This is a genomic window from Bacillus sp. ISL-34, from assembly GCF_018613325.1.
GTDB lineage: Bacteria > Bacillota > Bacilli > Bacillales > DSM-1321 > Peribacillus.
In genome coordinates, this window is record NZ_JAGGQJ010000002.1 from 230,687 (window position 1) to 287,848 (window position 57,162).

Annotated in this window: 63 protein-coding genes, 1 pseudogene and 2 riboswitches (2 of these 66 only partly in view); of the genes and pseudogenes, 43 read left to right on the plus strand and 21 right to left on the minus strand. The window is 42.0% G+C overall.

What is annotated here, in order from left to right; all coding sequences use genetic code 11:
- From J7E52_RS01875 to J7E52_RS27255, 6 genes and pseudogenes are all read left to right on the plus strand, one after another.
- Positions 1-1,122, plus strand: partial view of a uracil/xanthine transporter gene (locus J7E52_RS01875; protein WP_214743432.1) — the 3' portion only. It extends 183 nt beyond the left edge of the window; 1,122 of the gene's 1,305 nt are visible here — the last part of the coding sequence; the start codon falls outside the window, past its left edge; the stop codon is at positions 1,120-1,122.
- 304 nt (positions 1,123-1,426) lie between these two features.
- Positions 1,427-3,601 (plus strand): malate synthase G, encoded by a 2,175-nt coding sequence (locus tag J7E52_RS01880; RefSeq protein ID WP_214743433.1) that lies wholly within the window; start codon positions 1,427-1,429, stop codon positions 3,599-3,601.
- Positions 3,602-4,321: 720 nt separating this feature from the next.
- Positions 4,322-4,603 carry a hypothetical protein gene (locus tag J7E52_RS01885; protein ID WP_214743434.1) on the plus strand — a complete coding sequence of 94 codons (282 nt, stop codon included), beginning with the start codon at positions 4,322-4,324 and terminating at the stop codon, positions 4,601-4,603.
- A gap of 173 nt (positions 4,604-4,776) precedes the next feature.
- Complete coding sequence (locus tag J7E52_RS01890) at positions 4,777-6,039, plus strand: pyridoxal-phosphate-dependent aminotransferase family protein (RefSeq protein WP_214743435.1); 1,263 nt, start codon at positions 4,777-4,779, stop codon at positions 6,037-6,039.
- A pseudogene (locus tag J7E52_RS27250) lies at positions 6,040-6,458 on the plus strand (allantoinase); the annotation flags it as partial.
- A 55-nt stretch (positions 6,459-6,513) separates the two neighbouring features.
- A complete protein-coding gene (locus J7E52_RS27255) occupies positions 6,514-6,864 on the plus strand; it encodes an amidohydrolase family protein (RefSeq protein ID WP_309476842.1) in 351 nt (116 codons plus the stop codon).
- 128 nt (positions 6,865-6,992) lie between these two features.
- Here J7E52_RS27255 and J7E52_RS01900 read toward each other — a convergent pair whose 3' ends face one another.
- The 3 genes from J7E52_RS01900 to J7E52_RS01910 are packed head-to-tail and all read right to left on the minus strand — an operon-like array spanning position 6,993 to position 9,355.
- Positions 6,993-7,439, minus strand: a complete 447-nt coding sequence (locus J7E52_RS01900; protein ID WP_214743436.1) for a PaaI family thioesterase — start codon at positions 7,437-7,439, stop codon at positions 6,993-6,995.
- Between the two features lie 15 nt (positions 7,440-7,454).
- Positions 7,455-9,005, minus strand: coding sequence for a solute symporter family protein (locus J7E52_RS01905; protein WP_214743437.1), 1,551 nt, complete (start codon positions 9,003-9,005; stop codon positions 7,455-7,457).
- Complete coding sequence (locus J7E52_RS01910) at positions 9,002-9,355, minus strand: DUF485 domain-containing protein (RefSeq protein ID WP_214743438.1); 354 nt, start codon at positions 9,353-9,355, stop codon at positions 9,002-9,004. Before J7E52_RS01910 ends, J7E52_RS01905 begins: the two co-directional genes overlap by 4 nt.
- A gap of 264 nt (positions 9,356-9,619) precedes the next feature.
- On the opposite strand from J7E52_RS01910, the gene J7E52_RS01915 reads away from it, so the two are divergent.
- The 14 genes from J7E52_RS01915 (at position 9,620) to paaX (ending at position 21,479) form a co-directional block, all read left to right on the plus strand.
- The gene (locus tag J7E52_RS01915) at positions 9,620-10,948 is read left to right on the plus strand and encodes a phenylacetate--CoA ligase family protein (RefSeq protein WP_214743439.1); all 1,329 of its coding nucleotides are present in this window, start codon (positions 9,620-9,622) and stop codon (positions 10,946-10,948) included.
- On the plus strand, positions 10,908-11,108 hold the full coding sequence (locus tag J7E52_RS01920) for a hypothetical protein (RefSeq protein WP_214743440.1): 201 nt from the start codon (positions 10,908-10,910) through the stop codon (positions 11,106-11,108). The genes J7E52_RS01915 and J7E52_RS01920 overlap by 41 nt, the downstream gene beginning before the upstream one ends.
- A 291-nt stretch (positions 11,109-11,399) precedes the next feature.
- Positions 11,400-12,356: a 1,2-phenylacetyl-CoA epoxidase subunit PaaA gene (gene paaA, locus J7E52_RS01930; protein WP_214743441.1), complete on the plus strand. Its 957-nt coding sequence runs from the start codon at positions 11,400-11,402 to the stop codon at positions 12,354-12,356.
- Between the two features lie 17 nt (positions 12,357-12,373).
- Positions 12,374-12,733, plus strand: a complete 360-nt coding sequence (paaB, locus tag J7E52_RS01935; protein ID WP_214743442.1) for a 1,2-phenylacetyl-CoA epoxidase subunit PaaB — start codon at positions 12,374-12,376, stop codon at positions 12,731-12,733.
- Positions 12,723-13,523 carry a 1,2-phenylacetyl-CoA epoxidase subunit PaaC gene (paaC, locus tag J7E52_RS01940; protein ID WP_214743443.1) on the plus strand — a complete coding sequence of 267 codons (801 nt, stop codon included), beginning with the start codon at positions 12,723-12,725 and terminating at the stop codon, positions 13,521-13,523. Before paaB ends, paaC begins: the two co-directional genes overlap by 11 nt.
- 25 nt (positions 13,524-13,548) lie before the next feature.
- Positions 13,549-14,046, plus strand: coding sequence for a 1,2-phenylacetyl-CoA epoxidase subunit PaaD (gene paaD / locus J7E52_RS01945; RefSeq protein ID WP_214743444.1), 498 nt, complete (start codon positions 13,549-13,551; stop codon positions 14,044-14,046).
- Between the two features lie 20 nt (positions 14,047-14,066).
- On the plus strand, positions 14,067-14,372 hold the full coding sequence (locus J7E52_RS01950; protein WP_034314904.1) for an EthD family reductase: 306 nt from the start codon (positions 14,067-14,069) through the stop codon (positions 14,370-14,372).
- A complete protein-coding gene (locus tag J7E52_RS01955; protein WP_214743445.1) occupies positions 14,369-15,145 on the plus strand; it encodes an enoyl-CoA hydratase/isomerase family protein in 777 nt (258 codons plus the stop codon). The genes J7E52_RS01950 and J7E52_RS01955 overlap by 4 nt, the downstream gene beginning before the upstream one ends.
- 10 nt (positions 15,146-15,155) lie before the next feature.
- On the plus strand, positions 15,156-15,929 hold the full coding sequence (locus J7E52_RS01960) for an enoyl-CoA hydratase-related protein (protein ID WP_214743446.1): 774 nt from the start codon (positions 15,156-15,158) through the stop codon (positions 15,927-15,929).
- Between the two features lie 23 nt (positions 15,930-15,952).
- Positions 15,953-17,473 (plus strand): aldehyde dehydrogenase family protein, encoded by a 1,521-nt coding sequence (locus J7E52_RS01965; protein ID WP_214743447.1) that lies wholly within the window; start codon positions 15,953-15,955, stop codon positions 17,471-17,473.
- 116 nt (positions 17,474-17,589) lie between these two features.
- Entirely contained in the window at positions 17,590-18,462 is an 873-nt protein-coding gene (locus tag J7E52_RS01970; protein ID WP_214743448.1) for a 3-hydroxyacyl-CoA dehydrogenase, read from the plus strand.
- Positions 18,459-19,667: an acetyl-CoA C-acyltransferase gene (locus tag J7E52_RS01975; RefSeq protein WP_214743449.1), complete on the plus strand. Its 1,209-nt coding sequence runs from the start codon at positions 18,459-18,461 to the stop codon at positions 19,665-19,667. Before J7E52_RS01970 ends, J7E52_RS01975 begins: the two co-directional genes overlap by 4 nt.
- A gap of 68 nt (positions 19,668-19,735) precedes the next feature.
- Positions 19,736-20,512 (plus strand): enoyl-CoA hydratase-related protein, encoded by a 777-nt coding sequence (locus J7E52_RS01980; protein ID WP_214743450.1) that lies wholly within the window; start codon positions 19,736-19,738, stop codon positions 20,510-20,512.
- Between the two features lie 85 nt (positions 20,513-20,597).
- Positions 20,598-21,479: a phenylacetic acid degradation operon negative regulatory protein PaaX gene (paaX, locus tag J7E52_RS01985; RefSeq protein WP_214743576.1), complete on the plus strand. Its 882-nt coding sequence runs from the start codon at positions 20,598-20,600 to the stop codon at positions 21,477-21,479.
- 77 nt (positions 21,480-21,556) lie between these two features.
- On the opposite strand, the gene J7E52_RS01990 is transcribed toward paaX, so the two are convergent.
- Positions 21,557-22,069: a gamma carbonic anhydrase family protein gene (locus J7E52_RS01990; RefSeq protein ID WP_214743451.1), complete on the minus strand. Its 513-nt coding sequence runs from the start codon at positions 22,067-22,069 to the stop codon at positions 21,557-21,559.
- A gap of 80 nt (positions 22,070-22,149) precedes the next feature.
- On the opposite strand from J7E52_RS01990, the gene J7E52_RS01995 reads away from it, so the two are divergent.
- A complete protein-coding gene (locus J7E52_RS01995; protein WP_214743452.1) occupies positions 22,150-23,115 on the plus strand; it encodes an NAD(P)H-dependent flavin oxidoreductase in 966 nt (321 codons plus the stop codon).
- A 336-nt stretch (positions 23,116-23,451) separates the two neighbouring features.
- Complete coding sequence (locus J7E52_RS02000) at positions 23,452-24,063, plus strand: DedA family protein (protein WP_214743453.1); 612 nt, start codon at positions 23,452-23,454, stop codon at positions 24,061-24,063.
- A gap of 45 nt (positions 24,064-24,108) precedes the next feature.
- On the opposite strand, the gene J7E52_RS02005 is transcribed toward J7E52_RS02000, so the two are convergent.
- On the minus strand, positions 24,109-24,261 hold the full coding sequence (locus tag J7E52_RS02005; RefSeq protein ID WP_214743454.1) for a YjcZ family sporulation protein: 153 nt from the start codon (positions 24,259-24,261) through the stop codon (positions 24,109-24,111).
- Positions 24,262-24,477: 216 nt separating this feature from the next.
- Here J7E52_RS02005 and J7E52_RS02010 point away from each other — a divergent pair, with 216 nt between their 5' ends.
- From J7E52_RS02010 to J7E52_RS02025, 5 genes are all read left to right on the plus strand, one after another.
- On the plus strand, positions 24,478-25,221 hold the full coding sequence (locus J7E52_RS02010; protein WP_214743455.1) for a metallophosphoesterase family protein: 744 nt from the start codon (positions 24,478-24,480) through the stop codon (positions 25,219-25,221).
- A 97-nt stretch (positions 25,222-25,318) separates the two neighbouring features.
- Entirely contained in the window at positions 25,319-25,450 is a 132-nt protein-coding gene (locus tag J7E52_RS26750) for a hypothetical protein (RefSeq protein ID WP_286197360.1), read from the plus strand.
- A gap of 208 nt (positions 25,451-25,658) precedes the next feature.
- The gene (locus tag J7E52_RS02015; protein ID WP_214743456.1) at positions 25,659-26,585 is read left to right on the plus strand and encodes a cation diffusion facilitator family transporter; all 927 of its coding nucleotides are present in this window, start codon (positions 25,659-25,661) and stop codon (positions 26,583-26,585) included.
- A gap of 260 nt (positions 26,586-26,845) precedes the next feature.
- Positions 26,846-27,535, plus strand: coding sequence for a response regulator transcription factor (locus J7E52_RS02020; RefSeq protein ID WP_214743457.1), 690 nt, complete (start codon positions 26,846-26,848; stop codon positions 27,533-27,535).
- Positions 27,525-28,955, plus strand: coding sequence for a HAMP domain-containing sensor histidine kinase (locus J7E52_RS02025; RefSeq protein ID WP_286197386.1), 1,431 nt, complete (start codon positions 27,525-27,527; stop codon positions 28,953-28,955). The genes J7E52_RS02020 and J7E52_RS02025 overlap by 11 nt, the downstream gene beginning before the upstream one ends.
- 44 nt (positions 28,956-28,999) lie before the next feature.
- Here the strand turns inward: J7E52_RS02025 and spx are convergent, their stop codons facing one another.
- The gene (spx, locus tag J7E52_RS02030) at positions 29,000-29,395 is read right to left on the minus strand and encodes a transcriptional regulator Spx (protein WP_034314875.1); all 396 of its coding nucleotides are present in this window, start codon (positions 29,393-29,395) and stop codon (positions 29,000-29,002) included.
- A 247-nt stretch (positions 29,396-29,642) separates the two neighbouring features.
- On the opposite strand from spx, the gene modB reads away from it, so the two are divergent.
- Entirely contained in the window at positions 29,643-30,296 is a 654-nt protein-coding gene (gene modB / locus J7E52_RS02035) for a molybdate ABC transporter permease subunit (protein WP_214743459.1), read from the plus strand.
- On the opposite strand, the gene J7E52_RS02040 is transcribed toward modB, so the two are convergent.
- Entirely contained in the window at positions 30,258-30,737 is a 480-nt protein-coding gene (locus J7E52_RS02040) for a GNAT family N-acetyltransferase (protein ID WP_214743577.1), read from the minus strand. The genes modB and J7E52_RS02040 overlap by 39 nt on opposite strands.
- A 114-nt stretch (positions 30,738-30,851) precedes the next feature.
- Here J7E52_RS02040 and J7E52_RS02045 point away from each other — a divergent pair, with 114 nt between their 5' ends.
- Together J7E52_RS02045 and J7E52_RS02050 are read left to right on the plus strand one after the other, a co-directional pair.
- Positions 30,852-31,343 (plus strand): hypothetical protein, encoded by a 492-nt coding sequence (locus J7E52_RS02045; protein WP_214743460.1) that lies wholly within the window; start codon positions 30,852-30,854, stop codon positions 31,341-31,343.
- A 197-nt stretch (positions 31,344-31,540) separates the two neighbouring features.
- Positions 31,541-31,738: a cold-shock protein gene (locus J7E52_RS02050; RefSeq protein ID WP_028393295.1), complete on the plus strand. Its 198-nt coding sequence runs from the start codon at positions 31,541-31,543 to the stop codon at positions 31,736-31,738.
- Between the two features lie 211 nt (positions 31,739-31,949).
- Here the strand turns inward: J7E52_RS02050 and J7E52_RS02055 are convergent, their stop codons facing one another.
- Genes J7E52_RS02055 through J7E52_RS02065 form a run of 3 tightly spaced genes read right to left on the minus strand, consistent with a single transcriptional unit; the run spans position 31,950 to position 35,754 of the window.
- A complete protein-coding gene (locus J7E52_RS02055; RefSeq protein ID WP_286197361.1) occupies positions 31,950-32,387 on the minus strand; it encodes a flavodoxin domain-containing protein in 438 nt (145 codons plus the stop codon).
- Entirely contained in the window at positions 32,359-33,411 is a 1,053-nt protein-coding gene (locus J7E52_RS02060; protein ID WP_137023613.1) for a ribonucleotide-diphosphate reductase subunit beta, read from the minus strand. Before J7E52_RS02060 ends, J7E52_RS02055 begins: the two co-directional genes overlap by 29 nt.
- Before the next feature lie 45 nt (positions 33,412-33,456).
- Entirely contained in the window at positions 33,457-35,754 is a 2,298-nt protein-coding gene (locus tag J7E52_RS02065) for a ribonucleoside-diphosphate reductase subunit alpha (RefSeq protein WP_214743461.1), read from the minus strand.
- A 139-nt stretch (positions 35,755-35,893) separates the two neighbouring features.
- Positions 35,894-36,074, minus strand: a riboswitch (cobalamin riboswitch).
- A 292-nt stretch (positions 36,075-36,366) separates the two neighbouring features.
- Between J7E52_RS02065 and J7E52_RS02070 the strand changes: the two genes are divergently transcribed.
- Entirely contained in the window at positions 36,367-37,296 is a 930-nt protein-coding gene (locus J7E52_RS02070) for a manganese-dependent inorganic pyrophosphatase (protein WP_214743462.1), read from the plus strand.
- Positions 37,297-37,397: 101 nt separating this feature from the next.
- Here J7E52_RS02070 and J7E52_RS02075 read toward each other — a convergent pair whose 3' ends face one another.
- From J7E52_RS02075 to J7E52_RS02085, 3 genes are all read right to left on the minus strand, one after another.
- Positions 37,398-37,544: a hypothetical protein gene (locus J7E52_RS02075; RefSeq protein WP_155726446.1), complete on the minus strand. Its 147-nt coding sequence runs from the start codon at positions 37,542-37,544 to the stop codon at positions 37,398-37,400.
- Positions 37,545-37,629: 85 nt separating this feature from the next.
- Positions 37,630-39,087, minus strand: a complete 1,458-nt coding sequence (locus tag J7E52_RS02080) for a SulP family inorganic anion transporter (RefSeq protein ID WP_214743463.1) — start codon at positions 39,085-39,087, stop codon at positions 37,630-37,632.
- Between the two features lie 883 nt (positions 39,088-39,970).
- Positions 39,971-40,165 carry a hypothetical protein gene (locus tag J7E52_RS02085; RefSeq protein WP_214743464.1) on the minus strand — a complete coding sequence of 65 codons (195 nt, stop codon included), beginning with the start codon at positions 40,163-40,165 and terminating at the stop codon, positions 39,971-39,973.
- An 81-nt stretch (positions 40,166-40,246) separates the two neighbouring features.
- Positions 40,247-40,337: riboswitch (cyclic di-GMP riboswitch) on the minus strand.
- A gap of 32 nt (positions 40,338-40,369) precedes the next feature.
- Between J7E52_RS02085 and J7E52_RS02090 the strand changes: the two genes are divergently transcribed.
- On the plus strand, positions 40,370-40,729 hold the full coding sequence (locus tag J7E52_RS02090) for a YslB family protein (RefSeq protein WP_214743465.1): 360 nt from the start codon (positions 40,370-40,372) through the stop codon (positions 40,727-40,729).
- On the opposite strand, the gene J7E52_RS02095 is transcribed toward J7E52_RS02090, so the two are convergent.
- On the minus strand, positions 40,730-41,941 hold the full coding sequence (locus J7E52_RS02095) for an MFS transporter (RefSeq protein WP_214743466.1): 1,212 nt from the start codon (positions 41,939-41,941) through the stop codon (positions 40,730-40,732).
- 199 nt (positions 41,942-42,140) lie between these two features.
- On the opposite strand from J7E52_RS02095, the gene J7E52_RS02100 reads away from it, so the two are divergent.
- Together J7E52_RS02100 and J7E52_RS02105 are read left to right on the plus strand one after the other, a co-directional pair.
- Entirely contained in the window at positions 42,141-43,448 is a 1,308-nt protein-coding gene (locus J7E52_RS02100) for a CitMHS family transporter (RefSeq protein ID WP_214743467.1), read from the plus strand.
- A gap of 165 nt (positions 43,449-43,613) precedes the next feature.
- Positions 43,614-44,246, plus strand: coding sequence for a superoxide dismutase family protein (locus tag J7E52_RS02105; RefSeq protein WP_214743468.1), 633 nt, complete (start codon positions 43,614-43,616; stop codon positions 44,244-44,246).
- A 297-nt stretch (positions 44,247-44,543) separates the two neighbouring features.
- On the opposite strand, the gene trhO is transcribed toward J7E52_RS02105, so the two are convergent.
- Entirely contained in the window at positions 44,544-45,509 is a 966-nt protein-coding gene (gene trhO, locus J7E52_RS02110; RefSeq protein WP_214743469.1) for an oxygen-dependent tRNA uridine(34) hydroxylase TrhO, read from the minus strand.
- 144 nt (positions 45,510-45,653) lie between these two features.
- Between trhO and J7E52_RS02115 the strand changes: the two genes are divergently transcribed.
- Positions 45,654-46,667, plus strand: a complete 1,014-nt coding sequence (locus tag J7E52_RS02115; RefSeq protein ID WP_396020230.1) for a nitronate monooxygenase — start codon at positions 45,654-45,656, stop codon at positions 46,665-46,667.
- A gap of 17 nt (positions 46,668-46,684) precedes the next feature.
- A complete protein-coding gene (locus tag J7E52_RS02120) occupies positions 46,685-47,140 on the plus strand; it encodes a GNAT family N-acetyltransferase (RefSeq protein WP_214743471.1) in 456 nt (151 codons plus the stop codon).
- A 264-nt stretch (positions 47,141-47,404) separates the two neighbouring features.
- On the opposite strand, the gene J7E52_RS02125 is transcribed toward J7E52_RS02120, so the two are convergent.
- Positions 47,405-47,983: a GNAT family N-acetyltransferase gene (locus J7E52_RS02125; protein WP_214743472.1), complete on the minus strand. Its 579-nt coding sequence runs from the start codon at positions 47,981-47,983 to the stop codon at positions 47,405-47,407.
- 103 nt (positions 47,984-48,086) lie between these two features.
- On the opposite strand from J7E52_RS02125, the gene pdxR reads away from it, so the two are divergent.
- A complete protein-coding gene (pdxR, locus tag J7E52_RS02130; RefSeq protein ID WP_214743473.1) occupies positions 48,087-49,478 on the plus strand; it encodes a MocR-like pyridoxine biosynthesis transcription factor PdxR in 1,392 nt (463 codons plus the stop codon).
- A 58-nt stretch (positions 49,479-49,536) separates the two neighbouring features.
- Here the strand turns inward: pdxR and J7E52_RS02135 are convergent, their stop codons facing one another.
- Together J7E52_RS02135 and J7E52_RS02140 are read right to left on the minus strand one after the other, a co-directional pair.
- Positions 49,537-49,956 (minus strand): MarR family winged helix-turn-helix transcriptional regulator, encoded by a 420-nt coding sequence (locus tag J7E52_RS02135; RefSeq protein WP_214743474.1) that lies wholly within the window; start codon positions 49,954-49,956, stop codon positions 49,537-49,539.
- Positions 49,957-50,338: 382 nt separating this feature from the next.
- Positions 50,339-50,542, minus strand: coding sequence for a hypothetical protein (locus J7E52_RS02140; protein ID WP_214743475.1), 204 nt, complete (start codon positions 50,540-50,542; stop codon positions 50,339-50,341).
- Between the two features lie 128 nt (positions 50,543-50,670).
- Here J7E52_RS02140 and ytvI point away from each other — a divergent pair, with 128 nt between their 5' ends.
- The gene (ytvI, locus tag J7E52_RS02145) at positions 50,671-51,714 is read left to right on the plus strand and encodes a sporulation integral membrane protein YtvI (protein ID WP_214743476.1); all 1,044 of its coding nucleotides are present in this window, start codon (positions 50,671-50,673) and stop codon (positions 51,712-51,714) included.
- A 7-nt stretch (positions 51,715-51,721) separates the two neighbouring features.
- Here ytvI and J7E52_RS02150 read toward each other — a convergent pair whose 3' ends face one another.
- Both J7E52_RS02150 and J7E52_RS02155 read right to left on the minus strand, forming a co-directional pair.
- Positions 51,722-51,871 (minus strand): hypothetical protein, encoded by a 150-nt coding sequence (locus J7E52_RS02150; RefSeq protein ID WP_170956573.1) that lies wholly within the window; start codon positions 51,869-51,871, stop codon positions 51,722-51,724.
- Positions 51,872-52,060: 189 nt separating this feature from the next.
- Positions 52,061-53,413, minus strand: coding sequence for a hemolysin family protein (locus tag J7E52_RS02155; protein ID WP_214743477.1), 1,353 nt, complete (start codon positions 53,411-53,413; stop codon positions 52,061-52,063).
- Positions 53,414-53,525: 112 nt separating this feature from the next.
- On the opposite strand from J7E52_RS02155, the gene J7E52_RS02160 reads away from it, so the two are divergent.
- From J7E52_RS02160 to uptA, 5 genes are all read left to right on the plus strand, one after another.
- Positions 53,526-53,813 (plus strand): hypothetical protein, encoded by a 288-nt coding sequence (locus J7E52_RS02160; RefSeq protein ID WP_214743478.1) that lies wholly within the window; start codon positions 53,526-53,528, stop codon positions 53,811-53,813.
- 213 nt (positions 53,814-54,026) lie between these two features.
- Positions 54,027-54,599: a YitT family protein gene (locus J7E52_RS02165; RefSeq protein WP_286197362.1), complete on the plus strand. Its 573-nt coding sequence runs from the start codon at positions 54,027-54,029 to the stop codon at positions 54,597-54,599.
- 94 nt (positions 54,600-54,693) lie between these two features.
- The gene (locus J7E52_RS02170) at positions 54,694-55,407 is read left to right on the plus strand and encodes a FixH family protein (protein WP_214743479.1); all 714 of its coding nucleotides are present in this window, start codon (positions 54,694-54,696) and stop codon (positions 55,405-55,407) included.
- A 92-nt stretch (positions 55,408-55,499) separates the two neighbouring features.
- Positions 55,500-55,664, plus strand: coding sequence for an Lmo0850 family protein (locus tag J7E52_RS02175; RefSeq protein ID WP_214743480.1), 165 nt, complete (start codon positions 55,500-55,502; stop codon positions 55,662-55,664).
- A gap of 164 nt (positions 55,665-55,828) precedes the next feature.
- The gene (gene uptA, locus J7E52_RS02180; protein WP_214743580.1) at positions 55,829-56,458 is read left to right on the plus strand and encodes an undecaprenyl phosphate transporter UptA; all 630 of its coding nucleotides are present in this window, start codon (positions 55,829-55,831) and stop codon (positions 56,456-56,458) included.
- A gap of 57 nt (positions 56,459-56,515) precedes the next feature.
- Here uptA and J7E52_RS02185 read toward each other — a convergent pair whose 3' ends face one another.
- Positions 56,516-57,162, minus strand: partial view of a hemolysin family protein gene (locus J7E52_RS02185; RefSeq protein WP_214743481.1) — the 3' portion only. 685 nt of this gene lie beyond the right edge of the window; only the last 647 of its 1,332 coding nucleotides appear in the window; its start codon lies off the right edge, out of view — the gene reads right to left on this strand; its stop codon occupies positions 56,516-56,518.

Here is a 57,162-nt window from a genome sequence, read left to right on the forward strand (position 1 = left end):
TGGGTTGGGCATCGTTATCCATTATTGGACAGCCATTCAGGGCTAATGTGGGGTCTGATGATAAATATGGGCATCTCAGCATCTGCACTCGGATTGGATTTTGCAACCGTAGGCGGAGGAATTGCAACAGGTATTTTGCTGGCTGGAGCTGTAACCGTACTGCTTGCGGCATTTAACCTGATTTATATCATACAAAAAGTAATTAAGCCGATGGTGATAAGTGTTTATATATTTTTACTGACCTTTCAGCTCATCTTTATTTTCTTCAAAGGTATGTTTAAAATAACCGAAAGTGGAACAATTGATCTCCCTGTCAGTTTGTTTTCAATCTTGATTGTCATCTTCGTCGGCTTTTTAAGGATTAAAGGAGGGAAAATACTAGGCAATTTCTCAATCCTGATCGGAATTATCGTAGGATGGTCATTATATCGAATTATTTTCCCTTCAGATCTTCCGACGGCTAGCTCTTCAGGTATGGCATTCACTTTCTTTCCCCTTGGAACTCCAAACTTGAATATTGGTATTATTTTTGTTTCCTTTTTTGCGGTCCTTCTGAATTTAACGAATTCTTTCGCTTCTATTCAAGCTGTTGCAGATGTATACAAGGAAAAGGTGGAACATAGTCAATACAGGAGATCTATTTTTGTAACAGGTATTTTTGCGTTTATCACTTCGATTTTTGGCTTGGTCCCTTTTACACCATTTACATCTACGATAGGGTTTTTACAAAGTACCAAGTTATTTAAACGAAAGCCATTCATTATAAGCGGATTTTTGTTTACTCTCCTTGGAGTTATTCCGCCATTAGGGAGATTCTTAGGAACAATACCATTAACAATAGGTAACGCCGTTTTATTTGTCGCATACCTTCAGTTGTTCGGGACCGCATTAAACAGCCTGAAAGGAACGTTATTCAACTCTGAAACGATACTCCGTTTAGCGGGGCCAGTCCTAGTTGGAGTTAGCATTATGAACATACCGCCAGCATTATTCGGCAGTATTCCTGTCCTCTTGCAGCCTTTCATTACAAATGGTCTCATTATGGGTGTCATTATATCGATCTTTTTGGAAAAATTTATTAATTGGAATAAATTAACAAATAAGTTGGAAGTCGGGCAGTAACCGATATATCTACCTGAAAATGGATGAAGTGCAATAACAACATAAGGTAATTATTCTAAAAAAAATGGGATTTCATTTTACGAGTGAAGAAAAAAAGGTGTTCATACCATATTGACTATTTTGGACATCTCTAACGATAAACTTGAAGTTGATTATAAGAAAACAAAACAATAAATTTGAGAACTTGAAATCGAAAACAAATTAAGTATTGAACCCGTTCAAAGGGAGGAGAGATCACCTGGTTTAAGAAAATTATCTCGGCGTATGCCGGGAGTCAAACTAATTTTTAGAGGAGGAATACATCATGGGAGAATATGTGAAAGTAGGTAATCTTCAAGTGGCTTCGGTACTTTTTGAATTTATCAATAAAGATGGGCTACCTGGAAGCGAACTGAATCAGGAACAATTTTGGGTTGATTTTGAAAAATTGGTACATGACATGTCTCCAAAAAACAAAAAATTGTTAGCTCGTCGTGATAAAATTCAAACCAAAATCAATACATGGCATAGAGAAAATAAAGAGATGGACTTTGCTGAATATAAAACATTTTTACAAGAAATTGGCTATCTCGAACCTGAAGGAGAAGACTTTCATATTACGACAGAAGGGGTAGATGATGAAATAGCCTTCCAAGCCGGTCCGCAGCTAGTTGTCCCGGTTGATAATGCTCGTTATGCTATTAACGCTTCAAATGCAAGGTGGGGAAGCCTTTATAATGCCCTATATGGTACAGATGTTATTAGCGAAAAAGAAGGAGCCTACCGAGAAGGGAGCTACAATGAAGTACGAGGTGGAGAAGTCATTTCATTTGCAAAGGATTTTCTTGATCAAGTAACTCCTTTAAAGGATCATTCACATAAAGACGCTGTGAAATATGCAGTAGTAGATGGGAAATTAGCTGTTACACTTAGAAATGGAGAAATTACGAGTTTAGTAGAGGAATCTAAGCTAGTTGGCAATCATGGTGAATACGGAAAGCCATCGGCGATATTATTAAAAAATAATGGGTTGCATTTTGAAATTCAGATTGATAGAAGTCATCCGATCGGTAAAATAGATAAAGCAGGCGTTAAGGACATTCTAATGGAATCTACTCTTACGACCATTATGGATTGTGAGGATTCTGTTGCGGCAGTGGATGCTGATGATAAAGTCCTGGTCTATCGAAATTGGTTAGGTCTTATGAGGGGGGATCTGGCTGTAATTTTCAAAAAGGATCATAAAATGATGACACGTACAATGAACCCGGATCGTTTATACAGAGCACCAAATGGAGAAGAATTCTCTTTGCCTGGTCGTTCACTTATGTTTGTCCGTAACGTGGGACACTTAATGACCACAAACGCAGTCCTGGATGCAAATGGTGAGGAGATTCCTGAAGGGATTATGGATACAGTCATGACTAGTTTACTTGCCAAACATTCCCTGTTGGGGAATGGTAAATATCAAAATTCATCTAAAGGATCAGTTTATATCGTTAAACCAAAAATGCATGGATCCGAAGAGGTGGCTTTTGCCAATGAACTCTTTGATCGTGTGGAAGACATGCTTGGTCTACAGCGAAATACACTGAAAATTGGTGTTATGGACGAAGAACGTCGAACTTCATTAAACTTGAAAGCATGTATCCGCCAAGTTAAAGAAAGGGTGGCATTTATTAATACAGGTTTTTTAGATCGAACGGGAGACGAAATTCATACTTCTATGGAAGCCGGACCTATGATCCTCAAAAATAACATGAAAGGATCAAAATGGCTACAAGGTTATGAAAAATCGAATGTCAATGTAGGTCTAGCAACCGGTTTTCAAGGTCGAGCTCAAATTGGTAAGGGAATGTGGGCAATACCTGATATGATGGCGGAAATGCTAACGCAAAAGATTGGCCATCTGAAAGCGGGGGCGAATACAGCATGGGTGCCTTCACCGACTGCAGCGACATTGCATGCTCTTCATTATCATCAAGTGGATGTAAAAAAAGTGCAAGATGAGTTGAAAAAGAATCCAGTAAATTTACGTGATGATATTTTAGAAATCCCAGTGGCTCAAAACCCCGAATGGAGTCCGGAAGAAATTCAGCAAGAGCTGGATAACAATGCTCAAGGTATCCTCGGTTATGTTGTACGTTGGGTAGAACAAGGAATTGGTTGTTCCAAAGTACCAGATATCAACAATGTAGGGTTGATGGAAGACCGTGCCACACTAAGAATTTCGAGTCAGCATATCGCTAACTGGCTTCACCACGGAATTTGTACAAAAGGACAGGTTTTGGAGACTTTACAACGAATGGCTAAAGTAGTGGATGAACAAAACAGTGGAGATTCAGCCTATCAATGTATCGCGGATAATTACGACAGCTCAGTGGCGTTTCAAGCGGCATGCGACCTAGTGTTTCAAGGCTATGACCAACCAAGTGGGTATACTGAGCCTATCCTGCATCGACGACGCATTGAAGCGAAGAAAAATAAGTGTAAACATTAAGTGATTTCTGGGGCATTCAGACCAACCAGGATGCCATGTTATTAAATTCATGAGGCTTAGCATAGTATCAGATCTTAACTTAACTTCTACCAGTAATTCATACGGGGCTTCGGATTAAAATAAGTGATTATTCAATAAAATGGGGGACAAGTGATCAAGATTACTTGTTCCCCATTTTGGTCTAATTCTTTATGAAAAGAAGAAGCAAATAAAACATATGTGAATTAGATGTAACAAGATTAGACATCATCTTTCTAGGTTCGCTGTCCATCAGAAGTTAATTGGCCGGCATAAGTAGAACTAGTATCTTAATTTATCAAAAATACCAGTGAAATATGATAAGGCGCTGACTATAACAATAAGTACCACTTCTTTTGTTCATAGAAATCTGTATATTATACACATTATTGGTTTGCTTTCAGTTGGTTATTTTGCACAAAAAAACACCGAAATACTAGCAGAATTGTCAATGAAGTTAAATGCGAAAGCAAGTAAAATAATAGATGACATAAATTTTGTGAATGTTCATGACATCAAAGGCTATTGTGAAGGGAAGCGATATGATGGGCAATCAAAACGAAAAATTAATAGATGAAAAGGATGATGTTGCGTTCGATGATAGAATGGTTAGCATTTTTCGGGGCAACAGAGAGTAATGGGGTGACCCGGTTATTATATTCCAAGGAAAGGATGAGCGCTAGCAGGCAATGAAAGCTGAGGATGGGAAAAAACTTATTACATATTTTGATAGTGTATGCTTTAAGGGGTCCCTTTGGTGGAATCATTCTGACCAGTTCCCATATAGAAACGGACAAGGATGGGGTGGAATATGACGGCGCATATGGGGTCGTCAGCCATATTGTCGGGCAGCGCCTTTATACGGTGAAAATCATTGGTGAGAGTGATCATGCGGGCACCACTCCCATTCATAAAGGAAGGATGCTGTCGTCTGGCTTCCGAATTCAATGTTCCGAATGGCATCGGCGAGGAAGAGGTTCTTGAAAGGTTTTGTAAGGACATCTTTTCGACTCTCGATTCCCTGGCAAAGAAAGCGGAAATGAAGCTGGGGTTTCACAATGGATGGATGTCAAACCTGTTGCGATGGATATGGAAAAGGGAATCGGATTTTTGAATGAAGTACTTTATAAAATAGCCTATTGAAGGAGTTGGTTAAAATGGCATATTCAGAATTGAATGCACCGATGAGAACGATCATGACACCAGGACCAGTCGAAGTTGACCCGCGTGTTTTAAGGGCGATGAGCACACCGATATTAGGGCAATTCGATCCTGCATTCACCACTATCATGAATGAAGTGATGGAAATGCTGCGTTTGGTTTTTCAAACGAAAAATAAATGGGCGTTCCCGATTGATGGCACCTCAAGATCCGGTAATGAAGCGATTCTATGCAGCATCATTGAGCCGGGGGATAAAGTTCTGGTTCCTATATTCGGAAGGTTCGGTCATTTATTGGTGGAAATCTGTGAGCGATACGGAGCTGAAGTCCATACGATGGAATGTCCTTGGGGAGAGGTGTTCGAGCCGCAAGCAGTCATTGCGGAAATCAAGAAAGTCTCCCCGAAAATAACAGCAATCGTCCATGGGGAAACCTCCACTGGTTGTATGCAGCCTTTGAAGGAAATCGGGTTGGCCTGCCGTGAATTGGGTGTCCTGCTTGTGGTGGATGCGGTTGCCTCCATCGGGGGCACCGATGTTAAGGTGGATGAATGGTGTATTGATGGATTGATAGGAGGGACACAAAAATGCTTGTCCGTTCCTTCCGGTATGGCACCGATTACGTATAATGAGCGAATAGAAGAAATCATCCAGTCCCGCAAAAAGGTGGAACGTGGTATTGCCACGGATGAAGACAACCAAGAGGTTTCACTCAGCCGTCCGATCGCCAGTAATTATTTCGATTTAAGCATGCTGCAGGATTATTGGGGACCGCGCCGTTTGAATCACCATACAGAAGCTACTTCCATGATTTATGCGTTACGTGAAGGATTGCGCCTTGTGCTCGAAGAAGGTCTGGAAACGCGCTTTGCCCGTCATGAACTCCACGAAGCTGCTCTCGTTGAAGGGATCAAGGCAATGGGACTAATGTTATTCGGGGATGGGAAAAACAAACTTCCGTGTGTAACTTGCATTGAAATTCCAAAAGGAATCGATGGTGAAGCTGTAAGAGACATGCTGTTGAATGAATTTGGCATCGAAATCGCTTCCTCATTTGGTCCGCTTCACGGGAAAATCTGGAGGATCGGGACCATGGGGTTCAGTTGCAGGAAAGAAAACATCCTGTTTGTATTGGCCTCCTTGGAAGCTGTCCTTTTGCGCCACGGGCTCCAAGTTAATCGGGGAGAGGCTTTGCAGGCTGCGCTGGATGTATATGTAGAAAAGAAGGAGAAAATGGTAGCATCACAAGGATCTCTTTGATTAATTGTTGTCCATGTGCATTTTAGCGAACCTGGCCGCGCTCATTGGGAAGGCTTTGAAACAGGATCGCAAATGATGGCGGCGGGAGGCGGCCACATATTTCGATATGCCATTGAATGGAATCCCTTCAACCGTCGATCGAAAGGCTCTCCTTGAAAAGGGCAAGCTCGGTGAGATGAAGTCTGTTATAGACTTTGGGTTATGGGGAGGACTGGTCCAGGGAAATATCGATGATTTAGAGGATCTCGCCAAATCCGGAGTCATCGGATTTAAGGCTTTTCTTTCAGCGACGGGAAATGAGGAGTTTGAACGGGCAGATGATTTCACCCTTTTTACATGGAATGAAGAAAATAGCAGAATTGGGCAAGGTCTTGGCCCTTCATGCGGAAAGTGATCCGACCACTCACCATGTGCTTATGAGCTGAAAGATCCTGCCATACATAATATTTTTGAAGCGTGGGGCAATTTTCGCTGATGTCGATGATAGAATTGGCTGTTTTACACGGTATCCCGCTTTATAAAGTCGCTGAGTGGACAGCTTCAGCCCAGGCAAAAAGGTTCGGTCTCTCTTCTAGAAAAGGACAAATTAAGGAAGGGAAGGATGCAGACCTTGCCATCGTTTCCCTTAATGGTACGCATGAAGTTTCGGAAACGAATTTTTTTGCGAAACATAAGCAAAGCGTTTATATGGGCCATAACTTTCCTTGCCAAATCACGGCTACGATCAATAGAGGGAAAATAGTTTACCAGACTGATGTAATAAGTGAAAGGGAGCGTGGGGAGTGGCTAAAAGTGATAGATTCCAGCATTGCGGTCAATAACTAGGTAGAAGGCTTAAGGTTGAGGGGGATTCCAAATCGGGAATCCCCCTTTTTATAATCTCTTTGTATGTATCTTGGGCATATCAAGGGGAAAAGGATCCGGACAAGTGGATTGCTTGTCCGGATTCAAACTTATTCAACTTGGTTGACGAAAAATTGATTTTTCCTGAATACCATCGCTTCCATGGTTGCAATCAATTCCCTTTCATTTAACACGTCTATTTTATACCATGCCAGTTTATGGTTTTTCTTTATCTCTTCCGCTCTGGCAGTTAAAGTCTCACCCGGTTTGCCCGCTGATAAGAAGTTGATGTTGTTTGAAACGCCAACCGCTATTTTGCCATATGAATTGCTGGCTGCTGCAAACACGTAATCAGCAAGTGAAAAGATGATGGCGCCGTGAACCGTTCCGTGTGCATTGAGCATGTGGTCACTTGGAATCAATTCTGCTTCCGCTGTCCCGGGACCGAGTTTCGTCAATTTCATCCCGAGAAAAGAAGCATATGGTTCGTCAACCAGTACTTGTTTGATTTGATCGTAATGCAATTCGTGAATATCCTGATCTAATTGTGCGGTCATGGAAATCCCCCTTCTTTAATGGTCTTTTGCTGAACTTATCCCATATCCGGTGTTAGATTTGAACAGTACTTCAGGAAAACTGTTTTCCTCATCTTTTGCTTTTGACATGATTGTACCTAAATAAGCTCCAATAAAGCCGAGCGGTACGGTGAAAATGGTCGGGTTGCTCATCGTGAAGAGGGGATCGCCTGTGAAAATCCCCATTCCAGGTTCCGGATTCCATACATTAGGACTGAGCATGACCAGTATGCTGGAGCTGAGTAACCCGAATAACATTCCGGTGATCGCTCCGGTTGCGTTGAAGCGTTTCCAATATATTGTGCAAAGGATGATCGGTAAATTGGCACTGGCAGCAATTCCAAGCGCAAGGACTGAAAGAAAAGCGACATTCATTGATTGTGCAAATAAAGCAAGTAAAATCGAAATGACCGCTACGCCGACAGAAGCCATTCGGGCAACGAGTATTTGCTGTTTTTCCGTAATATTTCCTTCCTTGATGATTTCACCGTATATATCATGTGCAAAAGCCGATGCCGACGTTAAAACAAGACCGGATACAACCGCTAAAATCGTGGCAAATGCCACCGCAGAAACGAATGCGAATAAAAATTCACCGCCCATGGTTAATGCAAGAAGGGGCGCGGCCATGTTTCCAGCCGTGTTTGCTTCGACGATCCGCTCAAAGCCGACGAAAGATGCAGCGCCGAAACCAAGGAAAATCGTCATGATGAAAAATATCCCTATAAACCATGTGGAATATACGACGGATTTCCTTGCAGTAGCTGCGTCCTTTACAGTAAAGAAGCGGACGAGTAAATGCGGAAGGCCCGCTGCTCCAAGGACAAGCGACATATTAAAGGAAATCATGTCAAGTCCATCCGTGTATTTATTTCCAGGATTCAAAAAATCCTTTCCGAGCGGTGTTGCAGTTTGGACATGATGGAACATCTCTGAAATGTTGAAATTAAAACGCGAAAACACGATGAACGTCAACACAGCGGAACCGCCTAGTAAGAGAACAGCTTTGGTGATCTGCACCCAGCTTGTCGCTCTCATCCCGCCGAAAATCACATAAATCGTCATCAGTACACCGACAAGAAGAACGGATAGCCAATAATCGATGCCGAGCAACAGTTTAATTAATCCTCCTGCACCGACAAGTTGGGCAATCATGTAAAAGATTGAAATGACAAGTGTGTTAGCCGCAGCTATCCCTCGCACTTTTTTTGATTTGAAGCGTGCTGAAATCATGTCTGCCAGCGTAAACTTACCTAGATTGCGAAGTGGTTCCGATACAAGATACAATAAGACAAGAAAGGCAACAAGGTTCCCGATGCTCATGTAAAAGCCATCAAAACCAATCAGTGCGATTGCACCCGTAATTCCCAGGAAAGAAGCGGCTGACATAAAGTCACCTGCTACGGCCAATCCATTCTGCCATGCTGTCAATCCGCCGCCGGCAGTATAAAAATCACTGGCATTTTTCGTTTTCTTGGAAGAATAATAGGTTATTGTAAGCGTTAACAAAATGATGCCCAAAAAAAGCGTGAGGGATAAAATGCTCATTCGCCAAGCTCCTTCTCATATTTATTCAAGATATTTCTGGCCATCTTGTCGTATTTCGCTGCTTTTTTGATATAGACAATTCCCCCTAACCAAACGACGGCGAATTGGAGAAGCGCGTATACCCAAGCCCAAGTAATATTGAAAAAAGCTTCACCTTTCAACACTTCACTATAAGCAGCTAAAATAGGCAGAACAAAATAAAAAGCAAGAAAGAAGAGAGTGACAGGTACGATGAAAGCTTTTTTCTTTTGAAGCAAATGCTTGAATTCTTCCGTTTCAATTAATTGACGATACTTATTTCCGCTGTCATGACCTGATGATGAATGCCCGGTTTTAGCTGTTGTTTCCATAGTAAGCCCCCTTTTTGATGTAGTACGCTTTTAAAACGAGTGTTTGATAAAATGATATATCATTGTTAAAATTAACATAGTCTGAAAATTTAGTAAATTAATATTTTGTTTGTTCGGTCATTTTTGCTTAATTATAAAAACATGATTGACAACGTAAAAATGACGTATTAATCTTAAAATGAATCATAACAATAATTGAATCTGCGTTTTATTACCGTTATGTATGTCGGTTGGACAATAGTAAAATAGAGGGGGACAGAAAAAATGTACAATCCGGAAGTTGAAACGGCTTCGCGTGCTGAAATGGAAAGTTTACAATTGGCTCGCCTTAAAAAAACGATAAGCCATGTATATGAAAATGTACCTTATTACAGAGAAAAATTTAGGGAGATGGGCCTGGAACCAGAAGATATACAAACCCTAAATGATGTGATAAAGCTTCCATTTACAAAAAAACAGACTCTTCGTGATCAATATCCATTCGGTTTATTCGCCGTTCCGATGGAGGATGTAACACGCATTCATGGTTCATCCGGAACAAGCGGAAAGCCTACAATTGTCGGGTATACGAAAAATGATTTGGAAAACTGGGCAACAATCGTCGCACGCGGAATTGTAGCTGCAGGAGGCCGCAAGTCAGATATTTTCCATAACGCATATGGTTATGGTCTGTTTACAGGGGGCCTGGGCTTGCATTGCGGGGCAGAAAAGCTAGGAGTTGCGACAGTACCAATCTCAGGGGGGAATACCGAAAGGCAGATTACGATCATCAATGATTTTAAACCGCGCGGCATTTGTGGAACGCCTACTTATATTTTGAATATAGCTGAAAAGATGGAAGAGATGGGAATTGATCCAGCTGATAATGGGCTTGAGTATGGGATTTTCGGAGCTGAGCCATGGTCAGAGGCAATGAGGGCAACACTTGAGAGGAAACTGAAATTGAAAGCCATCGATATTTACGGATTAAGTGAAATCATGGGGCCGGGAGTTGCGATAGAATGCCATGAAGCACAGGATGGACTGCATATCGCAGAAGACCATTTTCTTGTCGAGGTCATTAACCCGGACACGCTGGAACCAGTTGAGGACGGTGAAGATGGGGAACTTGTCTTTACCAGCCTTACAAAGGAAGCGCTGCCAATCATACGTTACCGTACAGGTGATATCGGCTCAATTACCCATGAACCGTGTAAATGCGGGCGTACCACAACTAGAATGTCCCGTGTTAAAGGCAGAACGGATGATATGATCATAGTCAGGGGAGTGAATGTATTTCCATCTGAAATAGAGCGTGTGTTATTCCAAATGGAGGGAATTGTGCCTCATTATCAGATTCATCTCGTTAAGAAGGGGAAAATGGACGGTGTTGAACTGCATATTGAAATTGAAAGCGGTTTCTATAAAGAGATTGAAGAAGACTTAACGCATGGAAATGTAGAGATATTAAGGAAAACGATTCAGCATCATTTGAAATCCGCATGTCTTGTAACGATGGATATTGTTGTCAACATCCCAAAAAGCATTCCCCGTTCAGAAGGAAAAGCCATTCGTGTCGTTGATAAGCGGAAGGATGAAGCCATTCCTTTATAAATTCAGTGCTCATGAACATGGCGTTGAAACCGGACGATTCGTCGTTCAGTATTTTTCTGCTTATGTACCGATTGAAATAAGTGGAGCAAAAGAAATCGAACAAGTAAACGCGATACATAAAGCGGATGCAGTCGTGGTTAAATATGGGTTTATCTCTTAGAGAAAATGGAGCCAATCATGTAATAGAGAAGGAGGAGGGCATCTTGGCTAAATATACAGTTGTAGATCAAGAAACTTGCATTGCTTGCGGTGCATGCGGCGGAAGGCTGTCCGACAGATTCAATCAAAGTGGAAACTTCACCCTTTAAAGTTTTAGTGGATTAAAAGATTCGAAACATCCCCTGAAAATTTCCTTTTATTTCAAAAAAAGACAGAATAGTCTTGCATTATATATAACAGTAAAATATAATAACGTTATATAAACGTTATATTATAAAATGAGGTGATTTGGATGAACGTTCTTTTAAATGATATGGCAGAAGAAGAAAAGCTAAATCAATTCATTGCCAGAATCGAAGCGGGAGAAAAGATAGAAGCGGATGATTGGATGCCGGAAGATTATCGGGGCACTTTAATCAAGTTAATATCGATGCATGGAATCAGTGAGATCATGGGGGCGCTCCCAGAAAAGGAATGGGTGCCTAAAGCCCCGACCTTATATAGAAAACTTGGAATCATGGCAAAGGTGCAGGATGAAATGGGGCATGGGCAATTATTGCTTCGGGTCGCCGAGGATTTGCTAAAGCCGTACAGTAAAAAGCGGGATGACCTAATGCAAGATTTGTTTAAAGGAGATTTAAAGTTTCATAATGTTTTCCATATGGAAGCCAAATCCTGGGGCGATGCTGGATTGATTGGCTGGCTTGTTGATGGTGCAGCCATCATTTCCCAGACGAACATGCTTGGCGCCTCATACGGACCTTATGCCCGGGCATTACAGAGGATTTGCGCGGAAGAAGTTTTTCACGCCCAGCATGGTGAAGCGATAATCATGGCTTTGGCTGAAGGGACGGAAGAACAAAGGAAATTGGTTCAAGACTCCATCAATTATTGGTGGGAATCTTTATTGCTTTTCTTTGGACCTCCCAGTAAGAATGAAGTGGGCACATCCAAACAGGATATAACGATTAAGTACAGAATCAGAACAAGTACGAATGAAGAACTTCGACAAGCCTTTTTTTCTAAATATGTGAAGCGGATCCTTTCACTTGGCTTCAGCATTCCCGATGAAACGCTTAGGTTTGACAAAGCATCTGAAACGTGGATTTACCAACAGCCCGATTGGGGGAAATTGAAGGTGTTCGCAAGGAATGAAGGTCCCTGTTCGCAGGATCGCTTAAGTCTTCGAAGAATTTCTTATGAAAATAATAAATGGGTACGTGAGGCATTGGCGCCAAAGGTGATCTAAGGGAGGGGGAAGGATATATGGAAACCAGACAAGGAAATTACTTTGAAGAATTTGAAGTATTTAGCCGTAAAACGCAATCATCACCCGTTCAATACCACTTCAGCCTGCTTGCCCCAAATGAGGATATTGCCATCATGATGGCACAAGAAAACTTCATGAGACGTGAAGCGGTTGATGATATCTGGGTCGTCAAAAGACAGAATATACGGAAAATGACGACCGAGGAAAAGAAAACGCTTCAACGTATTGATAATAAAGACTACAGGACCACAAAAGGATACGGGTATTTAAAGAAAAAATGGCGGAAGTATGAGCAGGGAATGCTCGATGAAAAAGAGATAATGTCTTGGGCTGGAGGTGTGAAAAATGAGGAATGAATCATTGAAGAACATCGCAATCAGGGAATTGCTGCTTCAACTGGCGGACGATGACTTCATCCATTCATATCGAGGCGCAGAATGGCTGGGACTCGCACCGCATATCGAAGAAGATGTTGCATCCGCTTCGATATCTCAGGACACGATGGGGCATGCAGCCATATATTATAAGTTACTTGATGAACTCGGTGAAGGGGATGCTGATAGGCTGGCTCATGACCGTCCCGCCAAGGAACGGCGCAATGCGATCATTCTCGAATTGGTCAATGGTCCTGGTTACTATATGAAAGACCCGGATTATGATTGGGCGTTTGCGGTAGTGCGGAATTATTTTTATACCCAAGCTAAAGCGATTAAGGTTCAATCCCTTCATTCATGTTCATATGAACCGCTTGCTGAAGTGGCACAAAAGGTACAGATGGAACTTTATTATCATTTGATGCACTGGAAAACATGGTTCGTCCAATTGCTGGGATCTGGTCATTTGGAAGCGGTTTCTAGAATGAAAGAGGCGATTGGGAAAACAAAGCCCGATTTTGCTGGCGTATTTTCACTGGGACAATATGGAGAGGAAATGGTTGAGCTCGGCTTGATAGAGGGCGAAGCTGTCTTACAGAAAAAATGGATCGAGGCTATCACCCCAATTTTTGAAAGTGTTGGTTTGGCGGCAACTATTGAAATCGGCATGGCAAGAGGTGATGGCCGTAATGGCCAGCATACGGAAGATTTGGAAAAGGCGCTGGAAACGTTAAGTGAAGTGTACACAACCGATAAAGCAGCTTCATGGTGAATCAAATGGAAAGGGGAGGGGTACCATGGCGACCGTACAGTTAAACACAGAAGAAATATATAAGCTCCTGGAAGACGTTAAAGATCCCGAAATCGATACAGTAAGTATTCTGGATTTAGGGATGGTTGAAGACGTGACGGTTTCGGGCCAGGACGTTTCGGTAAAAATGCTGCCAACTTTTCTTGGGTGCCCGGCATTGTCGATCATTCAAAAAAATGTGGAAGCAGCCCTTCGACAGCTGCCTGCCGTAAAAAATGTAAGTGTGGAATTTTTACGTTCCCCTTCCTGGACATCCGATCGAATTACGGAAAAGGGGAAAGCTGGATTGAAGGTTTTCGGAATCTCCCCTCCTCCTCGACAAATGAAAAGTGATGGATCATGGCATGTGGAATGCCCTTATTGTGAATCGACATATGTCACGATGGAAAATATCTTCGGTCCAACGGCCTGCCGCAGCATTTTATATTGTAAGGCATGCAAAAATCCGTTCGAAGCGATGAAACCGATGATAAAAATAATCTAATAAAATGGAGGTTCTATAAAATGGTAAAGTTAATCGCCCTATACAAACAACCTGAAAACAAGGAAGAGTTCGATGAGCACTATTTCAATGTACATGGTCCGATAACGGAAAAAATTCCTGGTCTTCAAAAAATGGAGGTCACTAAAATTGTAGGGACCCCTATGGGTAAAGACTCTGAGTATTACATCCTTTGTGAAATGTATTATGAAGACCACGATGCATTGCAACAAGGAATGCGTTCCCCGGAAGGAAAAGCATCAGGGAAAGACCTAATGGGCTTTGCCGGGAAACTTGTAACGATGATGATCGGCGAAGAAATAAAATGAATGCGCTTCAATTCATTGAAACGTCAATCGCGGATGGCATTGGTTATATCTCTTTAAATCGGCCGAAGCAACTGAATGCCCTTAACAGGAAAATGGTGAGGGAAATAGTTTCAACCATGGAAGAATTCGACCGGGACCCACAGGTGAAGGTGATCTTGCTATCGGGCAATGGAAAAGCATTTTCCGCTGGAGCTGATATTGACGAGATGGTGAACGACAATCCAATCAGCATGGAGTTAACGAACCAATTTGCCGATTGGGACCGAATAAGCCTAGTCAAGAAGCCTGTGATTGGTGCTGTGAAAAGTTTTGTATTCGGCGGCGGTTTCGAACTTGCTTTATCCTGTGATTTCCTGATTGCCGCCAGCGATACCCAGTTTTCCTTTCCGGAAGTGACATTAGGGGTCATGCCTGGCGCAGGTGGAACCCAAAGGTTGACGAAATTGGTAGGCAAGACAAAGGCACTTGAATGGATGTTGACGGCTGAAAGGATAAAGGCAAAGACAGCTCTGCAATATGGTTTCATTAATAAGATCGTGGCACCTGAATTGTTAATGGAAGAAGCGGTTGATTTTGCTGGAAAGATAGCAATGCAACCCCCGTTAGCTGTAAGGCTGATCAAAGAATCCGTCAATAAAGCCGTTGATTACCCCTTAAATGAGGGCATGCAATTTGAACGGAAGAACTTCTATATTCTTTTTGCATCAGAGGACCAAAAAGAAGGAATGAAAGCATTTGTAGAAAAAAGAGAGCCGAAATTTACAGGCGGATAAGGGGTGCTCTATGTACGAAACGATCAAATATAGAGTTGAAAATGGAGTGGCTTGGCTTACTTTGAACCGTCCTGATAAACTTAATGCCTTTACGTCCCAAATGAATAAGGAAATACAGAAAGCGATCAAAATATCTGCGGGGTCAGATGAAGTGCGGGCCATTATCATTACTGGGGAAGGCAGGGCCTTTTGTTCTGGGCAGGATTTATCGGATGTTGATGAGGGCATGAATTTAGGCCAGATGCTGCGCGAAGACTACGGTCCGATGATGGAGCAAATAGCAAACTGTGAAAAACCGATCATTGCAGCAGTCAATGGAGTGGCTGCAGGCGCTGGCTTCAGCCTGGCACTGGCATGCGATTTCCGGCTTGTTTCTGAAAAAGCCAGTTTTTTAAATGCTTTTGTCAATATCGGGTTGATACCTGATTCAGGGAATCTGTATTACCTTTCGCGGATCGTTGGTCATGCGAAAGCCTTGGAATTATCTTTATTGGGGGAAAAGGTTACGGCTAGCGAGGCGAAAAGTATCGGGCTCGCTACAAAAGTGATCGGTTTGGAAGAATGGAACGAGGAATTGAAAGCCTTTGCAGAGAATATCGCAAACAAACCAACGAAAGCAATCGGTTTAATCAAAAGATACTTAGAGGCGTCCTATCACCTTTCATTGGAAGAATACTTAAAAGAAGAAGCGGAGGGTCAGCGAATTGCTGGCTTAACGAAGGATTATGCAGAAGGTGTGGCGGCATTCACTGAAAAAAGGAAAGCTCAATTCATAGGCAAGTAATATAGAAAAGGGAGTGGGATTACATGGTTAGAGTACAAGAGGCGGCATTTGAAAAAGCGGAAATGAAGCGTGATTATTATCATCTGATCATTAATGGAGAAAGAGTGGAAAGCTCGGATGGTTCCACGATTGATGCGTATAATCCCGCAACGGGTGAAATCATTGCCAAGGTTGCAAAGGCGACCAAGGAAGATGCAGAAAAGGCTGTTCAAGCTGCACGTGAAGCATTTGATAACGGGAAATGGAAGAGGACTCCGATTAACAAACGGTCTCGTGTTTTGAACAAAATTGCAGCAATCATGCGTTCACGCTTTAATGAATTGGTTGAATTGGAGGTTCTGAACAGCGGCAAATCCATTTCTGCAGCGCAAGGCCAAGTCATGCAGGCAATTGAAGATTTCGAGTTTTATGCAGGCGCTTTAGTTGCACACCGCGGATCTGTCAATAATGTTCCTGGTCAATTCCATAACTATACGGAAAAAGAGCCAGTAGGTGTTTGTGCTCAAATCATCCCTTGGAATTACCCAATGATGATGGCAGCGTGGAAAATTGCACCTGCAATAGCAGTCGGCTGTTCGGTCATTGTTAAGCCAGCCTCGTTAACGCCGCTGACGGCTATTGTATTAGGTGAAATCTGTTTAGAAGCTGGTGTTCCTTCCGGCGTGGTCAATATCATTCCAGGACCTGGATCTGACGTAGGGAATTACCTTGTCGAGCATCCGCAAGTGAATAAGGTGGCCTTTACGGGTTCTACGCCAATCGGCAGGGACCTCATGGGCAAAGCTTCACAGACATTAAAAAGGGTGACATTGGAGCTTGGCGGTAAGTCTCCTAATATTGTTTTTGAAGATGCGGACCTTGAAGCGGCTATCGATGGATCATTATATGGCATTTTCTACAATACTGGGCAGTCTTGCGAAGCTAGATCCCGTTTATACGTTCACGAAGACGTATATGATGAGTTCGTTGCCAGATTCGTAGAAAAAACGAAAAAATTGAAATTGGGCAATCCGCTCGATAAAGAAACACACGTCGGTGCAGTCATAGATCAAGGGCAATTGGATGTCATCGACAATTATGTACAATCTGCCATTACTGATGGAGCGAAAATCCTGACAGGTGGAAAGCCAGCGGTCATTGAAGGTTTCGAAAACGGTTATTGGTATGAGCCGACGGTCATAGCGAATGTCAATCATGAAATGGATGTAGTGAAAGAGGAAATATTCGGGCCGGTCGTTGTCATAATGAAATTCAAAGATGAAAAAGAAGCCGTGAAACTCGCGAATGATACGGAATTCGGTTTGGGTTCAGCCCTATGGACAAAAGATGGCGGGCGTGCGACTAGAGTCGCCAATCAAATAGAAGCGGGAATCGTCATGGTGAATTGCCCATTCTCCGCATTTCCTGGCACACCTTTCGGAGGGTATAAACAATCAGGATTCGGCCGGGAACTATGTATTGAGACACTTGATCTTTATACAGAAACGAAAAGCATCATTTCCTATCATGGAAGCCGTCCCTTAAATCCCTTTGGAATTCAATAAAACATAAAATATACGGCTGGCTGAACGGTATGTCGGAAAGGTAATTCAGGTATGGATGAATGCTGATCTGATTCATCGCAGCCAGCCCTATTTATTTTTGAAGGAGGAATGAACGAATGATTAGAAATCTAGTGATTGTCGGATCTGGTGTCATGGGCAGGGGAATAGCTTATGTAGGAGCAACGGGAGGCTTTAATGTAGTACTGGTGGATGTGAATCAGGATGCTTTGGAAAGTGCAAGAAACGAGATAGATGCCATTTTTGAGAAGGGTGTGCGCTACCAAAAAATCACCGAGGAAGAAGCGGCAGCTGCAAAAAGCAGATTTTCCTATTCTTCCAATTTGAAAGAATCAGCAGCATATGCCGACTTGATCATAGAGGCAGTTCCGGAAAAGGCGGAAATTAAGAGGGCAGTCTTTGAAACGATTGAAGTCCATGCAAAAGAAGACTGTTATTTTGCAACCAATACGTCCACGATGAGCCCTACGGAAATTGGTTCTTATGGAAAGCGTCCCGAAAAAACGATTGCCATGCATTTTTTCAATCCTGTACAAAAGATGCCGCTCGTTGAAATTGTACGTGGTCTTGAAACCAGCGATGAAACGGCAGCCATAATAAAAGAGGTAGCCGAAAAAATGGGGAAAGAAACCGTGGTCATAAATGAATTCCCTGGGTTTGTTACAAGCAGGATCAGCTGTTTGGTTGGTAATGAGGCGTTCTTCATGCTTCAAGAAGGTTTAGGCACACCGGAAGAAATCGATAAGGCAATAAAGTTAGGGCTGAATTACCCAATGGGACCATTTGAGCTAGGTGATTTGGTGGGACTGGACGCCCGCTTGAATAATTTAAAATACTTACATAGTAAGCTTGGTGAGAAATACCGCCCGGCTCCTCTCCTTGAACAGTATGTTAAAGCTGGCAGGCTCGGGCGTAAGTCAGGTAAAGGTGTGTACGATTATACAAAAGATGGCGAGCTGGTGAAGAAATGAAGGATGTTGTGATCATTGATGCTGTGAGAACACCAATCGGAAGATATAAAGGCGCATTGAAAAGCGTTCGACCGGATGACCTCGGTGCAATTGTAATCAAGGCGCTGACCGACCGCAATCCAGAACTGCCGCCAGATCAAATTGAGGATGTCATCTTTGGGAATGCAAATCAAGCTGGAGAGGATAATCGCGATGTGGCCCGGATGTCCGCCCTTTTAGCTGGTCTTCCGGTAAACGTAGCTGGAACGACAATAAATCGTTTATGTGGATCAGGACTGGATGCCGTCATGTATGCTGCACGCTCCATTGCTGTAGGGGAAGGCGATATTTATATCGCAGGCGGTACTGAAAGCATGACAAGGGCGCCTTACGTCATGGCCAAACCTGAGAGTGAATTTCCGCGGGGGTCAATGGAGCTTCAGGATACAACGATCGGATGGCGTTTCACGAATGAGAAACTTAAAGAAATGTATGGCACGGATTCCATGCCTCAAACGGCTGAAAACGTCGCCCTGCATTTTTCGGTTTCCAGGGAGGATCAAGATCAATTCGCGTATCAAAGCCAGCAAAAAGCGAAAAAAGCAGTGGAAAATGAGCGTTTCATTAATGAAATCGTACCTGTTCGATATACGGATCGTAAAGGGAATGAGGTCATTTTCGATAAAGATGAACACCCTCGTCCTGACACGACCATCGAAAAGTTGGAAAAGCTCAAACCGCTATTTAAAGGCGGCACTGTAACGGCCGGTAATGCTTCAGGTGTAAATGATGGAGCCTCGGCATTACTTTTGATGAGTGCAGAAAAAGCACGGGAGCTTGGATTGAAACCTCTTGCCAAATATGTTGTAGGGGCGGTAGCGGGCTTAGAACCGTCCATTATGGGCCTTGGTCCGATTCATGCCACTAAAAAGGCATTGGAGAGGGCAAGTTTGACGATTGAAGACATCGGGCTAGTGGAATTGAATGAAGCATTCGCTTCCCAATCCTTGGAGTGCATCCGCCAATTGAAATTGGATCAGGATAAAGTGAATGTCAACGGCGGGGCAATAGCGTTTGGCCATCCGCTCGGTGCAAGCGGGGCGCGTATTTTAACAACACTTGTCCACGAAATGAAAAAGCGGAAAGTACGCTATGGTCTTGCGACGATGTGTGTAGGCGTTGGCCAAGGCATATCCGCCATTATAGAAAATATTGAAACAGATTGATGATGGGCCCGGCCCTTATGGGGTTTTATCTGCATAAGGGTCACTTTTTTTAAAAGGGGAGGAGACTCATGTCCAAGGTTATTTATAAAGTGATAAATCAAATTGGCTATGTAACAGTGAATCGGCCCGACGTATTGAACTGCTTCGACTATGAGACACTTTGTGAACTGCAGGAAGTCATCGATGCAGTTTATTATGACGGCGATATCCGTGTCGTCATTTTCACCGGTGCAGGGGAAAAAGCATTCAGCGCGGGAGCGGATTTGAAAGAAAGGAAGTCTTTGAATGATGCGGAAGTGAGAAGGAACGTTAAAGCGATTCGTGATGTTTTTAATAGTATCGCGGGTCTTCCGCAGCCAACCATAGCTGCCGTTAATGGATATGCATTGGGAGGAGGATTTGAATGGCTGCTTTCATGTGACTTTGCAATTGCTGCGGAAGGTGTTTCTTTGGGGCTCACTGAAACTAGCTGGGCCATCATTCCTGGGGCAGGCGGTACACAGCGGCTGCCGAGATTGATTGGGGAAATGAAAGCGAAGGAATTGATCTTCACCGCTAAAAAATTGACTGCAGAAGAGGCATGTCAATTAGGGATCCTTTTGGAGGCCGTGCCAAGGGATCAACTTATGTCAGCTTGTGAGGAATTGGCAGCCAATATCATGAAAAACGGGCCGATTGCAGTCAAACAAGCCAAATATGCAATTGACCAAGGAATGAATACGGACTTGCAAACCGGAATGGCCATAGAAGGAAAAGCCTATGAATTGACCATACCGACTCAAGACAGATCGGAAGCGCTCCTGGCATTTAGTGAACGGAGAAAAGCACGATTTACTGGTGAATGATATTGCGCTTTCATTTAAAAAAGATATAATAATTATTATGTCTTCCGTGTGAAAATAGTAACAATGTTAGGACGAGGTGAGAAAGATAGGTACTAATACTCAATCCATGATTTTTACGATATACGGCGATTATATCCGTAACTATGGAAGTAAAATCTGGATAGGCAGTTTAATTCGTTTGTTAAAGGAATTCGGCCATAATGAGCAGGGCGTTCGTGTAGCCGTTTCACGAATGGTCAAGCAAGGGTGGATTCAGTCGGAGAAGCAGGGAAATAAAAGCTATTACTTTTTGACTGATCGCGGTGTGCAGAGAATGGATGAAGCGGCCAATCGCATATATAAGATGAAACCGAATGAATGGGACGGTAAATGGCGTATCTTAATGTACACGATCCCTGAAGATAAGCGGCAATTACGGGATGATCTCCGTAAAGAATTATTATGGAGCGGGTTTGGCAGTTTTTCAAGTGGTTGCTGGATTTCCCCTAATGATTTGGAGAAACAAATCAATCGCTTGATCGAGAAATATGACATAGATGAATATGTTGATTTTTTCATTTCGGAGTACAAAGGTCCAAAAGAAAACCAATCGCTTGTCGAGAAGAGCTGGCATTTAGAAGAGATTGAAAATAAATATGAAGAATTCATCGAGAAATACAGCAAACAATTCATCGTCCATCAAAGCATCATTAACAGGGGCGAAATGTCCGATGCTGATTGTTTTGTGGAACGAACGAACTTGGTGCATGAATACCGTAAATTCTTATTTATCGATCCGGGCCTGCCAAAGGAACTTCTGCCTTCAAAGTGGAATGGGAATCATGCCGCTCTTTTATTTAGTCAGTATTATCAAGTCTTGGCTGAACCAGCAAGCCGTTTTTTTGAAAGCGTATTTCAGGAAAACAATGATTTATGCCGGAAAGACGAAACCTATGATGCCATGGATCATCCACTTATCATTAAGTGAAAAAGAGCTTCAGCCAGTCGCTAATGACGACTTGCCGAAGCTCTTTTCACATTAATCAATTTCGAATCTTACAATAATTAATCAAGTATCCCTTTGAAGTCTTTTCCTTTTTGAACATATGTATCGATCGAAAGTTGGATCAATTCAAGATCTTTATTATTCAATCTACGAACCACTTTCCCCGGGGAACCAATAACCAGTGAACGTGGAGGTATGATTTTGCCAGAGGAAATCAATGTGTTCGCTCCGATGATGCATTCTTCGCCGATCTCTACATTATCCAATATCGTAGACCCCATACCAATAATGGATCGTTTGCCTATTTTACAGCCATGCAGGATAACATTGTGACCAACCGTCACTTCGTCTTCAATGACAACTGGGCATCCTTCAAATAAATGAATGGTGGAGTTATCTTGAATACTGCATTTTTCTCCTATTGTAATTGAATCTTCATCACCGCGCAGTACTGCATTAAACCAAACGGTCGAGTGTTTCCCAATCGAAATATCTCCGATTAAATGAGAGCCAGGTGCCACGAAAACGGTATCATCAATGGATGGTTTTTTATTATTGTACGGAATGATCATATTCTCGCTCCTTTTGAAAAAGTCAGAATTGTTTTTCTAATGAATATAGTATAACATTAAAATGACTGGGAGGGATGAAAGTGAAATATATTTGTGAACTTTTTGCGATAAAATATCCAATTATACAAGGCGGCATGGGGAATATAAGCAATGCAAGTCTTGCGGCTGCAGTATCCAATGCAGGGGGACTAGGGACAATAGGGTGCGGTACCATGAATCCTGAACAGGTGGAAGCCATCATTCTCGAAACCAAAAATAAAACCAATAACAATTTTGCGTTGAACATTCCAATAAACGTTAGTCCATATACAGATGAGTTAGTGAATCTTGTCCTGAAGCATGATATACCTGTAGTTTCCTTATCTGCAGGAAATCCTGCCGCTTTCATTCCGCTATTGAAAAAAAAGAATATAAAAGTGATCGCCATCGTTGCGTCTGTCAAGCACGCGCAAAAAGCGCAAGCTGCAGGGGCTGATGTGCTGGTCGCAGAAGGGTTTGAAGCTGCCGGCATCAATTCGAACCTGGAAATGACGACCTTTACACTCATTCCGCAAATCAGCAAGCATGTGACGCTTCCAGTTTTGGCTGCTGGCGGAATAGGCAATGGACAGGGGTTGGCAGCGGCATTGATGCTGGGGGCTTCAGGAGTCCAATTAGGAACCAGGCTGATCGCTACACAAGAAGCACCGTTCCATCCGTCATATAAACAGAAACTGATCGATGCCATGGGCAATGATACAGTAATTTTGGGCAGAACATTTGGCCAGGTCAGAAGAGTATTGAAGGATCCATATACCGAGAAGGTCCTGGATTTGGAAAAGCAGGGGCTGTCTCCTGTGAATTATCGTGAAATGACCTCCGAAGTCCATCATATTAATGGGGCGATGAACGGGGATGTTAACAATGGTTTTATGAACAGCGGCCAGGTTGCCGGATTGATTGACGATATACCCACTGTTAAGGAATTGCTTGATGGCATGATGAAAGATGCGAAAAAACAAATGGAGGATGGATTGAGGAGGCTCTCTGCCCCCTTTATGATTTGAGAGCGCAGGGTACCAATCATTAGTTCATGTCTTACCTTCAAGGGTTCATTCCTTGGTAAACTACCGAAAGCTTAAGGTCAATTCGTCCTCAAGCTTTTTTCGTTTCTGGACCATCTGAAATTATATTATCATCCCTCTTAAAATCTTAAACCTATGTGAATAGCCCGATATCATAAAATGGACTCCATACCATTGTTATAGGATAACATTTTGGGAAAATGTGATTGAACTTGTGATACAATGGAAAATGTCCTTTTTAAAAATCAAGGGGTGCCCAGAATCAATCTGGGAGCACCCCTTTTTTATGTAATAAAAGTTAGAAAAGGGGAAACCTTTATGGAAACGTTAATAATGGATATGATTGAAGCATTTAAATCTTTATCCTATTTCGGTGTGTTGCTAGCTTTGACTTTTGAATTCATTCCTGCTGAAATAGTTTTGCCACTGGCTGGATACTGGGTTTATCAAGGTGATATGAATTTATACTTGGCTATCCTTGCCGGTTCGTTTGGTGGGGTAACGGGCCCATTGACGCTTTATGCTTTAGGCAAGTATGGCGGGAGACCGCTTGTATTAAAGTTCGGGAAATACTTTTTGATCAAAGATGAGCAGTTGAATAAGGCTGACCGATTCTTTGAAAAGTTTGGTGGGGGAATTGCCTTCTTTGGGCGGTTTGTACCAGGAATTCGTACCGCCGTTTCGCTGCCATGCGGTATATTGAAAATGAGTATTTGGAAATTCATTTTATATACCTATATGGCGATGCTTCCTGTTACAAGCGTTTATGTTTATCTAGGGTATAAGTTAGGACCGAGATGGGAGCAGGCAGGAGCCATCTTTTCACAATACGCGAATTTCTTGCTTATCCCCATCGCACTTATAGTCATTTGGTTCATTATGAAGACTCAAAAACAAAAGCGAAGACAAAAACTAAAAGTCAATTCATAACAAAGAAGGCGCCATGTTCAGGCGCCTTTTTGATTTATTTCATTATTAGCAGCATCCACCGAAGCCGCCGCCACCGAATCCCCAACTGCATCCGATGATGATCAACAAGATGAATAATACGATCAGCAATGCAAATCCGTTATCGAATCCGCCGCAGCCGCCACCGCCGCCACAACATTCGTTACCATTTCCACCCATTTAATTTCCTCCTCATACATATTATGAATTACATACCTAGCAAAACATCTTTACCGGGAATACTTCATACTATGTATTCTAGGCCGAAGTGTTTGCTTATTCATAAAAAATGGGCGTGGGCAAATCAGGGGGAATAAGCCCGAATATTTTTTTGATGTCGTTTTAAATGTTATAATATACCATGTGGATTGTGGGGGAAGGGAGCTGAACTAAGTCATGAAAGTTGCCATTATTACGGATGTGCATGGTAATGCTTCAGCGTTAAAAGCCGTTCTTAGGGATATTGATCAAAGGGAAGATATAGATCGTCTCTATTGTTTGGGAGATATGGTCGGGATTGGCCCGGATACAAATGAGGTCCTTGAACTTTTATTTTCAAGAAATGATTTATCGATGATAACTGGAAATCATGATGAAGCTGTCCTGGCCATCATTAACGGGGAGCCGCATCCGGACGGTCATATCCATGTAAAGGAGCATCATGAATGGATAGCTGAAAGGATGCATCGGAAATTCATAAATGAATTGGAAAAATTGCCTCGCACCATACATCATATCATTAATGATCACTCCGTTTACTTCACCCATTATCACATGGAATCGAAGAAAGTGGATGAGCACATAAGCCAAAATCCATTTAGTAAAATCGTTGAACCGAGTTTGAATAACTTAGAAACGCTTTTCAAAGATCAGTATCACGATTTAATAGGATTTGGACATCATCATCCTATCCACCTTTTTAAAAATGACCGGACGATATTCTTGAACCCTGGTTCTCTTGGCTGTAATGGTGAACCAGTTGCTCCTTATGCCATTGTTGCGATTGAAAATACCGGTATTCAGGTAAAGCTTGAAAGAGTCGGCTATGATAATACATCGTTCCTGTCATCGTATCAAAGCTTACAAGTTCCAGAGCATGAATTCATTATACGTGCCTTCCATGGCGGCCAGCAAGTCTAGGGCGTTTAAAAAAGATGAAGTATGGGGAAATGTTGAGCATAAAGGTACATGCCTGTGGATACGATAATAGGCAAACTCACGAAGCTGGAGGTAGGTCATGAAGGAAAAGGAACAGGTAGTAAATCAAGAGCAGGAAGAGATGGAAATGCACAGTCTTGTCTGTAATGATGAATTGTTTAATAAGGATCTGCACGCCATTGTCGATGATACGATGCAAGAGGAAAGATAAACGGGAAAAACGCTGCAGGAAACGTCTGTAGCGTTTATTTTTACTTTGAAATGGTCGAGGCAGAATTTTGGTTTTTCGTAAAAGATCACATCCACGCTGTTTTCATCACTCTTTTTACAGCAAGTGAATCCCTGAAGTGAATCATTTGAAACCATTCTGGATTTATCCCATACTATATATAAGTTTCAAATCCGAGAGGAGGGATGGCATGGGACATCATCATGGTCACGCCCATGATCATGGGCACGGACACCATCACCATTCTAATAATAAAAAAGCCTTGTTGGCATCTTTCTTATTAATCTCCACATTTATGATAGTCGAGGTAATTGGTGGATTCTTGACTAATAGTCTGGCTTTGCTGTCGGATGCAGGTCACATGCTTAGCGATGCGGCAGCTTTAGGGCTTAGTTATACAGCGATAAGGTTGGGGGAAAGGAAAGCGACATCGTCCAAATCGTTTGGATATAAACGGTTCGAAATCATTGCTGCTTGTTTGAATGGATTGACCTTGATCGTCATATCCGTATTCATTTTCGTAGAGGCAATTAAGAGGTTCCTGGATCCCCCTGAGGTGCAAAGCTTGGGAATGCTAATGATTTCAATCATCGGCTTACTTGTTAATATCATTGCGGCCTGGATTTTAATGAGCGGAGATAAGGAAGACAATCTGAATGTACGGAGTGCTTTTTTACATGTTATTGGTGATATGCTTGGATCTGTGGGTGCCATTGCAGCCGCACTTTTGATTTATTTTTTCGATTGGGGAATTGCAGATCCGATTGCGAGCGTCATAGTCGCGGTTTTAATTATTATCAGCGGTTTTAGGGTAGTGAGGGATTCTTTCCATATCTTGATGGAGGGCACACCAGACCAAGTCGATATGGATGAAGTGAAAGCATCCTTGATGGAATTGAACGGTGTATCCGATGTCCATGATCTCCATATCTGGACGATCACCTCTGGTTTTTTGACAATGAGCTGCCATGTTGTCATAAATGAGATCGGTAATCACGATTCAATTTTAGCAGAAGCGCAAAAACTGCTTCATGATCAGTTTGGAATTGAACATAGCACGATCCAAGTGGAAAGACAGGAAGCGGGCTGTCCGAATCCACATGAGACATGTAATTGAAAAGGGCTGGCTCAGTTTAGAGCCAGCCTCTTAAGAGTGTAATAAGAAGATCATAATTTTTACGACCATGTAGTAGCATTCCTGTTAAAATGAATCGAGATAACTTACACAAAGTTACTATGTAAAAACATAAGTTAATTTTACTGCGAACATAATCCTGACACATAAAAAGGGTAAGATTGAGGGAAAAAGCTTTCTGTTTTCAATAGTTAGCATATCTAAAATGATTCCACTATAATTCAGGAAGGAGGAATCCATAAATGAAGAAAATTCTTGTAGTAGAAGATGAAATCGCCATATCGATGGTATTGAAAGCATATTTGGAGCGGGAAGGTTTTGAAGTAGTCCAAGTTTACGACGGGCTAAAGGCCGTGCCGGTGTTTGAAGAAACGAAGCCAGACCTTGTCCTGCTTGATGTCATGCTGCCTGGTAAGGAAGGCTGGGATATATTGAAGGAAATTCGGGAGGAAGATACTTGTCCGGTTATCATGTTGACTGCACTGACAGATGTCGATTACAGATTATCGGGATTTAAGTCAGGTGCGGATGATTACATCTCCAAACCCTTCGTTGCCGAAGAAGTCGTGGCCCGGGTGCATGCCGTATTAAGAAGGTCTTCATCGGCTGTTACGGAAGATGGTCATGTACATGAGTTTGGGAGTTTAACCATCGATGATCTGTCTTATATGGTGCATTTGAATGGGGAAGAGATAAACTTGACGCCGCGTGATTTGTCGCTGCTCGTTTTTTTCGCTAAGCACCCTAATCAAATTTTCACGAGAGAACAGCTGCTCGACCAAGTGTGGGGCATGGATTATGACGGCAGTGACCGTGCGGTGGACCTGGCTATCAAACGAATCAGGAAGGCGATAGATGCATGGCCTGTAACTGAGGGGGAAATAAAAACATTGCGTGGATTGGGGTATCAATTGAGTGTCTATGAAAACTAAAAAAAGAACCACTTTACAACGCTATTGGACCAAGAGATACGTATTGACCTTGATTTCCGGTTTGATATTATTATCTGTTTTTTCCTTATGGTGGATGGAAAAAACAGCTTTGGAATATAGGCTTAGCCTTCTTAAGTACTTAGCTGATGAAACATCCGACAGGGCGATTAAGGAAAACGGCCAGATTGTCGTTGGCCCGATCCTTTCGGAAATTGTTGAGGAAAGGGAGAAAATCCTCCATCTGAACCAACAGCCAATCATCTATATCGTCGATCCCGATGCCACCATCATATATACGATGCCACAGTTGTATATCGATCCGGATGAAAATAAACTCCCGGACGTCATCATGGAAAATACGGAGTTAGTCCAGAAGGTCAAGATTTCCGACAACAAAGTATATGTCGTCAAATCCCCCATTACGTTCAATGATGAGACGAGAGGCTGGGTGGTCATTGCCCAGGAAGAAGGGGCATTGAAGGAAATCAACCAAGATCATGGCTTGTTGGCGATCATGATTGGAGGCCTTCTGATTCTGGGAACGGGAGTCATTTATTTTCTTTCCAGGCAGATTTCGCGGCCCATCCAAGACGTAGCTAACGCAGCTGTCCAGGTTCGTGAAGGCAACTATGATATCCATTTCAAAGAGGAAGAGGAAATCAAGGAAGAAGAAATTTATGAACTGATAGAATCATTTAAGGAAATGACCAATCGTTTGAAGGTCATGGAGAAGTTGCGGGCGGAACTGCTTGCAGGCGTAACCCATGATTTGAAAACGCCAGTCACTTCCATTAGCGGACTGATACAAGCGGTTAAGGATGATGTCGTTAAGGGAGAGCAAAGTAAGGAATTCCTCGATATTTCCTTAAAGGAAACCCAACGTTTACAAGGTATGATAGAGGATTTACTCAATTATAATGCCATATCGGCAGGCGCTTTTAAAATTCGGGTACAAAAAGAGAATATCAATATATTCATCAAGGAAATCGCCTATCGCTGGCAGGTGACCCAGGATGATGATCAAGCGTTCGCTTTTGAGATAAAAGTTCCTGATGAACCGGTCTTTGGTCAAATTGATTCATTGCGGATGCAGCAAATCGTCATTAACCTTTTGAATAATGCCAGACATGCACTTGATGGCAAAGGGAAAATAGCGATTCACCTTTATGAAAGAGATGAAGAACGAATCTGCATTGATGTGCTGGACAGCGGGCGGGGGATTCCAAAACATGAACAACAATATGTGTTCGAACCATTTTATCGAGGTGAAAACAAAAAGTTGAAGGTACGTGGTTTAGGTTTGGGACTGCCATTCAGTAAAATGCTCGCAAAAGCGCAAAAAGGAGATCTTGTGCTTAAGGATAGCGATGAACAAGGCACCACCTTCACGATTGTCATAGAGAAAGCGGATAAGATATGAAAAAGGGTTGTCCGATGTAATGGACAACCCTCTTATTATGCTGATTAAGCCAATTGGCTTATTGCACGCCATAACTGTACATGACGGACCTTCCTTGGAAGGAAGCGTCCCATTTCTTCTTCATTGTATCCTGCATGCAGGTTCTTATGGTCGAAAATGATTGGCCGGCGAAGTAAATCCGGGTTATCTTGAATAAGCTTGCAAAGATCATTAAGTGGTGTATTATTTATATCGATATTCAGGCTTTTGAATTTTTTGGAACGGGTTGAGATGATTTCATCTGTCCCGCCTTCCGTTTTACGTAAAATCTCTTTTATTTCTTCTATAGAAAGAGGTTGGGAATATAGGTTGCGTTCATTAAAGGAAATTTCGTTCTTCTTAAGCCAAGCTTTTGCTTTCCGACATGCTAAACTGCTTGGGGTAGTATAAATTGTTACCATTAAAATCGACTCCTTCAAAGTTTTCAAGTTTATTGGAATGAAATTATTTTTGTATTTGTGATACTCTTACTTTAACGTTCCTTTGTGTCAGCAAGATGTCAAGAAAAATAAACCTAAATGTTATTTTAAAAAGAAAGGGAGAAAATGAAATGGAATCTGCCTTTAATGAAAAAGAAACGGTTTGGGTAATGATGCCGAAAAAGGACCTGAATATGCCGATATTTAACAGTGATGTGCGGATAGTATCATGACAGCGGATTTTTGGTCACCAGTCAGGCTATCGATTCAAGTAGCGGGACTATCGGGTATTCTTGTTTTCATTTTAGGAATTATCCTAGCGCGAATGATGGCTAAAAAGAAATTCAGGGGAAGAGTCCTGTTGGAAACAGCGTTTTTATTGCCGCTTGTTTTGCCGCCTTCCGTCGTTGGTTTTTTATTGATTGTGATTTTTGGCAAGAGTGGTATGCCGGGGCAATTCATTGAAAGGGTTTTTGGTCAGCCCCTGATGTTCACGTGGTGGGCGGCGGTCATTGCATCTACCGTGGTAGCGTTTCCGCTTATGTACCAATCCGCTAAAACGGGCTTTGAAGGTATAGATGAAGAAATCGAAAATGCAGCTAGGGTTGACGGGGCCGGCGAGTGGAGATTATTCCTGAATGTATCCCTTCCATTGGCGGTCAAATCCATCGTCACAGGTGCCATCTTGAGCTCTGCGCGTGCGTTGGGGGAATTCGGGGCCACACTCATGTTTGCCGGAAACATTCCCGGACAGACACAAACCATACCGACCGCGATTTATATCGCCATGGATTCCGGGAATATGACGTTAGCCTGGCTATGGGTTGCCATAATCATTGTCATTTCATTTCTTATGCTTTTTATCGTGACATACATAAAATGAATGCTGTTTCTCGTATATGCTTATGAAAAAAAGTGGTGCGGCTTCTACGTCCTCTTTATGGGTGAAGCCGTTTTTTTCGTAAAGGTTCCGTGCAGGCAGGTTCATTTTACCGGTCGAAACGGATATCTTTTCCCAGTCGCCGTGTAATTGAAGAGCATGCAACAGTGCATCCGCGATACCCTGCCGAAAATGATCAGGATGGACGACCATTCGGCAAATCAGTATTTGACCATTTTCTTTTGTATAAGATATTGCACCTGCTAAGGCATCGCCCTTTAAAAAGCATAAGAACGTTTCATGACAATGAATGAATTGTTCATATGTTTCCAATAATGGAGGGATATCGGCAAAGCCGATCATATCCGCTTCCACCTTATAGGCTTCTTTCTGAAGTTTAAATAGCTGCCGGCCATAATCGGAGTCCAGGTCCCGAATTGTCATGATCAATCAAATCACTCCCTTTCATTACATTATAATGGAAGAGGGCATTATTGTTTCTAATCAGTCTGTGTTATAATCGACAAACAATATGAACTAATGAAATGAGGAAGAAATTTGTTAACATTTGAAGAAAAATTGAGCATCATTGAAACTTTTCCGGAATTACAGCGAAAAGACGTTTCATTGGGACGTGTGAACTTCCATTATCCAGATAGCGTCCAGGAGAAAAAAATCGTCGTTCAGCACTTGCATCCCAATGGAAATGGATTCGTTTACGCGGGGCATATGAGAAAAAAAGACACTGACCGTAAAGGGTTTATCAATATACGTGACTATAATGAAGCTGAATTGAAAGAATTGATCCAAAAAAGCGTGGACTACCTATCCGAACCTCCGGTTGAATTCGAAGAAGAGGAAAACGAGTTCGCTAGGTTGGAAGGGGCTTGGATTGGCCCTGAAAAGCAAGAGCTTACACTTGAAAGGGAAGACCTGCTTTGGAATGTTTATTCAGGGTCGAATCTTGAGGAATGTTTCGAAAGTCCGGTTGAGGCGGAGCGCTACTTATTGGACGAAGGATTCCGACAAAGCAAGAAGAGGAATATGTAGAATTTTAGGATAATTTGTCGGTTGATTTACTGCGATAATCTTGTTTTTTTAGGATTTCCCATGCTATAATATGAGTAATTATTTTTGTTCGGAAAAGTTTGATAGAAGGATTTACTGTAATAGGATTCCTCTTGAAACATTATCCAGAACCAAAAATAGTAATAAAATGGATTTTTCCAAACACAGGAGGAACTATCATGGTACAAGGTAAAGTAAAATGGTTTAACGCAGAAAAAGGTTTCGGTTTCATCGAAGTTGAAGGCCAAGACGATGTATTCGTACATTTCTCAGCTATCCAAGGCGAAGGCTTCAAAACGCTTGAAGAAGGCCAAGAAGTTTCTTTCGAAATCGAGCAAGGCGCTCGTGGACCACAAGCAGCTAACGTTCAAAAATAATTGAACGCATATAAAAAAAAGACTCCGATTTTGGAGTCTTTTTCTTTTTCTTTTTCTTTTTTTTTCGGCGAGTTCCTTTAATACGTTGTCCAATTTTTCTTCGATCCGTTTAGTACGATTTAAATGCCTGACAGGAAAAACACGAAGAATATAACGAATACGACAAGCACTAGCATAAAAAGGATAGGCAGGAACTGTGTTATATTTTCAGTCAGTTCTGGAATAGCGAGGCGAACTTTTGAAGTCTGGGCAAGTCTGATTCTTGATACATCTGTTCTATCTTCAATGTCACCAATAACTGGCTCTTGGCAAATAACATGTCCCGGAAATGATCGACCGCCCCACAAAAATGATTATAGTTGGTTTCACCAGTGCCGAAGACTCCCGTTTTCAGATGAGCAATAGGCAACTGTTCCAGTTCTTTATAAAGGGCTGCTGATTTAGCGGGAAGCTCCCCATTGCCCCATGTATAGGTGCCGATAATCAATGCATCGTAATCCGGCACTGTACGTAAATCGAATTCATTCATTCGATATAGTCCAGCTTCAGGTATAAGGGAAGCGAGGGCTTCAGCAAGCGCTTTTGTATTGCCGCCGGCAGAATGATAGACAATGGCAACTTTACAGCTCATCGAACCCATTGCTGGCATTTACTTGACTGTATGTCCTTGACTTCTGTTCGAAGAAATCGGTTTTGGTAAGTCCGATGGATTCATCATCGAACGTTTTGATCCATGGCATCGGGTTCTCGCCATACTCTTTATACAAATTTTCAAGGCCTAGCATACGTAACCGTTTGTTGGCGATATATTCGATGTACTCATTGAATTCTTCCAAATCGAGATCGGCTTTGGTTTGGATATCTTCGAGCATATATTCGGACCATTCCTTTTCGAGTTCGACTGCTTTTTCAATCGTTGTATAGATAAACTTCGTGTTTTCTTCATTATTTAGCTCAGGATATTCATACATCAAGATTTGAATGAGCATTCCAATGAAATCGAAATGGACCATTTCATCGCGATGAATATAGGATATCATCGTAGCGGAACCGGTCATTAAATTTTGGCGTCCTAAATTATAATAAAAGGCGAAAGCCAGATAGAAATATATCCCTTCAAGGTTCGTTGAATGGATCAGTGCCTCGAATAAATGCTGAGGGCTGGGATCGTCCACGAACGTTTGATAAGCATCAACGATCGGTTGGTTACGCTTAATCACTTCAGGATGTTCTTTAATGCGGTCGAAAAGCTGTTTTTGCTTGCCTACCGGAATCAAGGAAGCAAGGATATAGGAATAAGATTCATTATGGATCGATTCCTGCTGGGCCATGTTGGCCAGGATAGCTTTTGCCGCCGGATCTTTGATGTACCGAAGGATTTCTACTAAAGTGGGCGTTTGAAGACTGTCCATTCCAGCAATCATCGTAAGGATATCGAGAAAAGCGTCCTGGATATCCTCGTCCAATTCGCCCCACTGCTTTTTATCCTGAATCATGTTCACGCTCGAAGGCTTCCAAAAGTTATTGATGAGCTGTGTATAGGTATCATAGAATTTTTCATACTGAATATCGTTCCAAAGGAGGAAGCCTGAAGCTTCTCCTTTGAAAACACCGGTTGCCTTGGTTGGATGCGTCGGTTCCAGCATCCGAATTTTTTTGATATGATTGGTCATTCGTGAAAACTCCTTTAAGAATAGATTACTGGGTCATGATTGTCGTTAACTTGAACAGCTTTCGCAGGCATTGTCATATTCGGAAGAAGTCGAACGAACATAATACGTTGATTTCAACCCGCTTTCCCATGCAGTTAAATGGATATCCAATAGGACCTTCGCTTTGATAGTATTGTGTACATACAGATTAAAGCTGATTGCTTGGTCAATATGGCGTTGGCGGGCTGCATTTTGCCTGATGCTTTCCAGTTGGTCCAAATTAAATCGCGTCTTTTTATAATATTCATACGTATTTGGCGTCAAGCCTGGTGCGGTCACCTTGAATTTGAAGTTTTTCTTTTCTTCGTAAAATTCAATTTCATACAAAGGATCGATTCCATCCGTGGAATTACCGATCTTAGCTGTCGATGAATTGGGGGCAATTGCCATTAAATATCCATTACGGGTCCCATGTTCCTGCACGTCTGCTTTTAAATCCCTCCATTTTTGATCTGTATAATCACGCAGTTCGAAATAGTCCCCTGTATGCCAATCAGATCCTTCAAAATATGGGTATGATCCTTTTTCCTTGGCCAATTCGTTTGATGCCTTGATTGTTAAGTAAGCGATCTTTTCGTATAAAGCATCGGCATAGTGAACTGCCTCATCTGATTCCCAATAAATATTCTGTGTGGCAAGTAAATGATGCCATCCAAACGTTCCTAAACCAATTGCCCGGTAACGTTTGTTCGAGATGGATGCTTGTTTGACAGGAAGATTATTCACATCAATGACATTGTCCAGCATACGGATCTGAATCGGAATCAATCTTTCCAAAACATCGCTGCCAACCGCTCGGGGCAAGTTAATGGATGAAAGGTTGCAGACAACGAAATCGCCGCTTTTACGAACCACAACAACATCTCCATCTTCTGTTTCATATTCATCCGTGATCGTCGAAGGGCTTAGGTTTTGGGCAATCTCCGTGCAAAGGTTAGAACAATAAATCATACCTTTATGTTTATTGGGATTCTTCCGATTCACTTCATCGCGGTAGAACATATACGGTACGCCTTCTTCTAATTGAGAAATCATGATGCTTTTCATGATGTCCATCGCATTGATTTTTTCAAAGCTATAATTTGGAAGTGTGCCATTTTCTGCGGCCTCGACAGCAAGTGCATAATGATTCCTGAAGCTTCCTTCGCCTTTCTTCTCGTCATAAAGATCTTCAAGTGAAAATCCAAGGGTTTGCTTAACGGTATGCGGATCGAAAAGGTACCATTCTTTTCTGTCGCGTACAGCCTCCATGAATAAATCGGGAATGCATACACCTGTAAAAATATCATGGGCTTTTAATCTGTCATCCCCGTTTTGTGTCTTCAAATCGAGGAAGCTCATGATATCTTTATGCCAGGCATCCAAGTAAATCGCGATGGCACCTTTACGTTGACCCAATTGATCGACACTTACAGCTGTCTGGTTGAATAGTCGAATCCAGGGCGTCGTGCCGGAACTGTTTCCAGAGAAACCCCGGATATCAGAACCAAGCGAGCGAACCTTACCAACGTAAAGACCGACACCGCCGCCGAATTTAGATACTTTTGCTGCATCGTAGTTTGATAGATAGATGCCGTCAATGGAATCTTCAATTGCGTCGATAAAGCAAGAGCTCAACTGTCCATGTGTTTTACCTGCATTGGAGAGTGTAGGAGTCGCAACGGTCATATAAAGGTTGGACATGGCCCAGTATGCTTCTTTTATAAGTTGCAGGCGGTGCTCCGTTTTTTCCAATCGCATGATTTCCATCGCGATGATCATGAAACGTTCTTGCGGCAGTTCGTAGACCTTGTCCTTTTTTGGGCGGGCCAAATAGCGGTCGTTCAATAAGTAGATGCCTATGTAGGAAAATAATTTATCTTTTTCCGGGTCGATCACCGAACCCAATTCCTCAATTTCCGCTTTTGTATATGAAGATAGCAGTTCTGGCTTATAAATGGGATAACGTTGACCTTCTGAAAGCTGGGAGAGTTCCGTGATCAGCTCATAGAATGGGCCATAACTCATGCCTTCATAACCTCGGTTGGCTTGTGCATCCCTATACATTGTATTCAACAGTTCTGCTGCAGCAACGAACGTCCAATCCGGAGCATCGATATCCACACCTTCAAGAGCGAGCTGAATCAGTTTTTTTGATGCCTGTTCTTCGGTTGAGTCACTTTTGCGATCAAGCCATTTTGTAAAACGCTTTTTGAACTTTTCCATATCGAGACGGCCTTCGAATTCCTTCGATAACATCTCAAGCTGGATGGATTTCGTTTCTGTGTCATTTTCACTTATGGTAGAGTTATATGTTTGAGTCATTAATAATCCTCCTTGTTAACTTCCGATAAAATAAAAAAAACCGCCCAATGAATTGAGCGGATCAAACGATAGAATAAAAGAGCCATGAAAAAATAGCCGTTATACTATCGTTTCATCATCTCAATCCCCGAAGAATAAGAAACATGAAAAATTCAAGGCAGGTCTCCTGACTCATGATCATCCTACTTTGAGTCCTTCCCGTATAGAGAGCTATACAGTGGGTTTCTCATTTCGTCACATTTACAGTTGCGGGGACAGTTCCGGGTTTACACCGGATTCCCTTTTCAGCCATCACTGGCACCTTGGATTATAAAAAATTCTATATATAGTTATTGGTATTGTTTGTATAATCAATATCTAGTATTTCTGCTTATATTATCGTAAGCCATATACGATGATAATTCAACTAATATATTTGAAAAAAACCAACCCTTATCTATTGACAAAGTGAGGGCAGAGGGTGAAGCAATGAAAGATTTTATTGGGGAATGGATAATTCAAGCGCTGATTTTACGGGATTTTGTGTTAAAATAAAGTGTCTAGTAAAGGTGGCTCCCCTTATTGCGATGAGGGGATTCGCGGAAAAATATTTATGAAAAAGGGGATTAAATCTTGGAAAAAGTATTAGTTTTTGGACATAAAAACCCGGATACAGACACAATCTGTTCAGCAATCGCTTATGCAGATCTGAAAAAGCAGTTAGGTATCAACGCTGAACCAGTTCGTCTGGGTGAAGTGAATGGTGAAACTCAATATGCATTGGACCAATTCAAATTCGAAGCTCCCCGTCTTGTGGAAAAAGTTGCAGGGGAAGCTGATGGCGTAATCCTGGTCGATCATAACGAACGCCAGCAAAGTGCTGAAGATATTGACCAAGTCCGTGTGTTGGAAGTTATCGACCATCACCGTATCGCTAACTTTGAAACAAGCGATCCTTTATATTACCGTGCGGAACCAGTTGGCTGTACGGCAACCATTTTAAATAAAATTTATAAAGAAAACGGCATTGAAGTCCCTAAAGCAATCGCAGGTCTTATGCTGTCTGCCATCATTTCCGACTCTTTATTGTTCAAATCACCAACATGCACGGAGCAAGACGTTGCAGCAGCAATGGAATTGGCTGCCATTGCAGGGGTCGACGCTGAAACATATGGCTTGGAAATGTTGAAGGCGGGAGCTGACTTAAGCGACAAAACGATTGCCCAGCTTATCACTCTTGATGCAAAGGAATTCTCCATGGGAATGGCTAAAGTGGAGATAGCACAGGTCAATGCTGTTGATCCGAACGAAGTCCTTGCTAAGCAAGCGGAATTGGAAGCGGCGATTGAAGCGGTAATCGCTGTGAAGGAATTGGACTTATTCCTATTCGTCGTAACGGATATCTTGACTAATGATTCTGTTGCCTTGGCTCTTGGTAAAGCAGCATATGCAGTGGAAAAAGCATACGACGTTTCATTAAACAATAACATCGCCGTATTGGAAGGCGTTGTATCGCGTAAAAAACAAATCGTCCCGGTCTTAACGGACGTATTCAGCAAATAATACAGGAAAAGGGGTGCTCATCAAAAACATGGGCATCCTTTTTTTTGTACACGCAAAAAAAAAGACTCAACCATCCATTAAGGGTGTTTGAGTCTTTTTTCTTAATTCAAAGCTTCCTTTTCTTTTTCATAGGCGATGACAATCAATTCTTTATTGGCTTCCTCGCCAAGTTTGCTTTCAAAGCTTTTCAGTTCATTCAATAAATCCGGTGACAGATTTGCTGCCGTATAATCCTGCTCGGGTGTCATGCTTTTCGCTCCTTTCAAAAGGAAATAATTCATGTTATCTATTTTGTCGGTTTGAAAAGTTTCTATTCAGCAGAAATTTTTTTCTTCAAGATATTTTACTTTCTGAGGTGGCGAGTTTTTCAAGCAATAACGAACTTTCATCATCAAGTCCTTGCACTTGTACAGGTATTCCCAGAAGCTGATATTTAAGGACAACCGTATCAACAGCACCGACTGCTGAAGCATCCCATATTTTAGAATGGGAAAAGTCGATGATGATTGCATCGGCTTTTTCCTTGAAATCGAACTTCGAAACAAAGTCCTGGACTGAAGCGAAAAATATTTGTCCGCTGATAAGATAAGTGATTTTCTTAGCCTGGATGTCTTCCGTTTTCTCTACTGCCACTTTAGAAATTTTAGCCGAGAAGAAAATCATGCTCAAGAGCACTCCTGCAAATACCCCTTTTGATAAGTCATGTGTATAAAGGACAATGAGGACAGTCACGATCATCACGGCTGCATCCGACTTTGGAGCTTTAGTGAGCCTCTTTAGGGAAGACCAGTCAAAGGTCCCGATTGAAACCATGATCATCACTGCGACAAGTGCAGCCATCGGTATTTTAATAAGGACATCATTCAATACCACGATTAATACCATAAGGAATGCGCCAGCTACAAAAGTGGAGAGCCTGCCCCTTCCACCCGATTTAATGTTGATACCGGACTGGCCGATCATCGCGCATCCTGCCATGCCGCCGAAACATCCGGCAATGATATTCGAAATCCCCTGGCCTTTGGCTTCCTTATTTTTATTACTGTCCGTGTCAGTCATCTCATCGACTATTTGAGCCGTCAATAACGATTCAAGCAGCCCTACAAACGCAAGGGCTATGGAATAAGGGAAAATGATCGCCAAGGTTTCGAAGGTCAAAGGGATGTCTGGAAGCATGAACATCGGAAGCGCTTCGGTCAATTGCCCCATATCCCCGACCGTACGCACCGTAGCCCCCGTGGTAACTGCAACGATCGTCATGAATATGATGGCGACAAGTGGTGAAGGTATGACTTTCGTGATTCGCGGAAAAAGATAAATGATAGCTAATGAAACGGCTGTCATGACATACATGATCCATGTTTCGCCAACGAAATGGGTGAGCTGTGCCGTGAAAATCAAAATGGCTAAGGAATTCACAAAACCAGTCATGACCGGCTTCGGAATGAACTTCATTAACTTCCCGATTTTTAAGACCCCTAGCAAAATTTGCAGCAAACCAGTCAATATTGTTGCAGCAAGTAAATAGTTCAAGCCATGATCTTTTACAAGGTCGACCATGACGAGTGCCATTGCCCCAGTGGCAGCCGATATCATTCCCGGCCTCCCGCCGACAAAAGAGATGACGATGGCAATGCAGAATGAGGCATATAGACCAACCATTGGGTCAACGCCGGCAATGATCGAAAAGGCAATCGCCTCAGGAATCAATGCCAAGGCAACGACAATTCCGGATAGAACATCCCCTCTAACGTTGCCGAACCATTCCTGTTTGTATGCAGATGTATTCAAAGAAACACTCCTTCTTTCTTTTATATATGTGTGTTCATTTCTTTTAACGCACTAAATTATAGCATGAGTCCTTCTTTCTATCTATATGGATAATATAAACGACAAATCGAGGGCTATTCATTCTTATCATAGGCGAATGAAGGTAAAAGGCCTAAAGGGGGAAATTTCAAGAAATGACGATGGGTATCATCCAATAAGGAAGGGTGAAAAATTTCCAAAGGCTTCTGAATCGCTTTCGCTTAAGAATCATTGAAGGCTGACTGCAAGAAGATTAGTGAAATTCGTTATAATCCAAGAAAAATTGGATGTGGAATCATTTCAATTGGAATTTTCGTGGGACTTTGTGGCAATCGTATTGAGAGGGGATGATCATTAGCATTTCCCTGATTCTTTTCCCATTCACCTTGGTGAAAATCCTGAAATTCTCGAAGCAGAGGTAAAGGACAGTCACATTGATTGAACTATACAGGCCACACAGGATTGCCGTTTTGAAACTGGAAGAGGTGTCACTTACTGCCCTCGAATCTAATCGAAAGAGAAGCGGAAAAAGCTGCGGAATGGGATCATATGAAAGAACAGCTTTATCTTAAATATAAGGAAATCATCGTGACAAAAACGGGATGATATGATGATACTGCATGATTTATATGAATCGAGCCAGTTATAGTCCGCCGCACAATCACTTTACATAGCAATGATAAAAGACCTTGAAAGGGTCTTTTTTTATTGAATTTTGTGTGTAATCTGGGTAAGGAGGCATGAGGAAGATGGCTATTGTTATCGGAACAATAACTTACATTTTCAACATACATGGAAGTGGTGAGGGTGAAAAGGCCAGCTCTATCAAAGTTTTTGGAGTAGGAACCCTCCCGGTGTCAAGAGGCTATTCCTTATCAATGATACTGTATTTACATTTAGGACATGTCACTTCTTTATAGTGCTTGAACCTGATCTTTCGAAGGTCGCTTCTGGTCAACATTGCGAATACATTATACCTTGTGCCGCATGCACAAGTATTTTTATCTTTAACTATGTGTCTCTCATCCGTAGTAGCTGAATAAATGGTTGGAAAAAACATATATAACCCTCCTATTTTTAATTTTAGGCAAATTAAAAAGGGGCAAGAAATTGATAATAAAGAGATCCATTCAAGAAAAATCTTGGCAGCCCGGCTGCCATGACAACTAAGATGTTGTGTTAGGCCCGTGGCTTTGCGTCTTTTACTTTCATAAAATTTGCCTAAAATAATCTTAACATAAAATTTGATGCGTTATGAAGTGTTATGGCTGCAGCCAACCTTCCCCTTTTATTAAGTATCAACAGCAATCAGCAGGATTGTCCAAAATATAGAAGGAAAATAGCGAAGTATACAAAAGGGTTTCTTCGATTCGTACAAAAAGTACGATTGAAAGAGACCCTTTTGGTACGCTATAACTTGGGAAACCATGTGCAGCAGCTGGTTTTCAATATTCCTTTTTCGTGTGTGCAGGACTTCTGTTCGTTTTTCTCCTCACTGCCTGTATCGGAATACGGCCGAAACGAAATTCAGTTCCAGAGGTATCCAGAACTACTGCTGTATGAGAGCATTAAACATGAGAAAGCCTGCTTCCAGATGGAAGCAGGCTTTCTTGCCAAAGTGTGATTAATGTGATCTGGCCAACTCCGGATTGCGGTGCATCGCGAAATAGAGGATAAGTCCGGCTATGAGGAGTAACGTGCTGGTCGTGATGAAAACGGCGGAGAATCCGTAGAAACCAGCAACCATACCGCCCATTGCGGGTCCGATGATATTGCCTAAAAAGCGCAGGCTCGTATTGTACCCAAGTACTTCCCCCTGCATTGCGACAGGCGCTTCTTGGCGAATGTAGGCAATCCTTACAGGGATGATGCCGCCTATTGCCATGCCTAGTATGAAACGTACAAAAACAAGCTGCCAAAAATGATTGATGAAGGCACCGGGCAAGTAGACAAGAGCTGTCAGAAAAAGAAGCAGCACAAGAATCTTCACATGTCCATGCCGATCACCTATCTTGCCCCAGTGACGCGCCATCAATAAATTCCCCAGGCCTGCTGCAGAAAAGGCGATTCCTGAATAAAATCCAAGATTGGAAGTTCCATGCAGCTCACCAACGTATAAAGAAAGAATGGGCTGGATGCTGAAGTGGGCAACTTGAACAAGTGTCGAAATGAGCATGACATTCACCAGGATGGGATTCCTTAAGATATGCGAGAGCACCTCCCTGCTTGTATAGCTCGACTTCGTTCCCTTCTGCCGTTCCATTCGGTACTCCTTGGTTGCAAAAACAAGAAGCCCAGAAATGAAAATGGTGATGGAGGTGAATTTAAAGGCGGTTGAATAGCCGAGCGTGTCTGCAAGCAGGCCGCCAAGCAATGGACCGAAAAGGGAACCGGTTATATTTCCCGTTTGCAAGGTTCCCAGTACACGTCCGGCAATTTCTTTTGGGGTCTGCGTTGATATGAAGGCCTGTGACATGGAAATGAAGCCAGTAAATATTCCTGTGAACATCCTTAAGACGAATAGCTGCCATACATTTTCAACGAATCCCATCAGGAAAATGGACAGGCCCATCCCAAAGGCGCAGGCAATCAATATTTTCTTTCTGCCGTACCGGTCACCAATGCGTCCCCAAATGGGAGAAAATAAAAAGGCAGTCACAAAAGTGATTCCAAAAGTCCATCCGGACCAATGCTGGATATATTGAGTCGAATAATCTCCGAATGTACCAATGTATAAGGATATGAATGGGAGAACCATTGTCATGCTCCCGCCTATGAAGAAATTGGCGAACCACATGATGAAAAGGTTCCGTTTAGCTATTTTATGAGCATTCATTTTACATACAACACTTCTTTCCTCCGAAAAAACTTCGGGTTCCTAAATAATAGTATACAGAATTTGACTAATTTATTAAACGAATTTGTTTTACTGGTTTTTTAATGAATGTGCAAATGGTATAATGTGAAAATATTGATTTTTCAGAAAAATTAAAAATCAAAAGATATTCATTTTTCCATTTAAAGGAGTTTTTAACATGTTAACGATTTTAGGATTTTGCATGATTTTAACGTTTCTGGTCTTAGTCATCACAAAGCGCTTATCAGTGGTTGTCGCTTTTATCTTCACGGCGATAGCTTTTGGTGTGATTGGTGGGTTTGCTTCGGAAATGGGAGATATGATGGTTGCGGGTATTTTAAAGGTGACACCGACAGCAGTCATGATCGTTTTTGCTATTCTATACTTTGGTTTAATGATTGACGTTGGTTTATTCGATCCCATGATCGCTAAAATACTGAGTTTTGTAAAAGGAGACCCGCTAAAGGTTGTCATGGCAACCGCCATTATAACCATTTTGGTAGGTTTGGACGGAGACGGTTCTTCCACATTCATGATCACCGTTTCAGCCATGCTGCCGCTTTATATCAAATTAGGGATGAACAGGCTCGTATTGGCCTGTGTCGTTGGTTTAGCCGCTGGGGTCATGAATATGATCCCTTGGGGAGGTCCTTTGGTCAGGGCGGCCGCGAGCCTTCAAGTTGAAGTATCGGAGTTATTCATTCCGCTCATTCCGGTCATGATTTGCGGTCTTTTATGGACGCTTTTTTCGGCATATGTACTTGGCAAAAAGGAAAGGGAGAGATTGGGGGTCAGTTCCATGGAGACGACCATGCCACCTGGTATGAGCGAACAGGCAGCAGCTGTTGAAACCGCACCTCAAGGAACATCCAAGCTTTTTTGGTTTAATTGGCTTCTGACGATTTTATTGATGGTATTGCTTGTGATGGAAGTGCTGCCGATCCAAATCTTATTCGCCTCCGCTTTTGCGATTGCATTATTTGTTAACTTTCCGAACCCGAAAGAACAGCAGGAAAGGATTTTAAGTCATGCCAATAGCTTCGTGATGATCTGTACACTCATTTTCGCTGCAGGGATTTTTACGGGTGTATTCACAGAAACGAAGATGATGGACTCGATGGCCGCTTCAATCGTAACCGTCATCCCGGATTGGCTTGGGGCACATTTGCCACTGGTGGTAGCGCTGACGAGCATTCCGATGGGATTCATCTTTTCACCTGATGCCTATTACTTTGGCATTCTGCCGATAATAAGTGAAACGGCATCGAGCTTCGGGATTGCCCCTGTAGAAATCGGAAGGGCGGCTTTATTAGGTCATTCGACCACAGGGTTCCCCTTATCGCCATTGGTGCCTGCCACCTTCATATTGATTGGCCTTGTAGGTGTGGATTTTGGGGATCACCAAAAATTCCTGTTTAAATGGGCATTTGGGACAACCATCATCATGACGATCGCAGCCATTACTTTCGGGGTCATCACTTTGTAGTGAGCCCATTAAGCTATAATGCAAAATCCTTGTCTGTGAATTTAGTAAGGGTTTCACTCTCAAGGAATAATCCATTTTCCTATTTATCCCGCTTTATGTTTATTCTTCCATAATGGTGGAAAGTAATAAGAGAAAGATACATATAAGAGAGTGAGGGAGTTTATCATGAACTATAAACAAAAACTTGTACTGCCTATGTGTGCTGCCCTTTTACTGTATGGATGTAATTCAGCGGATGATTCAAATCAGTCCGATAATGATGCCGAGGACATGACTACAGTGGGACAAGGAACAGATACAGAGGTTGATCCGCAGGTGAAAGCGGAAGTTAAAGATGTAGATGGTAAAACACTTGGGACGGTAAACTTTAGCGCTGAAGAGAATTCCGTAGTGATCGAGACCGCTTTGGAAGGCCTTGAGCCAGGCTATCATGGATTCCATGTTCACGAAAACGCAGCATGTGAGGCAGATGCCAAGGATGGCCCTTTCACTACAGCAGGAGGACACTTCAATCCAACTGGTGAAACGCATTCTAAACACGCAGGTGATATGCCTCCTTTATATGTAAAAGAAGATGGGACGGCAAAATATTCGGCAACATTGGATAACATGACAATAGACCAACTGAAGAAAGAAGAGCTGGCTGTAATCGTTCATGCGAATCCAGACAACTTTGCCAATATTCCTGACCGCTATGAAGCCAATGGAGAAAAAGGACCTGATGAAGATACTTTGAAAACTGGTGATGCAGGCGATAGGCAAGCTTGCGGGATTGTTGTAAGTGCAGAGGCAAAATAACATTAATGAAGTAAGAGCGATTCCTCTAAAGAGGAATCGCTCTTTTCATTGAAGATAAAACGGCTGGCCGCTAAAATCTCAAAGCTGAAACCATTCTTTTTCCGATTTAAGAAGGTTTTTTCTATTGTGATATAGAAGTAAGAATGTAAGTAATATTGCAGTAGAGGCAGATGGCATTAAAAGATCATAGTTAATTCTAGCAGTGGAATGAAGTCCGAGACATAGGTTTAATATAGGAAAATAAGATTTAAAAAAACCCGAATAGGGATCATGTCCACTGATTCGGGTTTGCTAAAATCATTTTGCCGTAATGTTTTCTTCGATTAGCTGTAATCTCTCAGCCACTTCTTCTTCAGAAAGGTTATGCTCGACTACATAGCGGTTACGCGGATGCACTCGGCATTCATGAGTACAGCTGCGCATATGTTTGTGTTCGTTCTCTTCACTGCAAAGGATTTTCTTGTTGCATTCAGGATTAGCGCAATTAACATAGCGTTCACAAGGTTCGCCGGAATAAATATCGCGTCCGACAATGACATGTTCCTTTTGATTGATAGGTACGGCAATCCTTTCATCGAAAACATACATTTGGCCATCCCATAGCTCACCTTGGACTTCGGGATCCTTCCCGTATGTTGCGATGCCGCCATGCAGCTGGCTTACATCTTCAAAGCCTTCTTCGACAAGCCAGCCGGAGAATTTCTCACAGCGGATACCGCCGGTGCAATACGTCAGGATTTTTTTGCCTTCGAACATTTGCTTATTTTCCCGGACCCATTCAGGAAGTTCACGGAAATTCGTGATTTCCGGCTTGATTGCACCCCTGAAATGTCCTAAGTCAAATTCATAGTCATTTCTGGCATCAAGGACGATGGTATTTTCATCTTGCATTTGCTCGAAGAACTCCTTCGGGCTCAAGTATTTGCCTGTCGTCTGGTTCGGGTTGATGTCATCTTCCAAGCGAAGCGTTACAAGTTCATTGCGTGGACGAACATGCATTTTTTTGAAAGCATGGCCGTCAGCTTCATCTATTTTAAACACGATATCGGCAAAGCGGGGATCGCTTTTCATCATGTCCATATATTTGTTGGTTTGTTCGATCGTACCTGAAACTGTTCCGTTGATACCCTCTGATGCCACCAAGATACGGCCTTTCAATTCAAGGGCTTTACATGCCGCAAGATGCTCGGCAGCGAATTCTTCGTGATTCTCGATTGGTGTATACAAATAATAAAGTAATACTCTATATGGTTTTGTTTCCATTTTTTATTTACCACCTATGTTTTATATTTGCAAGATATAAAGGGTGATCATTAAGACACTTTTCTCTTACAGATAATCATTATACCAAGAAAACGTAAAAATGATAAGGTCATGAAGAAAATTCAAGAGGAGTTGTATGGAATGTTGAAAGAGTTACTGAGATATCCAATCATTCAAGCACCTATGGCAGGAGGAGCTTCAACTCCGAAGCTTGCAGCTGCAGTATCGAATGCAGGTGGATTGGGCTTTCTCGCAGCTGGCTATAAGACTGCGGAAGAGATGAAGGACGAGATAGAGCAGACCCGTCATTTGACTGAGCGCCCTTTTGGCGTGAATGTATTTGTGCCAAGCAACGAGGCGGTGGATGAAAATATATTATCTGCCTATCGTGAAAAGATCGAAAAAGAGGCTGAGAGCGTTGGGGCTGAGATTGGAAAAGCCGATAGTGATGACGATGATTGGGGAAATAAACTACATGTATTGAAGGAGGCTGGGGTCGCTGTCGTCAGTTTTACGTTTGGATGTCCAACGGAAGATGTAATAAGGGAGCTCCAAGATGTCGGTTCCCTTATAGCCGTGACAGTAACCAACCTTCAGGAAGCAAAAAAGGCGGCGGGAGCAGGCGCGGATGTTCTATGTGTGCAGGGGTTTGAAGCAGGGGGTCACCGGGGCAGCTTTGATAACCGCACAGAAGATGATTACGGTCTTTTAGTATTGATTCGGATGATAAAAGATGAGCTGAACTTACCGATCATTGCGGCGGGCGGACTGATGCATGGAAAGGATATCGCAGCTGTGCTCGAAGCGGGAGCAACAGCGGCGCAATTGGGAACTGCTTTCCTTCGCTGCCCCGAAAGCGGGGCAAGTCCGGTCCATAAGGCAGCGCTGGGAAATCCCCGATTTACTAAGACCTCTGTTACCCGAGCCTTCAGCGGCCGGAGGGCACGCGGTTTGGTGAATCACTTTTTAACGGAATATGATAGCCTTGCACCGGTCGCCTATCCTCATGTCCATCACATGACAAAGCAAATGCGCAAAGCGGCTGGACAAAAAAACAACCCTGAATTGATGGCTTTGTGGGCTGGACAGGGATATAAGTTGAGCAGGGAACTTCCTGCATCGGAATTGGTTGAATTTCTTGCAGAAGAACTAAACTGAGAAGGGGGTGGTTGCTGATGGAGATAAGGGAATTATTCATGGGTGAGCCACCCCCGATGCATTTATTGCTTTTGGCAGATCCTTCAAGGGAATTGGTCGAGGAATACTTGGGAAGCGGAACTTGCTTTGTTGCCGTGAGTGATAAGCGAATGATCGGTGTTTATGTTTTACTGCAAAAAGGCCCGGAACTGATAGAGATAATGAACATCGCAGTGGATGAACGGCACCATGGAAGAGGAATCGGCAGGCAATTGATTGAACACGCCAAATGCCATGCAAGGCAACAGGGATATAAAAAGATTGAAATCGGCACGGGAAATTCGGGGATAGGGCAGCTTGCCCTTTACCAAAAATGCGGTTTTAGAATAACTGGGGTCGATCGGGATTTTTTTAATAGAAACTATTCCGAGGCCATTTATGAAAATGGGATTCAGTGCCAGGATATGATTCGCTTGTCACTAAGTTTAGACTAAGCAATGATCATCCAAGTTTGACGGAAGCTTTACAGACAAAAGTGCACTTCGCATTGCTTGGGGGGAAGGAACTTGTTCTTTGGTGATATGATTTATCTTCTTTTTGCTTTACTAATGCCGTTTTTATTTGCGATTGGCGTTTTCGTATTCATTCGATCAACGAAAAGGCAAAAGGATTCTTTATCGAAAATTCACAAAGACTCACATGGAAAATAGCAGCAAGAGAAAAAGAGTGCAAAACAACGGCACTCTTTTTTCTCATCTTCACCTTTCCAAAAAAGCTTCCAAATTCCTTTTCACACTGGGCCATTCATGCTCGAGAATACTGTAGACCACCGTGTTCCTGATCCTTCCATCTTGCAGTTTTTTCTCCATCCTCAAAATGCCTTCTTCAAGGGCGCCGAGCCTTGTTATTGCTGCACGCGATCTTTTGTTGCGTTCGTCAGTCCTGAATTCAACCCGTTTCATTTGCCACTTTTCAAAAGCATGCTGCAATAGCAGGTACTTACATTCTGTGTTAATGGCTGTTCGCCATTTGTCGGGATGATACCAAGTTGCGCCGATTTCCAGGGATTGATTATGAAATTGAATATTTCGTAAGCTCGTGCTGCCAATTATCGAATCATCAGTCTGATCGATAACGACAAATGGATGATGAAGTTCCTGTTCCCTTGCTCGAATGCCTTCTTTTACATAGGAAACCGCCTCTTCATATGACAAAATTTTTGTTGCGCTCCATTCCCATATTTCAGATGGCAGGGAAGCGGCGTAAAGCGGTTCGATATGATGTTCCATCATCGGGGCGAGTATCACGTGTTTCCCGAATAATTCGATAAGTTCCATAATTTCCTCCTCTTGATTGATATCTTCATTATAAAAATATTCTGGTTCTGCAATAAGGACCAATGCTGATATAATTTATGGAACCAGTTTGAAGGAGGAGCAAATGTTTGAAATCACTCTAACGTTAGATAAAACGAATAAAGAAGCTTTATATGTCCAATTGTATAAATACTTTATAAAGGAAATCCAGAATGGGCAAATAAAGGCCGGAATGAAACTGCCTTCTAAACGAAAACTGGCCGTGCATTTAGGGATAGGCCTGAATACAGTCGATACGGCTTATCAGCAGTTGATGGCAGAAGGATATGTGGAAAGTCAATTAAGGAAAGGATATTACGTAGCCGATTTAGAGCCGATCTCAGCTTTGAATGAGCCGTTGCCTGTAACAGAAGGGATGATGGGCCCTCCGAATGAAAGAAATGAGATAGATTACAATCATGGCCGGGTGGACGTGGATTCTTTCCCGCATGCCGTGTGGAAAAAATGCTTGAACAATACGTTGTATCTACAGGAAAGGGAAATGTTCATGAGCGGCGATCCTCAAGGGGAATGGGGGCTCCGGGCTCAAATCTCATCCTATCTATTTCAATCGAGAGGAGTTCGCTGCGGGGCTGATCAAATCATCATTGGGGCAGGTACCCAGTATTTCATCCATCTGCTGCGGTTACTTTTTGAAAATGAGCGGGTATTTGGGTTGGAAGACCCTGGGTTTCATCGGGTAAGGGAGGTACTGAGACTGGAGGGAGCAAACATGGCATACATACCTTTGGATGAAAGTGGAATGAGTGTGGACTCCTTGAAAGAGAGTGCAGCGAATGTTGCTTATGTCACTCCTTCCCATCAATTTCCTTCCGGTATGATCATGCCGATAACTAGACGGGTGGAATTGCTGAATTGGGCAGTGGAGAAAAAGGGTTATATTATTGAAGATGATTATGACGGGGAATTCCGACATGCAGGAAAACCGATTCCGTCCTTGCAGGGGTTGGACACTAATGGAAGGGTCATCTACCTAGGCACGTTTTCAAAGTCGCTCATTCCATCAATCAGGGTGGGATTTATGGTGTTACCGATGGAGTTGGCTTGCCGCTATCAGCAGAAGTTAATAGGATACAAACAGACCGTTTCCAGACTGATTCAGGAAACGCTCTGTCTTTTTATGAAAAATGGACATTGGGAACGCCATCTGAATAAAATGCGAACGATTTATCGTAAAAAGAATAAGGTGCTGCTGAATGCAATTGAAGCGAGCTTTCATGATCGTGTAGCCGTAATCGGTGAAAAGTCGGGATTGCACGTTCTTTTAAAAGTAAAAAACGGCAGCAGTGAGGCAGAGCTCATTCAAAAGGCTGCCAGTGTGGGGGTTAAAGTCCACCCAACATCGGTTTATCATTCAAAGAATGTGAAGGATCCGACTATTTTGATTGGGTACGGTGGGTTAACCGAAAGGGAAATCGAAGCAGGAATCCGTCTTTTAAAAAAGGCATGGCTATAGCTTGGTGCGAAAGTAAGCTTCCTTCATACTTATTCAACAATGATATAAGATACGCATTTTAGTTTCTTATATTATTGAGGATTTTAAGGACCGTCTGGAAAAATACTTCCTGTTCTTCTTCAGTAATGCCATCCAGGGCTTTTCCTTCGATTTTTTCTGCAATCTTAAGACATTTTGTATGTACCTCTTTTCCCCGGGGGGTCAGTTCGATTCGTTTTTCCTGTTCATCTTTACCAGGAACTTGTTTAATCATATTATTCTGTTCCATACTGTTGACCGAACGTGTGATGATAACACTATCCACATCCAAGTAACTGCAAATATCGGGGATTGTGGAATAGCCACAGTTCTTTAAGTAATTCAGGATTGTCCACTGATTATGGTAAATTTCAAGGGCTGTAATTTGTTCATTCATTTTGCTGACTAATGATCTCGATACTTGTAAATATTGATGAAATAATTGAGTAGGGTTCGTCATATGATTCTCCTTTATAATGGTCGACCAGTCCATTATATTCTTTAATTCTTAAAAGTCTATTGTAAAGAATCATTTATTTCAGTCAATGTTTATTTTTGGAAGGTAAGCGGGAAAGGGGAAAATACTGGCAATATGAATGAATCTAGGAAAAAGCTCAGTCTTCCCAAATCATCAAAAAACAACCGGGGAAGCATATGCACGACCACAAGAAGAATCTTAATGGAATATATTTCAGACTATAGACAAATTCGAGAATTCGAGTTTGCCTATAGTTTTTTATGTCACTCGCGCCCTCGGCGGGAATTGGTAAAAACTTACCTTGAAAGCTGAATGCAATATATCCTGCAAACAAAAACCAGCCTCTAAAGTGGCTGGTTTTTGTTTAAAACTTCTCGCTGGTGGAGCGGTGTTTAGTTTCTTTTTTATTTCGTTCTTCTTGTTGTTCATATTTAATTTCATCAATTGGTAAATCATCAATGGGCATGACTACTTGATCACGTTCCAGCTGTTTTTCCTGGCTTTTCTTGAAGGCCTTGGATTTATCATTACGCTCATCAAGATACTTTTCTTTATCTTTATTATCCAATGTCAATCCCTCCATCTCTTTGTATCTCTTTTTCCCCTTATTGAGAAAATAAAACGTATAAGCGAAATATATGTGACCCCATTTCATAAATATAAGGAGAACAGGAAAGTGCAAGGAGGGTTTGTTCAGTGAATGTCGCCGTCTTTTTTCGCTGGTTTTGGAGGGGGATTCTCCTTTTAGTCATATTAATCGTCATTCCCTATTCATGGGCGTTGATTTTAGCATTGCTTACCGCCATTCTTTTGGATGGATTGGTCCGCATGATTGGTGAAACGGCAAAGCTGCATCGTTTTTGGGCAGTGTTGATTTCATTTGTTTTATATGTAGGCGGGCTTATGAGCATCACTTATTTTTCCTTTTCGGTATTAATCAAGAAGGTCATTGTCTATTCGGAAGAATTTCCCGGTTTCATACGTGAAGTGTATTTGACGGCTATATTGCCAGTCATTAGGCAATGGGAACGGTATTCCCAAACTTTGCCGCCAAATCTCATTCAATCAATAGAACAAACGATGGAAAAGGGAGTCATGGCTCTGGAGGGGTTCACAGAGGGCTTTGTTCAGGATATGGTTCAGTTCGTTACACTCATTCCGGGGCTTTTCATTGACTTTTTAATTTATTTAATCGCTTTATTCTTATTTAGTCTTGAATTGCCTAAGTTAAGAAAAAAGGCAGTCCTTTATTTGAAGACATCCACCTATCAAAAGATTTCGCTAGTTTATCAAGATTTAAGTATGGCAGCCGTAGGCTTCATCAAGGCACAAATCCTGTTGAGTTTAATAACGTTCATCATGGCTTATGGAGGACTATGGTTGTTGAATGTAAAATATACGATTCCATTGGCACTGTTAATAGTAGTTGTGGACATTCTTCCTATCTTGGGTACGGGATCTGTGCTGGTTCCTTGGGCAGCAATCGTTTGGGCTCAAGGAAACCATCATCTGGGTATTGGCCTCATCATCCTATTCCTGGTCATTACCATCATAAGAAGGACCATCGAACCAAAAATCTATTCAGCAAATATGGGATTGAGCCCATTGGCATCGTTGGTCAGTCTTTATTTAGGGTTTAAGATGCTTGGTTTCATTGGGCTTTTCCTTGGACCTTCGATACTGATTGTTTATGATACGTTAAAGAGGGCAGGTGTCATCAAAACCAATTTCAAAATATGAAAGATTATTAGATGTTTTTTGCCTGATTTCTTAAATTTGACATATCTTTTACCGCTTTACCTTGACCGTTGCAATGATTGCAGTCCCGGGAAAAGAATTGCAGATAACGGGTTTTCCCTTTCCCTTTGCAGTGCTGGCAAATGGTTATGAGTTTCATGATTCCTCACTCCTTCAAAAAGTATCGCTTTTTTAACAGTATGAAACAATAAAGGTAGAACTATACTTCATGTAATCATTCAATGTTAAATGCAGCAGGTTTTATATAATATGTATTTATTTTATTTCATGTACCAGTTGGAAAAAAATAACCCCCGCTCCTATTGTCTTTTAGGAACGGGGGTTATTATCATGAAACGATTTCGGTTTGTGATATCATCGGGAATTCTTTCACTTCGCTAACGACTTTTGCCGGTTTGAATATTTCAATATAACGTATATGGTGATCTTCCATTTCTTTTATCCTAAAGTTATAGGGACCATAAGTCAGGATATCACCTTGTTTGGCCTCGTAATCCTCGGTAAGGATCCATCCGCCCATCGTATCAATATCTTCATCATTGATATCCAATCCGAGTAAATCATTCACTTCACTGACTAATACCTTGGCATCGATGATGTAGTGATCTTCTTTTAATTTGCGGACATCCGGCACTTCATCCAGGTCGAATTCATCGCGGATATCGCCAACGATTTCTTCAAGGATATCTTCAACGGTCACCAAACCTGATGTACCGCCGTATTCGTCCATGAGGATAGCCATGTGGATTCGTTCCTTTTGCATTTTTAAAAGTAAATCGTGAATTGGGATACTGTCAATGACACGGATGATCGGACGAACATATCGGTCGATCGTTGACGCTGCCTGATTGTTCTTGTCTATCATTTCAGTGAAAAGCTCTTTAATATTGACCATTCCGATAACATGATCCTTATCACCATCAATGACAGGATATCGTGTAAAGTTCTCCTCCGCCATAACGGTAAAAAACTGCTGGATCGTATCATCTTTGGATACCGTTGCAATTTCTGTACGTGGAACCATGATTTCTTTTGCGATCCGATCATCGAATTCAAAAATTTTATTCACATATTTAAACTCTGATTGGTTAATTTCGCCACTTTTGTAGCTTTCGGAAACAATGATACGAAGCTCTTCTTCTGTATGAGCCAAATCATGTTCGGAAACTGCTTTTAATCCTAGCATTCTTGTAAGCGTCCTTGCAGAGCCATTCAGTACCCAGATGAATGGATACATGATTTTGTTAAAACCAATTAAAGGTTTGGAAACCAATAAAGTTACTTGCTCCGCTTTTTGGATCGCCAATGTTTTTGGTGCCAATTCCCCAACAACCACATGTATGAAGGTAATGAAAGAAAAGGCAATTGCAACCGAGAGTGCATGAGAAGCTGAATTTGGAAGATTCAATTGATTCAAGAGTGGGTGCAAAATGTTTTCAACTGTCGGTTCCCCAAGCACCCCAAGCCCTAGAGCGGTAACGGTAATTCCGAGCTGGCATGTTGAGAGGTATTCATCCAGGTTGGATATGACTTTCTTTGCTGAAAGAGCATTCGGCGTTCCTTCTTCAATTAATTGATCGACCCTCGTGCTTCTCACTTTAACAATCGCAAACTCCGTAGCTACAAAAAATGCTGTTAAAGCAATTAAAATGGCAATAAGAACCAAGTTTATTATGTCCAAATAGTCTCCCTTAACTCGCCTTCGAGACGAATAAGGAGTACACCTCCTACATTTTTAAAATATACAAGTATATTTTTTTTGCCGTGCTGAATATTTTCGGGATTACTTCAAAATGGCTAGAAATAGATGTGCAGCCGTTTGTATTCCCATTTCTTTTAGTGATGAAGAGAATTATAGTATATGCCGATTAGCGATGCGTAGACGGGAAATAGAAGAATTTCTGTCTGAAGGAATGCAGCCATTTTCCAAAAGGATGCACATATCCGTTACGCAAAGCAGCGTCCGCCCGTCAAAACGAACATTCTTTAATGCCCCATCAAATCACCCCAATCTAATTAATTTAAATACTTTTATTATAGAAAGAGTTAATCATTCAGTCAAACAGCTTACGGCACCTTAAATCCGGTAAATTGCTTGTAAAGGATCAGTTTGAGCTAATAATTAGCTGTTTTTGACTGTTTTCTCTACTTTATTGTATCATATTATGGAATATTCAGAAAAATAGGGACCGTTTCATAAAAAATTGGTCAGTTTCATTATTTTTTTGATTGTACAAACATATTCTATAGAAACCAAGACAAGTTTTAAATGCAGATTAAAGGGGGTGGCAGCCATGAAAATCATGGAAAGGATGGCAGCGATCATTGCCGGCAGCATGCTTGTAGGTGTGGGAATCAATTTTTTTCTGATACCTTATCATTTATTGGATGGTGGCATGATAGGGATTGGGCTGATTTTTCATTACTATATAGGACTTCCGACAGGACTGGGTGTGATTTTGAGCAGCATTCCATTATATATATATGCATGGTATTTTGAAAAAAAATTATTTTTGAACAGTTTGCATGGCTTGCTTTTTTCCTCTTTATGCATCGATATTTTTTCCGACGCTGTCACCGGATGGAATCTTCCCATTTATGTAAGTGCGATAATTGGGGGAGGGTTGATTGGACTAGGAATCGGCTTGATGCTTCGGTATGGGACCTCTACAGGCGGAACGGATATGTTGGCACAGATCCTTTCCAGGAAGAGTGGACTCAATGTAGGTCTGCTGATTTTTTTCATTGATGGATGCGTACTGCTTTGCGGATTGAGTGTTGTGGGGACTTCAATCTTTTTATATTCATTTTTAACGATCATCGCGGTCGCCATGCTGACTTCAGTCACCGTGATGCGAACCACTTAGTGTTAAATCATGTATAAAAATCTGAAAAAAGGAAAGGATGGGCAATATGAAAAGGACAGATTTTTAGTCTAATAAATAGTAAAGGGAAGTTCTTATGAAAAAACTCTATATGTGTACTGCGTTGTTGGTTATGCTGGCTGGGTGTCAAGAGTCTGAAATGCCAGAGGATAAAGAAGTGAACAGTGCTGTTCCAGAATCGATGGATGCATCAATTGTCATTAAAGGGAAAGTGGAGCCTGGAAAAGAAGTCATTCTTGAAACGACAGTGAAACAGGGAAGCCAATTGGTGAATGAAGCAGATGAGGTACTGTTTGAAGTGAGAAAGTCCGGACAGGATAAACGGGAAATGCTTGAAGCGAAGAATACTGGAAGTGGCATGTATCAAGTGATGCATACTTTTGAAGAACAAGGCAAATATATAGTAGTCTCCCATGTAACGGCCAAAGGCCTTCATGTAATGCCTGAAAAAGAAGTTGTCGTTCCAGAACATGAAAGTGAAGGTGCATCGGTTCACCCTAGTACGGATGTATCTATCGAGTTTCAAAGTAATCCTGTAAAGGCGGGAAACAGTTCTAACTTTGAAGCGTCAGTTGAATTGAATGGGAAGCCACTGACAAATGCAGATGTGAATTTCGAGGTCTGGAAGGAAGGCAGCGAAGAGAGTCATTTCACCAAAGCTGAAGAAGATGGAAATGGAACATATCTAAATAAGGTATCTTTCGAAGAATCGGGAACCTATAAAGTGCAGGTACATGTTGAAAAAGACGAAGTGCATGAACACCAACTGCAAACGATTCAAGTCAATTGATTGTTTTTTGGATCGAATCGTTTAAACAGGTTTTATTTCTTCGTTAAATGGGAAGTTAAAGGATAACCGTACAGCAGAAAGGGAGGGTAAGCATGAATAATCAAATAATCAACAAGTATAAAGATCTCGGGATTTCTATTGAAAAAACGAAATCCCGCCAGGAGATTTTCACAAATGTTTCACAAAATGATTCATCCTTACTCACCACAGCTGTTTTTTCTCAATTTTCCCAAAAACGGGAGCTAAAAGAATATTGATGCAAGGAGACCGGAGTACGTATCAGCTGGTCTTTTTTTGTGCATTCCTAAATGTGATGCATTGTGAAGCTGGATATGAAAAATCGAATAGAACCTTATGAGCTGAAATAGGATAGAAGGACAAACAATTTTGAAATTAGCGGTAAGGGGAGTCCTATTGCATGATATCACAGCTTATTATGACGATATTGAATTGGTTTGCGGAAATGGGGTATATGGGGATTTTATTGGGGCTGATGGTTGAAATCATTCCGAGTGAGCTTGTTCTCGGATACGGTGGTTATGTGGTCGGCCTGGGGAAAATGAATTTTTGGGGAGCTGTTCTTGCAGGAGTGGCAGGCGGGACGATGGCACAACTATTTCTCTATTGGGCTGGTTATTATGGCGGACGGCCATTTCTCTTGAAGTATGGAAAATATATTTTAATTAAAGAAAATCATATTGTAAATGCCGAAGAGTGGTTTCAAAGGTATGGCGTAGGGGTGATTTTTACGGCACGATTCATTCCAGTGGTTCGCCATGCCATTTCCATCCCTGCCGGAATTGCGAGGATGTCCGTATGGAAGTTTATATTTTATACGGTTGCAGCTGTCATACCTTGGACCATATTGTTCCTGACCTTAGGAAGGATCCTCGGCGAGAATTGGCAGCAAATCCGGGAAATAACTGAACCATATCTAATTCCGGCTGCTGGCTTTTCCTTTATCTTTATCATGCTGTATATCTTATGGAAAAAAAAGAGTACACCTCCAATCGTAACGGTCAAAAAAATGGGACGGTTTCCCGATAAATGAACCCAAATCGAAAAAACAGCCACGTGAAATCACCTTTTACGTGGCTGTTTTTAATCATTATCCTTGGGTAAGGTCTTCTTCGAGAGGAAGCTGTACGACCTTTTTTGTCACCTCGATAGAACGAATCGCGTGATCTTCCATTTCAATCACTTTAAAGCAGAATCCGTCTTTTTCCATGATGTCCCCTACCTTCACATCATAATTTTCAGTAAGGACCCATCCGCCTATGGTATCGACATCATCTTCTTCCAAGTGAATGCCAAGTAAATCATTCACTTCCTTTACAAGAAGTTTAGAGTCTAAAATATAATGTCCATCTTTAATTTTCCTGATCGAGGCAACTTCATCGATATCGAATTCATCACGAATTTCCCCAACGATTTCCTCGAGGATATCCTCGACTGTGACAAGTCCGGAAGTTCCGCCGTATTCATCCATCAAAATAGCCATATGAATGCGTTCTTTTTGCATTTTTAACAGCAAATCGTGAATTGGTATATTTTCCATTACCCGAATGATTGGACGAGCGTAATTTTCTATCGCTTTGATATGGATTTCCCGATTCTTAATAAGATCCGAGAAAACTTCTTTTAAGTTCACTAAGCCGATGACGTGGTCTTTATCACCTTCGACAACAGGATATCGAGTGTATTTTTCCAATTTGGCCACATCGACGAATTCCTGTACCGTTTCATCTTTGGATA

Coding starts and splice junctions, on each gene's coding strand:
- J7E52_RS01880 (WP_214743433.1), top strand. CDS start 1,427: ATGGGAGAATATGTGAAAGTAGGTAATCTTCAAGTGGCTTCGGTACTT.
- J7E52_RS01885 (WP_214743434.1), top strand. CDS start 4,322: ATGGGAAAAAACTTATTACATATTTTGATAGTGTATGCTTTAAGGGGT.
- J7E52_RS01890 (WP_214743435.1), top strand. CDS start 4,777: ATGGCATATTCAGAATTGAATGCACCGATGAGAACGATCATGACACCA.
- J7E52_RS27255 (WP_309476842.1), top strand. CDS start 6,514: ATGTCGATGATAGAATTGGCTGTTTTACACGGTATCCCGCTTTATAAA.
- J7E52_RS01900 (WP_214743436.1), bottom strand. CDS start 7,439: ATGACCGCACAATTAGATCAGGATATTCACGAATTGCATTACGATCAA.
- J7E52_RS01905 (WP_214743437.1), bottom strand. CDS start 9,005: ATGAGCATTTTATCCCTCACGCTTTTTTTGGGCATCATTTTGTTAACG.
- J7E52_RS01910 (WP_214743438.1), bottom strand. CDS start 9,355: ATGGAAACAACAGCTAAAACCGGGCATTCATCATCAGGTCATGACAGC.
- J7E52_RS01915 (WP_214743439.1), top strand. CDS start 9,620: ATGTACAATCCGGAAGTTGAAACGGCTTCGCGTGCTGAAATGGAAAGT.
- paaA (WP_214743441.1), top strand. CDS start 11,400: ATGAACGTTCTTTTAAATGATATGGCAGAAGAAGAAAAGCTAAATCAA.
- paaB (WP_214743442.1), top strand. CDS start 12,374: ATGGAAACCAGACAAGGAAATTACTTTGAAGAATTTGAAGTATTTAGC.
- paaC (WP_214743443.1), top strand. CDS start 12,723: ATGAGGAATGAATCATTGAAGAACATCGCAATCAGGGAATTGCTGCTT.
- paaD (WP_214743444.1), top strand. CDS start 13,549: ATGGCGACCGTACAGTTAAACACAGAAGAAATATATAAGCTCCTGGAA.
- J7E52_RS01950 (WP_034314904.1), top strand. CDS start 14,067: ATGGTAAAGTTAATCGCCCTATACAAACAACCTGAAAACAAGGAAGAG.
- J7E52_RS01955 (WP_214743445.1), top strand. CDS start 14,369: ATGAATGCGCTTCAATTCATTGAAACGTCAATCGCGGATGGCATTGGT.
- J7E52_RS01960 (WP_214743446.1), top strand. CDS start 15,156: ATGTACGAAACGATCAAATATAGAGTTGAAAATGGAGTGGCTTGGCTT.
- J7E52_RS01965 (WP_214743447.1), top strand. CDS start 15,953: ATGGTTAGAGTACAAGAGGCGGCATTTGAAAAAGCGGAAATGAAGCGT.
- J7E52_RS01970 (WP_214743448.1), top strand. CDS start 17,590: ATGATTAGAAATCTAGTGATTGTCGGATCTGGTGTCATGGGCAGGGGA.
- J7E52_RS01975 (WP_214743449.1), top strand. CDS start 18,459: ATGAAGGATGTTGTGATCATTGATGCTGTGAGAACACCAATCGGAAGA.
- J7E52_RS01980 (WP_214743450.1), top strand. CDS start 19,736: ATGTCCAAGGTTATTTATAAAGTGATAAATCAAATTGGCTATGTAACA.
- J7E52_RS01990 (WP_214743451.1), bottom strand. CDS start 22,069: ATGATCATTCCGTACAATAATAAAAAACCATCCATTGATGATACCGTT.
- J7E52_RS02000 (WP_214743453.1), top strand. CDS start 23,452: ATGGAAACGTTAATAATGGATATGATTGAAGCATTTAAATCTTTATCC.
- J7E52_RS02005 (WP_214743454.1), bottom strand. CDS start 24,261: ATGGGTGGAAATGGTAACGAATGTTGTGGCGGCGGTGGCGGCTGCGGC.
- J7E52_RS02010 (WP_214743455.1), top strand. CDS start 24,478: ATGAAAGTTGCCATTATTACGGATGTGCATGGTAATGCTTCAGCGTTA.
- J7E52_RS26750 (WP_286197360.1), top strand. CDS start 25,319: ATGAAGGAAAAGGAACAGGTAGTAAATCAAGAGCAGGAAGAGATGGAA.
- J7E52_RS02015 (WP_214743456.1), top strand. CDS start 25,659: ATGGGACATCATCATGGTCACGCCCATGATCATGGGCACGGACACCAT.
- J7E52_RS02020 (WP_214743457.1), top strand. CDS start 26,846: ATGAAGAAAATTCTTGTAGTAGAAGATGAAATCGCCATATCGATGGTA.
- J7E52_RS02025 (WP_286197386.1), top strand. CDS start 27,525: ATGAAAACTAAAAAAAGAACCACTTTACAACGCTATTGGACCAAGAGA.
- spx (WP_034314875.1), bottom strand. CDS start 29,395: ATGGTAACAATTTATACTACCCCAAGCAGTTTAGCATGTCGGAAAGCA.
- modB (WP_214743459.1), top strand. CDS start 29,643: ATGACAGCGGATTTTTGGTCACCAGTCAGGCTATCGATTCAAGTAGCG.
- J7E52_RS02040 (WP_214743577.1), bottom strand. CDS start 30,737: ATGACAATTCGGGACCTGGACTCCGATTATGGCCGGCAGCTATTTAAA.
- J7E52_RS02050 (WP_028393295.1), top strand. CDS start 31,541: ATGGTACAAGGTAAAGTAAAATGGTTTAACGCAGAAAAAGGTTTCGGT.
- J7E52_RS02055 (WP_286197361.1), bottom strand. CDS start 32,387: ATGCCAGCAATGGGTTCGATGAGCTGTAAAGTTGCCATTGTCTATCAT.
- J7E52_RS02060 (WP_137023613.1), bottom strand. CDS start 33,411: ATGACCAATCATATCAAAAAAATTCGGATGCTGGAACCGACGCATCCA.
- J7E52_RS02065 (WP_214743461.1), bottom strand. CDS start 35,754: ATGACTCAAACATATAACTCTACCATAAGTGAAAATGACACAGAAACG.
- J7E52_RS02075 (WP_155726446.1), bottom strand. CDS start 37,544: ATGACACCCGAGCAGGATTATACGGCAGCAAATCTGTCACCGGATTTA.
- J7E52_RS02085 (WP_214743464.1), bottom strand. CDS start 40,165: ATGTTTTTTCCAACCATTTATTCAGCTACTACGGATGAGAGACACATA.
- J7E52_RS02090 (WP_214743465.1), top strand. CDS start 40,370: ATGGCTGCAGCCAACCTTCCCCTTTTATTAAGTATCAACAGCAATCAG.
- J7E52_RS02095 (WP_214743466.1), bottom strand. CDS start 41,941: ATGAATGCTCATAAAATAGCTAAACGGAACCTTTTCATCATGTGGTTC.
- J7E52_RS02100 (WP_214743467.1), top strand. CDS start 42,141: ATGTTAACGATTTTAGGATTTTGCATGATTTTAACGTTTCTGGTCTTA.
- J7E52_RS02105 (WP_214743468.1), top strand. CDS start 43,614: ATGAACTATAAACAAAAACTTGTACTGCCTATGTGTGCTGCCCTTTTA.
- trhO (WP_214743469.1), bottom strand. CDS start 45,509: ATGGAAACAAAACCATATAGAGTATTACTTTATTATTTGTATACACCA.
- J7E52_RS02120 (WP_214743471.1), top strand. CDS start 46,685: ATGGAGATAAGGGAATTATTCATGGGTGAGCCACCCCCGATGCATTTA.
- J7E52_RS02125 (WP_214743472.1), bottom strand. CDS start 47,983: ATGGAACTTATCGAATTATTCGGGAAACACGTGATACTCGCCCCGATG.
- pdxR (WP_214743473.1), top strand. CDS start 48,087: ATGTTTGAAATCACTCTAACGTTAGATAAAACGAATAAAGAAGCTTTA.
- J7E52_RS02135 (WP_214743474.1), bottom strand. CDS start 49,956: ATGACGAACCCTACTCAATTATTTCATCAATATTTACAAGTATCGAGA.
- J7E52_RS02150 (WP_170956573.1), bottom strand. CDS start 51,871: ATGAAACTCATAACCATTTGCCAGCACTGCAAAGGGAAAGGGAAAACC.
- J7E52_RS02160 (WP_214743478.1), top strand. CDS start 53,526: ATGGCTAGAAATAGATGTGCAGCCGTTTGTATTCCCATTTCTTTTAGT.
- J7E52_RS02165 (WP_286197362.1), top strand. CDS start 54,027: ATGAAAATCATGGAAAGGATGGCAGCGATCATTGCCGGCAGCATGCTT.
- J7E52_RS02170 (WP_214743479.1), top strand. CDS start 54,694: ATGAAAAAACTCTATATGTGTACTGCGTTGTTGGTTATGCTGGCTGGG.
- J7E52_RS02175 (WP_214743480.1), top strand. CDS start 55,500: ATGAATAATCAAATAATCAACAAGTATAAAGATCTCGGGATTTCTATT.